The organism is Alteromonas marina (assembly GCF_000808575.1).
Lineage (GTDB): Bacteria > Pseudomonadota > Gammaproteobacteria > Enterobacterales > Alteromonadaceae > Alteromonas > Alteromonas marina_A.
This window is the reverse complement of sequence record NZ_JWLW01000017.1, coordinates 1-57,671: the sequence shown is the minus strand read 5'-3', so window position 1 is coordinate 57,671 and position 57,671 is coordinate 1. Positions and strand designations below refer to the sequence as shown.

The following is a 57,671-nucleotide window of genomic DNA, read 5'->3' as shown; positions in this document are numbered from 1 at the left end:
ATGTAGCCTGTTTTTGTATCTTCAATAAGTGAACGAAGATAAAGGCCTACTGCGAAATCAGGGGTTTCGTAGTCATCTTTGGCGATGCTTGGCATCGTTTCATAAAAGCGCCCAGTGTCATAGCCTGCCATACCAGCCACACCGATAATGAAAGGGAGGTGCGATGTATTTACACTGGCATGTATCTGTACATTTGAAACGCGCGCATGTAAGTGTGCTTGCACCGCTTCAAAGGGGGGCAGTGTCAATTCCTGGCGCTTTGAAGTGTTTAGTTCGATGAGTTGAACCTTATCACCTTTTGCTTCGATAGCTGCACAAGGCGAAAATGCCATGATATTGAAGCGACCTTCACTTTTCGACGAACCGGAAGTATCTAGTAAAAGGGAGTATGGGTGTGTAGATACTCGCTTAAAAAGTGCATTGAAAACGGCTGCGTTCTCGTCACAATTTAGCGCTAATTTGTCGGCTAATTCCTCTGCAGTGAAACGGGAAACATGAACGTGAATAGTATCTGCGTGTGACATAGGTGTTTTCTGTACTTCTTTTTATCGTGGGCGTTTGGTGCTCGAATTAAGCACCAAACGTCCTTCTATTTCTAACTGGCGTTAACAAATAACGGCTAATAACCAGTGACATTAGGCTACTTTTTCTGATATCCCTTCAGCATAGTTTTTAAAAATGACTGGAATTAGCCACAAGCACATGGTTTTACATGGTGCGTTGTCTTTAGATGCGCTAGTATACGCTTTTTTAGCTAGCTAAGACCACGAAAGCCAAATAAAAAGAGGATGTCATGACCGTTATCCGTCAACAAGACTTCATTGACAGCATTGAAGATGCCCTGCAATTTATTTCTTATTATCACCCGCTCGATTACGTTAAAGCCGTAGAAGAAGCCTATAAGAAGGAAAAGAGCCAAGCCGCGAAAGACGCGATGGCACAAATTCTTATCAACTCACGCATGTCGGCAGAGGGTAAGCGCCCTTTGTGTCAAGACACGGGGATCGTAACCTGTTTTGTTAAAGTTGGTATGGGAGTGACGTGGGATAAAACTGACATGACCGTTCAAGAAATGGTTGATGAAGGTACACGTCGTGCATACCTTAATCCAGACAATCCACTTCGCGCCTCTATCGTTGCTGACCCTGCCGGTGCGCGTAAAAACACTAAAGACAATACGCCCTCAGTTGTTCACATTGATATGGTGGCAGGCGAAAAGATTGAAGTAATGATCGCGGCTAAAGGCGGCGGCTCTGAAAACAAATCGAAAATGGTAATGCTTAATCCAAGCGATGATATCGCTGACTGGGTAGTAAAAACATTGCCGACAATGGGCGCTGGCTGGTGTCCGCCTGGAATGCTTGGTATAGGTATTGGCGGTACGGCTGAAAAAGCAGCAGTACTTGCGAAAGAAAGCCTTATGGACCCAGTAGACATCCAGGAGCTTATAGAGCGTGGCCCGCAAACTACCGACGAAAAACTTCGCTTAGAAATTTTTGACCGCGTAAATAAGTTGGGTATCGGTGCGCAAGGCCTAGGTGGTTTAACGACTGTTGTTGACGTTAAGATTAAGTCGCTACCTACTCATGCTGCGTCAAAACCTGTAGCAATGATCCCTAACTGTGCGGCGACTCGTCACGCACATTTCTATTTAGATGGTTCAGGTCCAGCCGAGTTAACACCACCAAAGTTAGAAGATTGGCCAGAAGTAACTTGGGAAGTGAGTGAAAACACTCGCCGCGTTAACCTTGATGAAGTAACAAAAGAAGATATCCAAGAGTGGAAAGTAGGTGAAACGGTACTGTTGTCAGGTAAGATGCTTACCGGCCGTGATGCCGCTCACAAGCGCATTCAAACCATGATGGAAAACGGTGAAGGTTTGCCTGAGGGCGTTGACCTAACTAACCGCTTTATCTATTACGTTGGCCCTGTAGATGCAGTGGGTGACGAAGTGGTTGGTCCGGCTGGCCCGACAACGGCTACCCGTATGGATAAGTTTACTGACATGATGCTAGAGAAAACAGGCCTTATTGGCATGATTGGAAAAGCAGAGCGTGGTCCAGCAACCGTTGATTCAATTGCTAAACACAAAGCGGTTTATCTAATGGCAGTTGGAGGTGCAGCGTACCTCGTATCTAAAGCCATTAAGAAATCTCGTGTCGTAGCATTCGAGGACTTGGGTATGGAAGCCATTTACGAGTTCGACGTAGAAGATATGCCGGTAACCGTTGCAGTAGACAGCACGGGTGCCAATGCTCACAAAAATGGTCCGGCCATTTGGAAAGCAAAAATTGAAGAGCTTGATGCCTCGCTATCTAAATAGAGAGGAAGGCAAAACTTAAGATAAGCCGTTCTGCTTAAGAAAGCTAATTAGGTTTTTCTTCACAGTACAAAAAACGGGTGCAATAGCACCCGTTTTCATTTGTGTAGTTTCATTTTTTCAAAGGTTTACGTGCTAGACGTTTTGCCCCAATTTCATTTTAAATTTATACCAGTTGGTATATTTATCTGATTTTGTTTATAGTGCTGTACAAAATAACAGTATGAACGTGCACTATGTTAATTAACCTTATTTCTAGCGAACCCATTTCCTTTCTAATAGCCTTCGTAAGTGTGTGTGCTTTTTCACTTTATTCATTTATTCGAGGCCAGGCGAATGCCACCAAGATAGCGCAGCTTTCGCAAATCAATGAGCAGCTACAAAATGATTTGAATAGCGAGCGTATTGCAATTGCCAAGCTTCAAGCACAAAACGATGTGCACCAAGCAAGAATTCAGGCGCTTCATACTGCGCATGAAGATAAGCTTGCGTCTATGAATGCATCTGAACAACGTCTGCAGACTCAGTTTGAGAATTTAGCAAACCGTATCTTTGAAGAAAAACAGCAGCGATACACGCAGCAAACCAAACACAACATAGAAGCTGTACTTGCACCGTTTAAGAACGAATTAGAGGGCTTTAAACGCCAAATAAATGAGCAACATATACGTGAAGGCCAAGAGCGAGCTTCACTTAAAACAGAAATTTTAAGTTTAAAAGCCCTTAATCAGAAAATAACTGAAGAAGCCGCTGCACTCACCAGTGCACTTAAAGGTGATAATAAAAAACAAGGAAACTGGGGCGAGGTAGTGCTGGAGCGTATTCTGAAGGAGTCGGGTTTACGCGAAGGGCATGAGTTCGAAACTCAAATGTCTGCGACATCAGACCAAGGCAAGCGTTTCCAACCAGACGTCGTAGTTCATTTGCCCAACGATAAAGACGTAATTATTGACTCAAAAGTAAGTCTTGCCGCCTATGAGCGTTATTACAATTGCGACAATGAAACCGAGAAGGCGCAATATTTAAGTCAACATGTAGCATCCATAAAAGGCCACATTAAGGGCCTTGGAGCAAAAGACTATCAAACCTTACAAGGCATTAAAACGCTGGATTACGTTTTGCTGTTTATCCCGATAGAACCTGCATTTCTTATCGCAGTTGAAGAAGAGCCCGAATTAGTCACCTTGGCACTCAATCACAACATAATGTTGGTAAGCCCAACAAATTTACTGGTTGCATTAAGAACCATTAACAATATTTGGCAATATGAATACCAAAATCAAAATGCCCAGCTAATTGCTGACCAAGCGGCAAAGCTTTACGACAAGTTTGTTGGCTTTATCGTTGACATGGAAAAGGTAGGAAAGTCTATGGATAGCGCACAAGCAAGTTATGAGCAAGCTATGAATAAATTAACTAGCGGGCGAGGGAATATCGTAAGGCAAATTGAGAAATTTCGTGAGCTAGGGGTGCAACCGAGTAAAAGGATGTCTCAGCACTTACGGCAACTTTCTAACGACGATTAAAAAAGGCCGCGATTGCGGCCTTTTTTGCTTATGAAGAGAACGTTATGAACGTTTCATGCGTCTACGCAGGTATACCGCTGGTGCTAGAAGCAATGCAATCCAACCCATAGAACCGCCAGACTTATCGTTAACTGCGATAGTTACGCTGTCTGTGGTTGTATCAATACCGTCGGTTGCTGTTACTTGAACGGTTACACTACTAGCTTGCTCGTGGCTTGGTGCAGTTCCAGTAAATGACGTTGTCTCAACACCGTCAATAGTGATAGTAACGTCGTCGCCGTCTGCGTCAGTGGCCGATGCAGTTACGGTGAATGACTCACCTTCATCTACGCTAGATGGCGCAGAGATTGAAAGGACAGGTGCATCTTGTACGCCTGCAACCGCTACCGTTACTGTACCTTCGCCTACGATGTCGCCTTCAACAACTTCGCCTGCGTCAGTAGTGGTACCCTCAACCTGAACTGTGTAGGTAAATGCGTCTTCACCGAAGAAGTCTGCATTTGGCGTGTAGGTTACCGTACCATCATCGTTAACCGTCACTGTACCGTTTGCCGCTTCAGTAGTAACTGTAACAGTTGACGGATCAAGTGGCGCTTTATCGATTGTAATAGGCGTAAACGTACGGAAGTCTCCTGAAAGCGATTCCATAGTAAACGTGTTAATAATGGTGCTATCCATTTCATTAGCAAGAATATTAGCCGTTACCGACGCATCTTCGTTCACTGAGAGCATATCGTCCATATACTCGCTTGAAGGAATTACAGTACCTGCATAACTGATTCTTACTTCATCGCCTGCATTAGCCGTTAGTACGAACTCATCACCTTCCACTGGAAGAGTGCCTTGGACGCCTGCTGACGTTAGTGACGCAAGGGTAGTACCGACACTACCAGATGAATTCTCTGCACCAACAACAGTTGCATACACTGGCGTGTCCATTGGACCGTAAACAAAGTTCACGTTACCTGTTTCGTACTCAAACCATAGCTGGAAGTTAAAGCTTGTACCTTCTTCATTCCAAATCTGAGCATTTTCCCACTCAACAACGAAGTGACCTGTTGTGAGACTTACCGCATAAATGTTACCCGTACCAGCACCACCGCCAGCTAAATCCAAGTCAGTCCAATATGGAGCAACAATGTTATTAGGCTCGCTTAGATTAGGAAGCACTTCAGCAAACGGAGTAGTAATGTTACCTGAACTTGTGCCTAGTGATACAAAACCATTCGAAGAAATCTGCATGGTGGTGTACTCAGCACCTAGATAGGTGATAGTACGCGGCAAGCTAATTTCAATAGACGCATCATCACACGCACCAGAACACACAAGAGGGGCAACGCCAATTGAAGCCATAGGAACGTATCTACCTAAGCCGAAGCCTTCAAGTAGGTCACCAATTGTGGTGTCTGCATTCATTGAGAATGACGCAGTATTTAATGCACCTTCCCAATATACCGTGCCAGATTCAGCGTCGTAGCTTACAGGTTCTTGGTTACCGTTTTTAACAGCAGAAATCGTTGACGGGTTGATGTCGTATTTGTGATCAATTTCACCAGATATACTAATCATACCAGTAACATCAGTGTTAGTAGCAAATGCTTCAGTAACAACTAGTTCACCTTCAGCTGCGAATTGATTACTCACGTCACTATCGAATAGAGAAGGCTCATCGCTGCTAATTGGATAAACCGCTACAGGGATAAAGTAATCCGTCGTAGTATCGTCTGTATCAGCCCAGTTAATGCCACCGAAAGACCATGAACCAGTAGAAGCTGTAGTTACGTCTACCGCGACCATAATCTCAGCTGAAGCACCTGCTGCTAGGGTAGCCATTTGTGGTGTAACGGTTGCTACAATTGCGGGGTCGTTAAACATCGCTGTTGCATCAACAGTTACATCTTCGTCACTTGTATTTGTTACCGTTATAGACATTTCACAGTTCAGATAACAGTTACCATCTACAAGGCTCAAATCGCTATAAGTAAGTTCAACACTAGTTGCACGAGGAAGATCTAGACGACCTGCACCCATGTCAAAGTTGTCGGCTTGAGTAGCTGCATCTTCTTTAAGTACATCACGGATAGAAGAAGTTACAAGGGCACTCTTAATCTGTTGTGCAGTCCAATCTGGGTGCATTTGTTTAAGTAGAGCCGCTGCGCCAGCTACGTGTGGAGACGCCATTGACGTACCACCTTTAAACGAGAAGTTCTCGCCTTCATGACCAGGAGCATCTGGAGATTCACCAGAGAAGATTCTTACACCCGGTGCGGCAATGTTCGGTTTAAGGAACGTAGGATCGCCGTTTGGACCACGTGAGCTAAAGTCGGCCATAATGTCCGCTAAGCTTTCAGATACAACGCGAACCACTTCAGCACCGATTGTAATATTTACCGCTTCCTCAGTACCTGAGATTAGGGTTGCTAATTCCTGACCCGGTGTTGCAGGTACCATGAATGATGGAACAGTCTGGTCTGGGCTAAGACCACCCATTAGGATCGGAGCTTCACCACGTCCGTCGACGTTGTGAATTACAACCGCAACCGCACCTGCAGCTTCAGCATTTTCTATTTTTGTTACGAATCCACATGTACCACGGCTAATAAGCGCAATAGCACCGTCAAACGCACCGGCAGCGAACTCTTCACAACCTTCAACGTTAGCCTCTGCAACTTCACCAGCATAAACAACGGGTGCAGTTAAAGCCGTATCAAAAACAATGCTTGGGTTACCAACAGAGTAAAGTGCAGGGATAGTGCCAATTGAAGTATCACCTTCAATTGTCAACTCATTAGCAAATAAACGATCTGTTGTTGTTGCAGCTACAGTAATAACGTCTTCAGAACAACCAGGGCAACCTATAGTTCCTTCTCCAGGGCCATCGTTACCTGCGGCAAATACTGTAACTACGCCGGCATCGTGCATAGCTTCAAGAACGTCTTCGTAAACAGAACCGTTAGGGTTGCCGCCTGCGCCGCCGCCCCACGAGTTATTAACAACATCAGCACCGTCTACTAAGGCCGCTTCTAGCATTGAAAGCAACATAGACGAGGCGCCACTTGAAGACGCAGGGTTTGCTGGCGTAGCGTAAAGACCTTTATAAGCCATCAGGTAGGCCGCAGGTGCAACACCTGAGATTTCGGCTTCAGCTCCATCGCGCTCAGCCATAACACCAAAGTTACCAACGGCAGTACCGGCAACGTGTGTACCGTGTCCGTTGAAACCTAGTGGGCTTTCATATTCTTCCTCAACAACCGCGAAACCTTCTACAATGTCAGCTGCACGTGCAACGATAAGCTTGTTGTTACAAAAATCAGGAACTTCTGAACAATAATCATCTGTAGGTAGCGTTTCTGCAGCTGGCGCTTCAAAGTTCTCACCGCTAAATAGTGGGTTTTCTGGGCGAATACCGCTATCAATGACGGCTACTTTTACACCAGCACCGGCGCTTTCTTTACCGCCAAATTGTTCCCACGTTTCAACAGCACCAATTAGGTCAAGGCTTGCGTCCATTTGCGCATGATGAATAACATCTGGATAAACTGCTTTAACATTTGACAGGCTTGAAAGCTTATCAAGCGAGCTTTTTGACACAATACCCGCAAAGCCGTTGAATGCTGCAGTGTAAGATAGGTCAGCTTTAAATGATTTATCAAAAGCTCTAATCGATTGGATTACAGATTGCTGTTTAGCTTCAAGGAATGATTTGTATTCCTTTGCAGCATTAGATGCAAAGTTAACCTTTTGACCTTTATGCGCAGCCATGCTGCTAACACTTGGATTTACTCCGCTAAACTGTGCCATCGGGGCATCGTTCAGTTGGATAATTACACGAACACTATCGCTATTAACTTGGATAGCGTTTGCAAGAATGTTTTTCTTGTCGAAAGATGCTTCGATAGCGTTTTGTTGTTCAACGCTATGACCGGAAATTTGATTTGATAGTGCAAACGCGCCAAAAGCAGAACCTGCTAAGGCAGTGGCAACTACCGTGCTAATAATTGTTTTTTTCATAATTATTCTCGTGTGAAAAGTTCCCTGGGTCTGACGATCTTTGTAACGCTTTAAAGGTCATTTGCCTTTTTAAATCACTTCAAGTCGTCATGACACATTTATTGTTAGCACACTTTTTTAGGTTATGTAATGTGTATTTCAGAAATACACAATTTACATATTTTGTTACATTTGGAAGAAGCTTCATTATGAAAAAAAACTAGAATATTTAGGCGTAAAAGTGCAGGTGAACCGCATATTTATTGAAATAAAATTACTTTAATAAACCTTTGGTACAACGTACCGCAGTACAGAAACGCACTTTCCTGATGAGGAATATCCTACTGCGTTTTCATATAATTTACATATGTTTTACGTTTTTAGGACGATTATCCTTCCCAACCAAATTAAATGAGTATGGCTATTTCACCCATTTTGAAAAATACCTTTTAATAAGTAAGACACTCCTGCTTCTCCTCATCTAGCATATTTCAAACTCTATAAGTCGCTATTAACCCTCATATTTAAGGGGAACAAACGTGAAAGACAGAAATCATTTGGCCGAAGTAAAAACAACAAATAAGGTCGAAATTATTACTAAAGGGGTTGTTGATATCCCAATGCTGCAAATTCTTTCTGCTGAAGGTGAACTCATTGAAAAAGCAGTTGAGCCTGACCTCAGCAAAGAGGAAGCATTAAAAATATTTAATACCATGCATTACATTCGAGTATTAGACGAACGTATGGTCGGCGCGCAGCGCCAAGGTCGCATTAGTTTTTACTTGGCCAGCACAGGCGAAGAAGCGGCTTCAGTAGCAAGTGCTGCAGCACTATCGGACGACGACATGATCATGTCTCAGTACCGTGAGCAAGGCGCATTGGCGTACCGCGGATACACCACAGAACAATTCATGAACCAAATGTTTAGCAATAAAGACGACCCGAACAAAGGACGTCAAATGCCTATCCATTATGGTGACAAACCACTTAACTTTATGACGATATCTTCACCACTAGGCACACAGATCCCTCAAGCATCTGGATATGCCTATGGCCAAAAAATGTCAGGTAAAGATGTGGTTACTATCTGTTACTTCGGTGAAGGTGCAGCCTCAGAAGGGGACTTCCATGCAGGGCTAAATATGGCCGCTGTACTAAACTGCCCAGTAATCTTCTTTTGCCGAAATAATGGCTACGCCATTTCAACACCAGCAGAAGAGCAATTCGCGGGTGACGGCATTGCGTCTCGTGGCTTAGGTTACGGTATTAAAACCATCCGAGTTGACGGCAACGATGTGCTAGCTATTTATGCTGCTACCAAAGAAGCGCGTCGTATTGCCATTGAAGAAAAATGTCCTGTGCTTATTGAAGCCATGACTTATCGCTTAGCGGCACACTCTACATCAGACGACCCAACAGGTTATCGCTCTCGTGAAGAAGAAGATAAATGGCGTGCAAAAGACCCTATCGCTCGTATGGCGAAATGGTTAGAAAGCAAAGGCTGGTTCGACGAAGCTGAGAATCAAAAGCGCGTTGATAAAGCAAGACAAGATGTATTAACAGCTATGAAGAGTTGTGAAAAAACAGACGTATGTGCCATTGAAGATATCGTTGAAGATGTTTACGACACACCACCATGGCATCTAAAAGAACAACTTAATGAATTGAAAGCGCATATCAAAAAGTACCCGAAGATGTACCCTAAAACAGCAGGGAGAGTAAAATAATGGCTAAGATGAATCTACTTCAAGCAATTAATAATGCACTCATCACAGCCATGACCGAAGATGAAAAAGTAATGGTCTTTGGCGAAGACGTTGGCCATTTTGGTGGCGTATTCCGTGCGACCAGCCATCTTCAGGAAAAATTCGGCAAAGCACGTTGCTTTAACACGCCGCTTACTGAACAAGGCATTATCGGCTTCGCAAACGGATTGGCATCACAGGGCTCTGTACCTGTTGCTGAAATTCAATTCGGTGATTACATTTTCCCTGCGTTTGACCAAATCGTGAATGAGACGGCTAAATGGCGCTATCGTTCAGGCGGTCAGTTCGACGTTGGTACGCTAACAATTCGTACACCTTATGGCGGCGGTATTGCCGGTGGCCATTATCACAGTCAATCACCAGAGGCCTTCTTCGCTCACTGCCCAGGGTTAAAGATTGTAGTCCCTCGTGACCCATACCAAGCAAAAGGTCTGTTGCTTGCGTCTATTCGCGATAAAAACCCCGTATTGTTTATGGAGCCTAAGCGTCTTTACCGTGCTTCAGTGTCAGAAGTGCCTGAGGAAGATTACGAACTACCGTTAGGTAAGGCAGATATCGTTCAAGAAGGTAGCGATATCACGTTACTGGGATGGGGCGCGCAAATAGAAATTCTGCAAAAAGCCGCAGAGATGGCACTTGAAGATGGTGTGTCGTGTGAAATTATCGATTTACGCAGCATATTACCGTGGGACGTTGAAACGGTTATGCAATCTGTAATGAAAACAGGTCGTTTATTGATAAACCACGAAGCACCGCTAACGGGTGGCTTTGCGAGTGAAATCGCAGCGAGCATTCAGGAACGTTGTTTCTTATATCTTGAAGCGCCTATTGCAAGAGTGTGTGGTTTAGACACGCCGTATCCTTTGGCGCACGAAAAAGAATATATGCCAGATGAAACAAAGACGTACGAAGCCATAAAACGTACGCTTCACTACTAAGCCGGGGGACGATGAAATGACAATTGAATTTATCTTACCGGACATTGGTGAAGGTATAGTTGAATGTGAACTTCTGGAATGGTTAGTTTCTGAAGGTGAGCATATAGAGGAAGACCAACCTGTCGCGGAAGTAATGACCGACAAGGCTACCGTGCAAATTCCTGCAATGCATGCGGGTGTGGTTAATAAACTGCATTACGCGGTAGGCGATATTGCTAAAGTGCATGCGCCGTTGTTCTCTATGACGCCAGATGATGCAGGCACTAACTCAGATACTCAAGAAGACGCGCAAGCGGAAGTAAAAGAAAATGCGTCTGAAACAGCGACAGCGAATGACAGTGCTTCTTCAAGCGCTTCAAACGGAAAGCACATCGAAGACTTTATTCTGCCAGATATTGGTGAAGGTATTGTCGAGTGCGAAATTGTGAAGTGGAACGTGGCCGAAGGCGATGAAATTGAAGAAGATCAAGCCGTTGTAGAAGTGATGACCGACAAGGCAGTGGTAGAGATCCCCGCTAAAAACGCAGGTACCGTGCATCGCCTTTATTACGCGCAAGGCGATATAGCGAAAGTGCATAGTGCATTGTTTGCGCTAGAAGTTGCCGGCGAAGCCACAACGACTAGCGGTACTGATGACGAATCACTATCGGCAAACAACAGTGCTTCAAGCGTTGCATCTCAAAGCTCGGTGACTGTGCAAACAAACGGTTCAAGTCAGCAATCAGCGCAAGTTGCTCCTTCAAAATTCAGCGATGGCGAATACGAGCCACCTATCGCTATAGAAGGTAAGGTGTTGGCTAGTCCCGCGGTAAGACGTGTTGCAAGAGAAAAGAATATCGACCTTTCTTCGGTGAAGGGCTCGGGCAAAAAAGGGCGGATCCTAAAGTCTGACGTATTGAATCTACAACATTCGAATGTTGATACGTCGTCTCAAAATACGTCATCTTCTGCCCCAAGTTCACCTACCGCAGAAAAAGGCGATTCGAATAGCACAAGCACTGCGCTTAAAGGCAGCGTTAGAACAGAAAAAGTACGCGGTATTCAGGCAGCGATGGCGAAGCAAATGTCGGCTTCGGTCTATACTATCCCGCACTTCACAGTTAGTGACGAGTTGGTAATGGACAACCTAATGTCGCTACGCAAGCTGCTTAAACCTGAATTTGAAGCGAAAAACGTAAAACTCAGCTTTATGCCGTTTTTCGTTAAAGCAATGTCATTGGCACTTAATGAGTTCCCTGTCATTAACAGTCAGCTTAACGAGGACGCCACTGAGATAAGCTACTTCGCAGACCATAATGTTGGTTTTGCAGTTGACTCTAAAATTGGTTTGCTTGTACCCAATATTAAGCGCGTACAAGACCTCTCGCTTTTAGATATTGCTGTTCAAATGCAGGATATTATTGAGCAAGCCAGAGCAGGGCGCGTGGCTGGCGAGCACCTTAGAGGCGGTACGATTAGCATCTCTAATATTGGTGCAATAGGCGGTATTACCGCAACGCCCGTAATCAATAAGCCAGAAGCCGCTATTGTTGCACTTGGTAAAACGCAGAAACTTCCGCGTTTTGATGATGAAGGAAACGTTAGTGCGCAAAATATCATGGCGGTTAACTGGTCTGGTGACCACCGCATTATCGATGGCGCGACTATGGTGCGATTCAACAATCTATGGATGAGTTACCTGACACAGCCAGAGAAAATGTTAATGCATCTTAAGTAAACTACCGTTGTTCAATCAGGATTAATGTAACCTGATTGGCGTAAGCAAAATATGAAAATGGCCAATATTAAAATGTTGGCCTTTTTTGTTTTGTATACCTTAAAGCGCGATGGCGTTATTATAGAGCACTATAAACAAACAAAAATTTTACTGAGGTTTTGTGCTTAGTTATCAACACGCCTTTCATGCGGGAAACCATGCTGATGTCATTAAACATCTTTGTTGGATTGGCGTAATAAACGCATTAAAGAAAAAAGATAAACCTTTTACGCTTTTCGACACCCACGCAGGCGCGGGCGCGTACGATCTAACCGATGCCATGTCGTCAAAAAATAAAGAGTACGAGACAGGTATTTCCCGTTTACTTTCAGATGACAAAGGCGCTCAGGACTTGCCAGGCTTGTTGGCCGACTATTTATCGTTGTGTGAACCTTTTTTAGCGCAGCGGCAATATCCGGGCTCACCGGCAATAAGCGCAAAGGCAAAAAGGGACGGTGATAACTTACACCTTATGGAACTTCACCCTGCGGAATTCGATAAACTAGACAAAAACGTATCCCGTTTACGTACCCTTAATAGCCACGTACATAAACGAGACGGATATGAAGGGCTTCGCGCACTCACGCCACCTAAACCCAATCGCGGTGCTATTTTAATCGACCCGCCTTATGAGCGCGTGAATGAATATAGCGACCTTGTTAAGGGTGTGGAACAGGTATTTAAACGCTGGCAGCAGGCACAAATCGTAGTGTGGTATCCACTATTGTCAGAGAGGGCTGGCGCCAAAAGTGGTGCGAGTGAAGCTATGTGTGAAAAGCTTTCAGCAATGGGTAAACCTTGTTTTAAAGCAGAAATACAGGTGGCAGAAAATACCCCAGATTCTGGAATGTATGGTTCTGGCGTATTCGTTTTAAACCCGCCTTGGCAGCTAGATACTAATTTAAAAAGTGCGTTAGAAAGCGTTGTTGGTATGCTAGGTGAAAATGAAGCAGGTTATCACGCTACATCGCAAGTTAGCTGGATAAACGAAGATAATTAACCAATGACTGTAAAGTCTAACAATGGTAAGCGTATTGTTGCTGATTAATCCGTTTCAAATAAGTCACTAAAAGCGTGAAGTAAAAAACATGTCGCAACTCAAAGGCCTAAAACATTTCTATATACCCGATGAGCAGTCGATATATCTGCTATCACATGCGGATGCGAAAAAGTTAAAAGACTGGGTAAACCTTTGTATCTCACAGTTAGAAGGGTTGGGGTACAGTGACATCGAGCTTTTAGGGAAAGGAGCCTTTGGGTTTGCGTTTGCAGGGAACGCGCCAAGCGGCGAATCACGGGTATTTAAGTTTTCACGAATTACGTTGCCGCAGCATGTGCAAGATAGACTAGAAGAGGAAGCTTTTATGCTTTCTCACGTTAATCACGAGTTTGTGCCGCGGTTTATTGAATATCAACAAATACGAAAACAATCCATCTTAGTTATGGGTCGCGCACCTGGCGAAGACCTAGAAAAAGTCAGCTTGAAAACAGGCCCACTTTCGCCCCGTATTATCGTCAAAATCGCAGTTCAGGTCGGTGAACTTTTATCCAGTTTTCGTCAATACAGTGAAAATGGAGAAATTAAACCCATTGTGCACGGAGACATAAAACCCTCGAATTTGGTTTGGGATGCCGAAAATGAATCGGTTGGATTGATCGATTGGGGCTCTTCAGTCTTCGCACAGACTGACATCACTGGGCAGTATGTGGGTAACAATGTAATGGATTTAATGTCGGGTGAACTGCATCAAACCAACGCTCGACTTGGCGATGTTTATTTTATTGGCGAGGAGCAGCTTAATGGCGCACTCTCCAGCCCCCGCTTCGATGAACAAGGCTTGGCCAGTACATTATATGCACTGGCATCAGGGCAATCGTGTCGTTATGGAAGCAAGGTTATTACACCTTCATCCCTTGGCCTTCCCAAAATGCTTGCTAATATCCTTGAACACATGCTCAGTGAAGATCCTGAAAAGAGAAGACAGGGCGGAGATTACCTGTTTAATCATCTACACGTTTTGAAGAATATGGTTTTCACGCAAGACAAGCCAACACAATATACACCGTTAATCCCTACATGGCTGGCCCACACTCACAACCGTGCTGATATTGAAACCGTTGTTTACAGCTCTCGAAAATCTTACCTACGCCAACAGGCTAGACTGTCTGACTCATTAGATGAAAAAGACGTAGAGGAACTTCGTTATATAGACGATGCGCAATTTGACCGCTACTACAAAAACTATCTACAGGGCATGGGGGATACCGAAAAAGCATTTGTTTCTGCAATAAGCAGACTAGGCCGTTACCCTGTAGTAGGCGGTATGGCTGTGCGCTGGGAGCCAGAAGGTATATATGTCGATTCAAGCTTGAACTTGTATGATGAATCAATGAAAACTGCGTTTGATTTAGCAGTGAATAATGTCATCAATTTAGCAAGGGCTATTCATAAGCCCGCGGTGTTCAAATGTTGTATGTTCAACGCCAAAAACACGTTGCACATTGAACGCGAAAGTGAAGATGAAGACTTTAAACCAGCAGGCACCATGTTTATTCCCTACGAACTATCGCGGGTTTCTGCACAAAAGGATGAAAGCCGCACTCACTCATATTTCGAAGATGGCGATGATCCAGACGAATTATTAAAGCTGCCTCAGGAGATTATCGATACCATCGTTCAACTTAATACAATACATCACACTGGTTGTATTATATTTGAAGCATTACCGCGGCATTTGAAAATTCACAACTATTACACCTTGCTTGATCACAGCCAAGAAGAGCGCTTCCACGCATTATTAGCGCAGCTCGTTCAGCAAATTCCAAAAATAAAAGGGCTAGGCATTTCAGGGTTTATGAAGTTACCCTATAAAGATACGCGCTTTTTTGAGCATAAAGCAAAATTGCCTGAGAAGTATTACCCGCGAAACCCAAAAGCAGTAATTGAAGAGAAAGTACAACATGTCTGAGATTAAACTAACGTCACTTTTTGAACTCGAAACAGTGGAAGCTGGCATCTATCGAGGTCAAAGCTGGGATTTAGGCTTCCGCGCCTTGTTTGGTGGACAAGTTTTGGGGCAAGCGTTAGCAGCTGCATACGAAACAGTGGAGGCTGGTAGAGTCGCACACTCATTCCACACTTATTTTTTATTACCAGGCGATGCTAAAAAACCTGTAGTTTACGATGTTGAAGTAGTGCGAGATGGCAGAAGTTTCTCTGCTAGACGGGTTAAAGCCATTCAGGATGGTAGAAATATTTTCTACATGACAGCGTCTTTTCAAGTTCCTCAAGATGGCATGGAGCATCAAAACCCAACAATGCCAGAAGTGCCTGCGCCTGAAGATGTGCAGTCTGACATTGAATTTTATGAAGCCAACTTCAATAAAATTGCGCGGCCTATGCAAGAAGCGTTGAGCTATCATAAGCCTGTAGACATCCGCACTGTAGATGCAGCTAACTCTTACCATTCAGCGAAACGCGAACCTACGCGTTATATCTGGTTAAAAGCAAGAGACACAATGAATGCATCACTGACTGTTCATCAAGCTGCGCTTGCTTACGCGTCAGATTATCATTTTCTCAGCACGTCGCTTCAACCACACGGAGTTGCGGTAACCGATAAATCACTTCGAATCGCAACGATAGACCATGCTATGTGGTTCCACCGCCCAATCAATATGAACGAATGGTTATTGTATGCAATGGAAAGTCCTTTTAGCGGAGGCTCTAGAGGTTTGGTACGCGGACAAATATTTAACCAAAATGGTGAACTTGTCGCGTCAACCATGCAAGAAGGATTAATGAGAAAAGTAGACGAATAGGGAGAGGGTAATGCGTTACAAATTAGGTTCTACATCACCGCTGGTTGATGAAAGTACGTTTATAGCGCCAGGCGCACATGTTATTGGTAATGTTGAACTCAAAGTGGGTTCAAGCGTTTGGTTCAATGCGGTTATACGCGGCGATATGGACAAGATAACCGTTGGTGAAAATACGAATATTCAAGATGGCAGCGTATTACACACCGATGCAGGTATTCCCTTAGTGCTAGGTGAAGGGGTAACAGTAGGACATAAAGTCATGCTTCACGGCTGCGAGATTGGTGACTATTCCTTGATAGGCATTAACGCTGTCGTATTAAACGGTGCAAAAATTGGAAAGTACTGCATCATTGGCGCTAACGCTTTGATAACGGAAAACATGGAAATTCCAGATTACAGTTTAGTAGTTGGAGCGCCTGGTAAAGTCATTAGAACGTTTGATGAGAAGATCGAACCCAAACTAAAAGCGTCCGCTGAACATTACGTGGATAACGCCAAAACATATAAGTCATCATTACAGCCAGTTGATAGATGAAATTTGAGACTAGGCTGGCCGCAACATTTTGAATCCCCATAAAAAATGCCCAGAACAAACGTTCCGGGCCTAGGGGAATGGCTCATTGCTGAGCCGTGCGCTAACTTTTACACAGGAGAGTTTAAATAAAATCTTTTAAACGGACAATGAGTATAGAATATATTTGTTTAAATTATAAACAATTTTTGTGTGAATTTTATCTTACAATCTCAACGTCAATTAAATTGTAGAACTTATACGTTAGTAATCAATGGACTAAAGACTGGTCGGATGTGATGCTTTTCGAGCAAAAAAGGTATACATTTTATATTCACATCTTGCACACATTTTATCCACGTGATGAAGCGTTGTTAATGTATACCCTTGTTAAATAAATTGACATACTTTCATTCATGTAAGTTATGTTGAAAACAGACGGTTGTACCATGCCATTATCCTTGTAGTATGACGTCAACGTTCATGCTAAATATGCGTGATACTGACTCTAAAAACAGGCTCTTACATTAATACGAGGATGGATTATGCAATCATTTTCTACTTTTATTCCCCCTGAACGGACTCTGATGGGTCCAGGACCATCCGATGTTAACCCCAGAATTCTAAACGCCATGGCGAGACCCACCCTGGGTCATCTCGATCCATTATTCATTGAGTTAATGGACCAAACCAAACAGCTTTTACAGTATGCATTTAAAACTGAGAACGCACTTACTATGCCTATTTCTGCTCCGGGCTCAGCAGGAATGGAGGCATGTTTTGTTAATCTTGTAGAACCAGGCGATAAGGTACTCGTGTGTATTAACGGCGTATTTGGCAATCGCATGGTCGAAAACGTAGAACGTTGTGGTGGTGAGGCTATTACTGTCAACAATACATGGGGCGAGCAAACTGACCTCAATGTGGTAGAAGACACCCTTAAAGCAAATCCGGATATTAAGATCCTAGCTTTTGTGCATGCTGAAACATCTACCGGCGTACGCAATGAAGCCAAAGCGCTTTGTGAGCTGGCTAAAAAGTATGATTGTCTTAGCATTGTTGATGCAGTTACCTCTCTTGGAGGTATCGAGTTAGATGTTGACGGTTGGGGCATTGACGCTATTTATTCAGGTTCACAAAAGTGTTTGAGTTGCGTGCCGGGTATTTCTCCTGTTTCATTTAGTGAAAGAGCAGTTAACGTTATTCAAAACCGAAAAACAAAAGTGCAAAGCTGGTTTCTAGACATGAACTTGATTGTTGGTTATTGGGGGCAGGGCGCCAAACGTGCCTACCACCATACCGCACCTGTCAACAGTATGTACGCTATGTACGAAGCACTTCTGATTTTAAAAGAAGAAGGCTTAGAAAATGCGTGGCAGCGTCATGCATTGGGTCATGAAAAACTTGCGCAGGGTCTAAGTGAACTTGGGTTAGAGCTAACGGTAGACAGTGCTTATCGTTTGCCTCAATTAAATGTAGTTAAAATTCCAGACGGCGTAGACGATGCTGCCGTTCGCAAGCAGTTGCTTGAAGATTTCAATTTAGAAATCGGCGCCGGTTTAGGCGATCATGCCGGTAAAGTATGGCGAATTGGTCTTATGGGATACGCATGTAAACCCCGTAATGTCGATCACTGCCTTGCTGCGTTGCGCACTGTGCTTAAGTAAAAAGCCTAGGGCCTTTTTAATCTTTTCAGTCAACACGTTCAGCGAGATGCTTAGCTGAACGGTTGGCTTTTAACCATTTAGCATATAAAACCAATTTAACATCGCGCTTTGATACCAGTCCGCATAGGCATTACCCACTCAGCGAGATTTAAAATGTTCGTAAACGCAGCGTCTTACTGCAGGTACAGTGGTTCTACATCAAGTTGACTAGTAATAGTTATCCATTTTTGGGTCTTGCCTCATTAACAGCACATCTCGGCGAAGTTATATCTCTTCTCGTCTCAGTTCAGTGCTAAGATTTCCCTCGTTGCGTATATTCATAAACTATTCAGTTTTAAACATTTATCCTTTCGGTAACGTAGTTGAAAGGCACCATAAAAAGGAATCACTATGAAAATGATCACGCGTACTAATTCTTATTCAATTGCTAAAGGTGTAATTAGAAAAGCACTGTTGGCTTCATCATTTATTGCCTTATCTGCACCTATGGTTTCTGCACAGGCCGCACAAGAAGCGGTTATAAATGTGCAAGGCGTAGGAGCGGTAGAAGTGACACCAAACGCTTATTCAGTCACACTCGTTGTTGAAGAAGAAGGTAATACAGTAGGTAAACTGAACACTCAGCTTGATTCGGACCTGCGCTCTATTGTTAAGTTCTTGCTTAATCAAGGTATAGACGAAAAGCATATTCAGAGTATGCAAGTACGCTTACAACCTCGCTATATCAATACGCCTCAAGGCCGTCAGCAAGAAGGTTTCACGTTGTCACGAGATATCACCGTCACATCTACTGACCTTGAAACTTATGACAAAGTATTAGATGGCGTGCTTAAACGAGGTGTTGATCGCATACAACAATTCAACTTTATTTCAGTTGGTGAAGGCGATGCCTATCAAAAAGCACTTATCTCTGCGGTAAAAGACGCAAAGCAACGTGCACAGTTATTGGCAAAAGAATTAGAGATTGAAGTAGGTGAAGTTGTTGCAATCTCAGAATCTGGTGGCAATATGCCGATTCCAGTAATGCGCGCAGAAGCTTTTGCCAAAGACATGTCTATGTCTTTACCTGGCGAAGAGCGCATAGAGGCGCGTGTTAATGTGTCTTTTAACATTGTTCAATAGCAGGAAATTCGTTTGAAAGAACAACAGTACGGTCAGTTAATAAATCAAGCAAAGAGCTTGGTTTCTGGCGAGCACGATCTTATCGCTAACATGGCAAATATAAGTGCGCTGCTTTTCAATAGCCTCGAAGAGGTGAATTGGGCAGGTTTTTATCTATATAAAGAAGAACAGTTGGTACTCGGTCCATTTCAGGGGCAACCAGCATGTATCCGCATTCCACTTGGAAAAGGCGTTTGCGGAACGAGTGCAAGTACCAGAACTGTTCAGCGTATAGCAGACGTTCATCAGTTCGAAGGACACATTGCCTGTGATGCTGCGTCAAACTCTGAGATTGTTGTTCCACTAGTACTAAACGATGTGCTGGTTGGTGTACTTGATATCGACAGCCCTGTTTTTGAACGCTTTACCGAAGAAGACGAAAAAGGGCTCGTTGAAATTGCTCAAATTCTTATGGATTCGCAGAAATAATTATGAAATCCAGTGTTGATATTCACGTTGTTTTATCGACGTATGAGGATATGGAAGACTTTCATGATGACCCAGATGAGGCATCTGAACGTTTAAATTTTATCTTACATGCGGTGTACGACAATGCAGAAGAAGATATTGAAACACAGCGTTTAGAGCAAATTTTGCACTACGCATGGGAATCTTGGCAACAAGATAAGCATTTATTAGAAATAGATGACGACGAATTGCTTGATTGGGTTGACCACACGCTGGCAACTTGGGATGATGCAAGTAACGATGAAATCTCTTGAATAATTTAGAAAGTTAATGGAATCACCAGAGAAGTTTACCAACAGTAAGGAAGTGATAGCTTTCCTTGCAGAGACCTTTCCGAAATGTTTTAGCATTGAAGGCGAGGCCCGCCCACTTAAGATCGGTATTTTTCAAGATCTTGCCACACGTTTAGAAGAAGAGGAACGCGTTAGCAAAACCTTACTTCGTTCTACACTACGACATTACACCAACAGCTGGCGCTATCTTCATAGCATCAAAGAAGGTGCAAATCGTGTAGATTTAGACGGCGTTGAAGGCGATGCAATTGAAAAAGAACACGCTGATCATGCGCAGCAGCAGTTAGAAGAAAGCAAAGCAAAAGCAGCTGAAAAGCGCAAAGCTAAGCTAGCTCAGCAGCCTAAGCGAAAAGATAAACGTCAATTTAATCGTCCAAAAGGTGAAAAATCTGCAAATTCGGACCATGCTGATACTAAGCGCGGAACTAAACCGAAAAATAACAGACCAAACAATACACCACCTGCGAAATTGACAGATAGCGATTTACAGCAAGGTACGCAAGTTACCGTTAAATTAGGTAAAACACCTATGCCTGCAGTAATTACCGAAGTAGCTAAAGATGGCATTCACGTCCAATTAGACTCAGGCATGGTAGTTAAAGTAAACGCAGACGCTTTACGTTTGGCACGCTCCAAGAGGTCGTAAAATATGAGAGACATCCTTCGAATTTCCATCGCCAGTGCTTTTCTTACCGTTGGGGTAGGAGCAGGCGCAGTTACGTCAACACCTGAGGTAGACGAGCTTCCTATTTTACAGCAGGAATCTCAACACAGTGTTGCAGCTAAGCGAGTAAGCGCACTCTTTACCAGGGCGCACTACAAGGAAATTTCGTTGGATGATGCACTCTCAGCTAGAGTTTACCAGCGATTCATCGATTCATTAGATCACAATAAACAAGTGTTATTGCTGTCTGATGTTGTGGGTTTTGAGAAATACCGCACATTGTTTGATGATGCGCTGAGTAAAGGCAACCTCTCTGTTGCCTATGATATGTACAACGTAAGCGCAAAACGACGTATTGAGCGCTATGAGTTTGCACTTGCGCTGTTAGAGAAAGGCCCGTTCGACTTTGAAAAAGAAGGCGATAAGTTCTTTTACGACAGAGAAGATGCTGAATGGCCTGTTAATAAAGCTGAGCTGGATGAAATTTGGCGTCAACGCGTTAAATACGACGCGTTGAATCTAATACTTGCAGACAAAACATGGGAAGAGGCGAAAGAGCTTCTTACTAAACGCTATACGCGAGCGATTAAGCGCACTAAGCAAGCAAAGAGCGAAGACGTTTTTCAAACTGCAATGAACGCATTCGCACGTACTATCGAAGCTCACACCAGTTACTTATCTCCGCGTAACGCTGAACGCTTTCAAATGGACATGAACTTGTCGTTTGAAGGTATTGGTGCGGTATTACAAAGTGAAGATGATTACACTGTAATTAAAAGCGTTGTACCTGGCGGTCCAGCAGACGAGTCTGGCGCAATAAAACCAGAAGATAAAATTGTTGGCGTAGCACAAGACGACGAAGAGTTCGTTGATGTGATTGGTTGGCGATTGGACGAAGTGGTCGAGTTAATTAAAGGCCCGAAAGGAAGTACTGTTCGTCTACAGGTTGAAAAAGGAGCCACGGACGCGAAAACCACGTCGGTAGTTAGCCTTACTCGCGATAAAATTAAGTTAGAAGATCGCGCAGCCAAATCGGAAGTATATGTGCCAGAGACTGGCCCTCACGCAGGTGAGCCTTTAGGTGTAATCACCATTCCAAGTTTTTACAACAACCTTAGTATGGATGTTGCTAAAGAAATAGAGAGCTTGAAAGCGCAAAATGTTAAAGGCGTTATTGTAGACTTGCGCGGTAATGGCGGTGGTTCTCTAACCGAAGCAACGTTACTGACTGGCTTATTTATCGAAAAAGGCCCCGTGGTTCAGATTCGATACGGTCAAAGCAAAATTAGCGTTAACCGTGATACAGACGGCGAAGTCGCGTATGATGGCCCGTTAACCGTATTAGTTGACAGATATAGCGCGTCTGCTTCAGAGATTTTTGCGGCAGCGATGCAAGACTACAACCGTGCTCTCATCGTAGGTGAACAAACCTTCGGGAAAGGGACAGTGCAACAGCATCGCGGTTTAGGTAAAATTTATGACCTTTACGATAACCCATTAGGGAGTGTCCAGTTTACTATCGCCAAGTTCTATCGCATTGACGGCGGCAGCACACAGCATAAAGGCGTTATTCCCGACATTCTTTATCCATCGGCGGTTGAACCAGCTGAGTGGGGAGAAAGCCAAGCGGAAAATGCGTTGCCATGGGACAGTATCAATCGCGCTAACTATACAACGTTTGCAGACGACACTGCTGCGCTTGACGTTTTAACAGCGAAACACAACAAACGTATTTTACAAGATCCTGAGTTTTCTTATATCCAAGACGACATAAAGGAATATAAGGAAAATAAAGACAAGAACTTCATCTCATTAGTTAAATCTGTACGTGAAGGCGAGAAGAAAGAGGCGGAAGAGAAGTCGCTTGCTCGTGCTAACGAACGTTTACAGCGATTGGGAATGGAAACTGTCACAACATTGGACGATCTACCTGAAGATATGGAAGAATTAGATCCATTCTTGGACGAGGCAGCCAATATTACATTCGATATGATCGAAACAGGCCGTTACGCTATCACAAGAAATTAAGTGATTAGGAAAAAGGGCTGGTCTAGGGCCAGCCCTTTTTTTGTGTCTATAAATTATTAAAACAATAATAAAGGGAAATAACATGGCTATCAGAGGCGAATTTTCCTCTCGAATAGGGTTCGTGCTAGCAGCGGCAGGCTCGGCAGTAGGACTAGGTAATATTTGGGGCTTTCCTACAAAGGTAGCAAGTAACGGTGGCGCAGCATTTGTTCTCGTATACTTACTGCTGGCTTTTGTACTCGCTTATCCCGTACTTATGGCAGAACTGATAATCGGACGTAGTTCACGTTCAAATATGGTTGACGCTTTAGGTAAAATATCGGGCAATTTCGTGGGAAGGCTAACGGGCATTTGGGGCTGTGTTACCGTGTCACTTATCCTTGCATTCTACGCCATTGTCGGCGGATGGATGCTGGTTTATTTCGCCGATGCTGCCGTTAGCATGGTGGGATTTACGAGCGCTAGCGACTGGCTACTCACTTCATCAGTTACGCGTAACATTATTTTCTGCTTCTTATTCATGGGTTTAACTGCATTTATCGTTGTCGGTGGTGTAAAGTCCGGCATTGAGAAGTGGTCAGTGCGTTTGATGCCTACATTGGTTATTCTCATACTTGCATTGATTGTTTATGTGAGCCTACAGCCTGGTGCCGTAGAAGGTTGGTCAGCATATTTAGTACCTGACTTCTCTCGCGTTTTAGACCCAGACTTATTAATAAACGCCATGGGACAAGCCTTTTTCTCAATGTCTTTAGGTGTAGGTACTATGCTGGTTTATGGTTCATACCTAAGTAAAAATGAAAATCTACCTAGCATTGGTGCGTCGGTAGCGCTTGTCGATATCGGTGTTGCGGTTATTGCGGGTATGCTTATTATCCCGGCCATGTACGTTGCATTAAACAACGGCGTTGAAATCTTCACACCGGAAGGCGCGTTAATCCAAGGCGATACGCTGATATTTAAAGTGCTACCAGCACTGTTTGATACCATTGGTAGCGTAGGTCTTTTCGTTGCTTTTACCTTTTTCGCGCTTATGGCGATTGCTGCCGTCACGTCTTCAATTTCAATGTTGGAAGTTCCCGTTGCGTTTATGGTAGAAAGTAAAGGTCTTCAACGTAAAAAAGCCGTGCTATTGATGGCATCGGTCATCTTTGTATTAAGCTGCATCATCATTTTAAATTTTGAAACCTTGTTTGGCTTTGTTATCGCATTAACTACCGAGTATAGCCAACCGTTGCTAGGACTCGCCTTGTGTATTTTCGCGGGTTGGGTGTGGCGCAGAGATGCAATACTCGATGAACTTAAACAAGGTGATCAGTTTGCTGAACACAGCATTTTCTGGAAAATTTGGCCTTGGTACGTACGCTTTGTGTGTCCCGTTATCATTGCGCTTATGTTCTACCGCTCAGTTTTCTAAAGCATTCTGGTAAAAAGCGGACAGCACGCTTAACGCGTTACAAATACAATAATAAGGTTTTAAAAAACGACAATGACGAATAAAGAAATAAAAACGCCGTCACTTCTCGATGCAATGCTTCCTATTCTTGCGTTAGTCATAATGATGGGAAGCGCAGTTTATTTGTTTGCCGATAACTCTTCTTACGGTCCAAACCAAATTGCACTTCTTTTAGCGATGGGCTTAGCTGCTATCATTGGAATGAAAAATGGCTACACCTGGAAAACTATCGAAAAGGGCATTGTAGACGGTATCTCTATGTCTTTAGGTGCCTGCTTAATTCTGTTGGCGGTAGGTTCTCTTATTGGCACATGGATGCTAGCTGGAACCGTGCCTACGCTTATCTATTTCGGTTTAGAGTTGCTTAACCCCTCGTTTTTCTATGCTGCCGCTTGTCTGATTTGTGCGGTTGTTGCAATGAGTATAGGTAGTTCTTGGACTACCGCGGCGACTGTGGGTGTAGCGCTAATGGGGGTTTCTGCTGGCATGGAAATGTCGGCAGCCATAACCGCCGGCGCAGTAGTTTCAGGTGCGTACTTTGGCGATAAAATTTCGCCCTTATCTGAAACAACAAACTTAGCGCCTGCCGTTGCGGGCACGGATTTATTTGACCACATTCGTTACATGCTTTGGACGACGATTCCTAGCTTTGTTATTGCGCTTATTCTATTTACGGTACTAGGCTTTAGTGAAGTGGGTGAAGCCAAAGCAGAACGCATTGAGCAAATGCAGCTTCTGTTAAATGAATCTTTTGACTTGGGTTGGCATTTGCTAATTCCCCTTGTCGTTTTGCTCACCTTAGCGATTAAAAAGATGCCTGCGTTTCCAGCTGTTTTTATCGGTGCTTTGTTAGGTGGTGTTTGGGCAGTAGTTTTCCAGTGGGATGTGGTTACTTCTATGGCAAGTGGTGACGACTCGGTGAATGTAGGCGCGTTGAAGGTAGTTTGGACTGCGCTATTCGATGGCGTAAGCTTCTCAACACCTGACGAGAACTTAAATAGCTTACTTTCTCGTGGTGGCATGTCTTCTATGTTAAATACCATTTGGTTGATCATCTGTGCAATGTCGTTTGGTGCCGTATTAGAGCGTGTTGGCCTATTAAAGCGTGCAGTTTCTGCGATATTAATTGGTGCAAAATCCGCAGGGGATATGGTGAGCAGAACCATTCTTACTTGTTTTGGTACCAACCTGGTTACTGCAGATCAGTATATTTCAATCGTGATGCCAGGCCGTATGTACAAAGAAGAATTCAAAAAGCGTGGTTTAGACCAATTGAATCTTTCTCGAAGCCTTGAAGACGGCGGCACACTTACGTCTCCACTTATTCCTTGGAACACCTGTGGTGCTTACATGCACAGTGTTTTATTAGTCAATCCATTTGATTACGTATTCTATGCATTCTTCAACGTAATCAACCCGATCCTTGCTGTTATTTATGCGTATTTAGGTATTAAGATTTTACGTATTACGCCACCGCATGTTGAAGTAAACAGCAAAGAGTCGGTTTAACGCAGAGTTCCAATTAAACCCACGTAGGCTTTCTTCCAGGAGGATCTATGTCAGTTCAAGCTAAACGCCGGGCGGATTACCAGCCGCCCGCTTTTTCAATAGCGACAGTTGACCTACATATAACGCTACACCCAACACAAACCAAAGTTATCAGCACGTTGTCCGTCACTCGTAATGGCGTGCACGATACTCCTTTAGTACTTGATGGCGATAATTTATCGCTAGATTCTATTTCTATTAACGGTACGTACCTATCTGATAATGAATACACGGTAACAGATAGCGCTTTAAGCGTAGTTACTGAACTTGATGAGTTCGTCTTAGAAATTACCAATACCATTGCCCCTGAGCACAACAAAGCGCTGGAAGGCTTGTATTTATCAGGTGGTGCCTATTGTACACAGTGTGAAGCGGAAGGGTTTCGTCGCATTACGTACTTCATGGACCGCCCGGATGTTTTGTCGGTCTACACAGTGACGGTAGTTGCCGACAAGTCAGTACCGATGCTTTTGGCCAATGGCAACCCAGTAGACAAGGGCGAAGTTGACGAAAATACGCATTTTGTTAAATGGCACGATCCACATCCAAAACCTTGCTACCTTTTTGCTCTAGTTGCCGGTGACTTCGATTTACTTACCGATAGCTATACCACCACTAGCGGTAAAGAGGTTGCGCTAGAACTTTATGTTGATAAAGGCAAAAAGTCTCAAGGTATTTTCGCACTAGAATCGCTAAAGCGGGCGATGAAGTGGGACGAAGATGTGTTCGGGTTAGAGTACGACTTAGATATCTATATGATTGTTGCCGTCGATTTCTTCAATATGGGAGCGATGGAAAACAAGGGCTTAAATGTATTTAACAGTAAGTTTGTATTAGCCGACCAAAAAAGTGCCACCGACGATGACTTTTTCAATGTTGAGTCGGTTATCGCGCACGAGTACTTCCACAACTGGACCGGCAACCGGGTTACTTGTCGCGATTGGTTCCAGCTAAGCCTAAAAGAGGGGCTTACTGTATTTAGAGACCAACAGTTCAGCGCTGATATGACTTCGGCGTTAAGTAATCGTATAAAGCACGTTCGTGTTATGCGAGAGCACCAGTTTGCAGAAGATGCGAGTGCAATGAGTCACCCAATTCGTCCAGAAGAAGTCATCGAAATGAACAACTTCTACACGGTGACGGTTTATGACAAAGGCGCTGAAGTTATTCGCATGTTCCACACATTATTGGGGCCTGATGGCTTCAGACGTGGTATGGACGAGTACTTTAGAAGACACGACGGTCAGGCAGTCACCTGTGATGACTTCATTTCAGCAATGCAGTCTGCTACTGATATAGATTTAACCCAGTTTACCCGCTGGTATAGTCAATCTGGTACGCCAGTGATTTCTGTCGCTCACAGCACTGAGGTTAATGATGATGGCATTGTAAAACATAGCTTTACATTGTCGCAGCACACACCTGCAACCTCTGATCAGAAAGAAAAGCTTCCTCTGTATATTCCTGTAAATATCGAGATTATTGATGATGAGGGGAAAAGCTACACAGATAACGAGTCGCTCATTAAAAACGGCATGGTCATTTTAAAAGATGACTCTATGCGTTTTACTGTAGAAGCCAAAACTACTAATTTAACACCTGTAGTATTGGGTAATTTCTCAGCGCCAGCGAAAGTAGAAAACCCATTGGGGACAGAGTCTTTACTTACTATATTTAAGCATGCGAAGGATCCATTTAATCGTTGGGATGCAATGCAAACGTTGTATGACCGCTGTGTGAAGCAATTAGAGGAATCGCCGGAGTCTGGTATTAGCAATGAAATCTGGAACGGTATCAAGCAAGCTATTGCCCAAGAGCAAAACAACCTTGAGCTGCTAGGTGAATGTTTAGTCATACCTTCGTTTGAGACTCTGTGCCAAAGCCGAAGCAACATAAACGTTTCCGCACTGTCGAAAGCGCGAAAAGCGTTTTGCGACCAGTTTGCACGTGGCTTAGAGAAAGAATTGTTAGATATTTTCAACAGCATAGAACAGAAAGCTTATAGCTATACACAAAGCGCTATCAACGAACGTCGCTGCAAAAACGTCGTGCTTGCACACTTAGCTCGGTTACCACAGCATGAGCACATTGTAGTTTCTCAGTTTGACTCCGCTGACAATATGACTGACACACTAGGAGCGCTAGGAAGCGCACAGCACTGTAGCGCTTCCACTTTCGATAGCTTAATGGCTCAATTTGAAGAAACGTGGAATCACGACCCGCTTGTTTTGGACAAATGGTTCGCACTTCACGCTACACAAAATAGAGACGACATCTTTGCCACTATCACTATGTTGTGTGAGCATCCGCAGTTTGCGATGAGTAACCCAAATCGCGTTCGTTCGGTGATTGGTAGCTTTGCTTTCTATAACAGCGAAAAGTTCCACGCAGTGGATGGCAGTGGCTATAAGTTCGTCACCGATTACTTACTTAAGCTCGATGCGGTCAACCCACAGGTTGCCGCCCGTATTGTAACGCCACTGACGCAATGGCAGGGCTATGCAAGTGAACACCAAGTTCATATGAAGCAACAGCTTGGCCGTTTGCTTAATCACAAAGGTTTAAGTAAAGATTTGTTTGAGAAAGTAAGTAAAAGCCTTGCTTATGACAACCATTAGCCAAACTGACTCGGTTTTTTACTTTTCAATAAATGCACCTTACAAGCAATGTGAGGTGCTTTATGTTCCATCTATGCCAGATGTGGTCATGGTGAGTGAATCAGGCCTAAGCGTCCAAGTACCGACCAACCGGCTCAGGCAATTTGTTACGTCTGATGGTATTAAAGGTCGTTTTAGGATGATTATTGATACCAACAAAAAAATTAAATCCTTTGAGAGGCTCGGGTAGAGCCTTTTTCTTCTTCAGACCTACAGATAATATTTCTTAGTATAAGAATATCTCATAACTTGCTTACCTATCGAAGTAGGTTAGATAAAGTTCCGAAATTTCCTTTATCTAGTCCAAAATAACTTAAACACCGCATTTCCAATTAATTTGTACAATTTCTCTGCAACTTTATAAATGCCTTTTATACTCACAATAAAGCAATAACTATTTGATACGACTAATGTTGTAAATTTTGTTAACTGGTAGGATTAGTTCTTGCGGTTATGGCAAAATGATGTAATGATTTTGTTAATCGTTATGGTTGGTCATGATGTCACGTATTAAGTCACATCGACTTGGGAGTATAAAAATATGAAAAACGGGCCTAGCGCTTTTAAAATATCACCGGTAGCAGCGGGAGTTCTCTCACTGCTAGGTGCTGCTGCAGTACCAGTACATGCTGCAAACTGGCAAGTGGGTGATGTAAGTATTTCTTTAGATTCAACATTTACATTGGCTACAAGTATTCGAACAGAGGCACGAGATTACGACCTTATTGGTAACAGTAACCACCCTCAATTCGATTGGAGTGGTTATCACGCAGCTTTCAACCCTATATACCCAAGTGCCGACGTGTGGGCGCTGGCAGATGGCGGTTACTCAACTAACGGTGATTTGGGTAACCTTGCGCACGATCCAGGTGACGCATTTGCAACGCAAATTTCAGGAAGCCATGAATTAGACGTTAATTTTGGTGACTATGGTTTCTTCGCCCGTGGATTCTGGTTCTATGATTTCGAGCAGATGGATGGCGACCGCCCATACTCTAACCCAATAACGGGTAACCAATACGACTTGTGCCAAGACCCAGAAGCAGAAGACTTACTGTGTACAGACGTACGTCTGTATGATGCGTTCTTCTATGGTGATTGGTGGATTGGCGACAAGCCGCTTACACTTCGCGTAGGTCGTCAGGTAATCAGCTGGGGTGAAAGTACTTTCATTCAGCATGGTATTAACACTACTAACCCTGTAGACGTTACCCGTGCACGCGCACCAGGCGCAGAACTGAAAGAAGTATTCCTTCCTGTAGGTATGGTATACGCGTCATTAGGTTTAACAGATACTGTTAGTATTTCTGGTTACTATCAATACGAGTGGGAACGCAGCTGGCTTCCAGTATCTGGTAGCTACTTTGCCGGTAACGATTTTGCGGGTGAGGGCGGTCAACGCCAAAATATCCAGCTTGGTTTCAGTGGTAACCCAGACATCGACTTAGATCACCTTCTCACTGCGTTAAACGGATATGGCGATTTGCTTCGCTCTGGCGCTAATCCAGCTGACATTTCGCAAGCCTACCTTGCTTATCCAACCAAAGTGGCTATCCGCGGTTTTTCTGACGAAGCGCACAATGACGCGGACGATCAGGGTCAATACGGTTTACGCTTGACGTGGTTTGCTGAAAATTTGAATGAAACAGAGTTTAGTTTCTATCACATCAATTACCACAGCCAACGCCCGCTTATTTCAGGTAAGACATCCGATTTTACTGCTGAAGGAATTGGCGCGGATCTCGCGTTCCTAGCGTCTAATACCGTTACTCGCGACAACATCACTGAACTGGGTGCATTTACTCAGTCAGAGTTCTACTACCCAGAAGATATCAAACTTTATGGTATGAGCTTTAACACCAACATTGGCACTACGGCGCTTGCGGGGGAATTTGCCTATCGTGTTGATGAGCCATTACAAATCGACGATGTTGAACTGCTTTATATGGGTATGCCTGAGCAGCTTGCGAATGCTGGCCTACGTCCTGATTTTGCAGGTATATCACAGCTAAACAACATTGGTCGCGCTGTAGGACCAGGTGAAACTGCAGAAGGTTTCCTATTCTCTGATACATGGCAGATGCAGTTTACTGCGTCACACGTATTTGGTCCTAAGTTCGGCTCTGATAACTTTGTGCTTCTAGGTGAAGTAGGTTATGTGAACGTTGTCGATATGCCAGATCCAGACGTAATTCGTTTAAATGCACCGGGCACAGCACGAACACCGTCTCTAGAACCAATCAACGGCAATGCTCGTGAGGGATTACACGTTGGACTTTCGGATGGCCCTGAAACTAACCCGTTTGCAACAGACGACGCATGGGGTTACCGTTTGTTAGCTGTTGCTGATTACAATTCAATATTCGCGGGTATGAACCTTCGCGTTCGCGGTACCTTCTCGCACGATGTTGAAGGTACAACGCCGGATCCATTATTCCTTTTCACAGAAGATGTTAAGTCTGCTGCACTTTCTTTCACGTTTGACTATTTAAGCAAATGGTCTGCAACGGCGTCTTACAGTGCATTCTGGGGTGGTATTGGTACAACCAATGCGCTATCTGACAGAGACTTCATTTCATTTAACATCAAATACGCAATCTAAGAGTGGTTTTTATGATTAGAAAAGTAGGAATTATCGCTGCAGCCTTGTCACTAGCCTTGTCTGGTGCAAGCGCGATGGCTAAAGTGTCTGAAGCAGACGCAAACAAACTGGGTAATGATTTAACACCATTAGGTGCGGTTAAAGCGGGAAATGCAGACGGCAGTATTCCAGCATGGACTGGCGGTATTACTACTGCACCTTCAGGTTATACCGTGGGTGACCATCACCCTGATCCATATCCAGATGATAAAGTGCTGTTTGAAATTACGGCTCAAAACTACAAAGAGTACGCAGAATTTTTATCAGAAGGTCAGAAGAAGCTATTTGAAGCGTACCCTGAAACGTTCCGCATGCCGGTTTACCCAACACGCCGTTCTGCGTCAAATCCACAAGCGATTTATGATGCTACTAAGGTAAATGCGACACGCGCCGAACTGCTAGATGACGGTAATGGTATTAAAGGCGCGGTTTTGGGTATTCCTTTCCCAATCCCTCAAAACGGTCTTGAGGCAATTTGGAACCACATCCTTCGCTTTCGTGGCGAAGCGGTTCAGCGCAACGGTGGCCAAGCGGCGGTTACTACCGGCGGTGACTACAACGTTATTGGTTTTGACGAGCAGTTATTAATTAAGTACGCAGAAGAAGATGCTACACCGGAGAAGCTAACAGAAGACAACATTTTGTTCATGTTTAAGCAAAAGGTGACTAAGCCCGCTCGCTTGGCGGGAACTGCACTACTTGTTCATGAAACAGTAGATCAGGTCAAAGAGCCGCGTAAAGCATGGACTTACAACACTGGACAGCGTCGTGTTCGTCTCGCGCCAAATATCGCGTATGACACGCCAGGAACAGCAGCCGACGGTCTTCGTACTACCGATGATTTTGATATGTTTAACGGTTCTCCAAACCGTTATGACTGGAAACTTGTTGGCAAGCAGGAAATGTTTGTTGCCTATAACAACTATGCACTTCATTCAGATAATGCCTCATATGAGGATATTTTGAAGCCAAATCACGTTAATCCAGATTTAACACGCTGGGAAAAGCACCGTGTTTGGGTAGTTGAAGCGACGCTAAAAGAAGGGTTCCGACATATTTATCAAAAACGCGTATTCTTCATCGATGAAGATAGCTGGCAAATTCAAGTTGCTGATATGTATGATAATCGTGGCGAACTGTATCGCGTTGGTGTAGCTTATGGTGTGAACTATTATGAAGTACCAACACAATGGTCGACGCTTGACGCGTATTACGACTTAAACTCTCGACGTTACTTGGCCATTGGCTTAGACAACGAAGAAGAGATGTATGACTTCACCGTACGCCCTAGAGACGTGGAATTCACGCCTCAAGCGTTACGACGAGAAGGTATGCGCTAATCGCCTTACACAACAAACGGTTGGCAAATGCCAACCGTTTTTGTATGCAGACAATTATAAATAGGGGGAATGGTTAATTATGAAAAAAACCATTGCAGCGTGCATTGCCGCCACTTTCGCAGTTACCTACTCTTCAACTGCACTTGCCGAAGAAGCATTCATGGCACCATTGGTTGAGCAATCAGTTCTTTTGGACATAGACGCTAATTCATTTGTCGTTATTGTCGGTGAACGCGGTCACGTTTTATTATCGGAAGATGGCAAGAGTTTTCATCAGAAACTCGTGCCTACTCAATCAACGCTTACTGCTACTACTGTTGTAGGTGAGAATATTTGGGCAGTAGGTCACGACGCTGTCATTCTTCATTCTTCAGACAAGGGCGAAACTTGGGAAATTCAAAATTATCAACCCGACCTTCAACGCCCGTTTTTAGATGTATTATTTTTTGACGAAAAGCAAGGTATAGCCACTGGTGCCTATGGCCTGTTTTATCGAACGCTAGACGGTGGAAAAACGTGGACTGCAGAAAGACACGCCAGTCTTCTTGACCCAATGGACCAAGAATACCTCGAAGAAATTCGCAAGGAAGACGAAGATTTTTATCAACAAGAGTTAGAGTCCATTCTGCCTCACTTAAACCGTGTGACCCTTGACGGTGATACGCTTTACATGGCGGGTGAAGCGGGTTTGTTAGCAAAAAGTACTAACATGGGGGAGTCTTGGGAGCGTTATTACGTTGACTATACTGGGTCATTTTTCGATATCAAACCGTTAGATGAAAGTACGGTGTTAGCGGTAGGGCTTCGCGGTAACATTTTCGTGAATAGAAACCAAGGGGAATGGGAGTACGTTCAAACTTGTTCAACCAGCACGCTTAACTCAATTCTCGTTGGCTCAGAGTCAAAGATCTATGCATTAGGCAACAACGGTATGATGGTAAGCGCACAGCGTCCACTTCCTACCAGTATGCGGGACCCTTATGCCAATCCATCGGACTGCGAAGCTGATGAAGGCATCGAGGTATCACAGATAAAAGATAAAGCAGCGCTTTTAAACGCCACACAGTTCAATGGTATAAGCATTGCTGTTTCCGCGAATGGCATTAAAACGTTGAATTTAAAATAGGGCAGTATAAAAACAATGACCCATTTTCTAGAAAAATTAGTGTTTGGAAACCGTAAAATTGTGGTAGCGCTTTTCGCTATTGCAACGGTATTTCTAGGTTACCAAGCCTCACAGATGCGCTTGGACGCAGGTTTTGAGAAAAATATTCCGCTTAATCATGAATACATGAAAACCTATATTGAGCACCGCCAAGATTTTGGTGGGGCCAATAACATATTGGTTTCTGTCTGTGATAAGAACGACAATATTTACAATCAAAACTTCTTTGATACGTTGAAAAATGTTCACGACCAGCTTTTCTTTATTAATGGTGTGAACCGCTCATTAGTTATCTCACTTTTCTCGCCTTCAACGCGCTTTACAGAAATCGTTGAAGGCGGTTTTGCTGGCGGTCCAGTCATTCCCGCAGACTTTAATTCGTCTAGCCCTGAAGCACTGGAATTAGTTGCTGCAAACGTAGAAAAGGCAAACATTGTAGGCCGACAAGTTTCCAGTGATTACAGCTGTGCTATGGTAACCGCACAGTTACTCGATATTGACCCACAAACAGGGGAGCCGCTTAACACACTTGCTCTGGCAGCGGAGCTAGAAAAGCAGCTTCGTGGTCAGTATGAAAACGAAAACACGTCCATTCATATAATCGGCTTTGCAAAAATGATTGGTGATGTGGCCGATGGAGCTAAAGACGTACTGCTATTCTTTGCCATCGCAATCGCGATCACTGCAGTAATGGTGTACTTCTTCTCACGCAGCATCATGCTTACGTTATTGCCATTAGTATGCTCAATCATTGCCGTTATCTGGCAGCTAGGCCTGCTTACTTCAATTGGCTTTGGTATGGACCCTATGTCAATACTGGTGCCATTTTTGGTATTTGCCATTGGTGTGAGCCACGGCGTACAAATGATTAACGCGGTAGAAAAACAAGCAGTAACCGGTATTGGTGCAAAACGAGCCTCTATGGCGGCCTTCAGAAACCTACTCGTACCGGGCGGAATTGCCCTGTTATCGGATACCGTGGGTTTCATGACGTTGCTGGTTATCGATATCGGCATTATTCGCGAGTTAGCGATAACGGCAAGTATGGGTGTGGCGGTTATTATTCTGACAAACCTTTTGCTGCTACCTGTTTTGATGAGCTTCTTAAAGCTGGATCAGAAGTATGTCGAAAAGTTCGCGGGTAAAGAAAACGCAAACTCTAAATTCTGGGAAGTGATTGCGGCATGTTCGCGTAAAAAGCCAGCAGCATTAATCTTAACTGTTACCACTATTTTGTTTGTACTTGGGCATTTCCAAGCGCAAAACATGAAGATAGGGGATTTACATGCGGGTGCACCTGCGCTTCATGAAACGTCACGCTACAATCAGGACACTTTTCTGATTACCGATAAGTACGAAGTAACAGTAGATTACATTTCTATTTTGGTTGAAACCACGCCAGAAGCTTGTACGTCACACAGCGTGATGAAGGCCATGGACGATTTCCAGTGGAAAATGGAAAATGTTCAAGGCGTTCAATCGGCGGTTTCGTTGGCATCTGTTGCAAAAATTGTTAACGCAGGTTACAACGAAGGCAATGTTAAATGGCAGGTACTCCCTCGTAACCAGCAAACATTGGTGCAGGCAATTTCTCGCGTTCCAACGTCGTCAGGTTTACTTAACGGCGACTGCTCGGTCATGCCAATTATCCTGTTCATGGAAGACCACAAAGCAGAAACCATATCTCGAGTTGTCGATGCAGTTAAAGCATATCGCGATGAGTATGAAACCGATGATATGAAATTCAGTCTTGCTTCAGGACCGGTTGGCGTAATGGCCGCAACTAACGAAGCTGTTAGTGCAGCACAAGATCCTATGATGCTGTATGTGTTTGGTGCTGTAATTGCACTTTGTCTGATAAGCTTCCGCTCTGTTCGTGCCACGTTAGTCGTTGTAATACCGCTTTATGTAGTGTCTGTATTAGCTCAAGCGCTAATGACATACCTTCAAATTGGTCTCACCGTCTCTACGTTACCGGTTATCGCACTAGGCGTGGGTATCGGTGTGGACTATGGTATTTATATACTATCGACCAAGAGCTTAATGTTGAAGAAAGGCGCCACCGTTCAGGAAGCGTATTTCGCAGCCCTAAAAGAACGTGGAAGTGCTGTGCTATTTACCGGCATCACGTTGGCAATAGGCGTTAGTACCTGGGTGTTCTCTTCACTTAAGTTCCAAATGGATATGGGTATATTGCTAACGTTTATGTTCGTTGTGAACATGCTCGGTGCAATAATTGTACTGCCTGCCTTAGCTAGGTTCTTGTGGTGGAATAATAATGACCCTGATGCATAAATTATTTTTGCATAGCTACGCATAAAAAAGGGCCTTTTGGCCCTTTTTTTTGGGTGTTTTCTGCATAGTTATCTATGCTGTTAATATAAGGTTAAAAATGGGCTTTCATTAGCGTCATTTATTAGAGAAAATAGTTAGGTACTCGGCACTTATACCAATTTGAATTGGTATTACGACATTCAAAAAAGGTTAACAAATGACAGTCACCTCACAGCGACACTCAGTACTGCTAGAAAACGTATTTGCACTTATTGATAAAAAAGTAGATACCAAGCAGAAGTCTCTTGTGCAGCAATTCGGACGTCTGTTGTATAAAAACATATCAAGCGACGACTTAGAAAATCGCAACGACAGCGACCTTTATGGAGCAACATTAAGTTTATGGAATGGCTTAGCAAAGTTTGAACACGCATCGCCATATATACGCGTATTTAATCCGGAAATTGCCAAACACGGATGGCACTCTAGCCACACCATCGTAGAAATTATTGTATCAGATATGCCGTTCTTGGTTGACTCTGTTCGAATGCTGCTTAACCGGTTAAACATTACCGCACACCTTTTCCTTCACAGCCCAATTGGCATAAAACGAGACAGTGCAAACAAAGTTGAAGCGTTTGCCGAGCCTGGCCAGAGCCTTGATGGTGCTAAAAAAGAGACTGTCATTTTCATCGAAATTGATACCCAGACATCGAAGAAAGATATCGACGCGTTAACCAAAGAGCTTTTCTCGGTGGTTGATGAAGTGTCTTTGGCGGTTAAAGACTGGCAAGATATGACGAATACCTTGCAAGACGTTATCAAAAACAACGCTAAGTATAATTGGCCAGTGTCTGCAGATGCAAAGAAACAGACCAAGGCATACCTAGAATGGTTAGGCGATCACAACTTTACCATGATGGGATATCGCTATTATGACGTTAAGGCAATTGAGGGGGACCACAGATGGATCCCAAGAAATGATACCAGCTTAGGCCTTCTCAAAAACTCAGTGAACGACCGCGAGCGCTTGTTATCACGCTTACCTGCGTCGGCAAGAGCTGAAGCATTAAGTAAAAATCCGTTAATTCTTACAAAAACCAACTCACGTGCGCGGGTACATCGTCCTGCATATATGGACTATGTAGGCGTGAAGGTATTTAACAAAGAAGGTCAGGTTGTTGGTGAGCACCGCTTCTTAGGTCTGTATTCTGCCTCTTTCTATAACAACAGCGTAACTCAGCTTCCGATTTTACGTGAAAAAATCAAGCGTATTTGTGAGCTATCTGGTTTTGAGCCTGGCACACACGCCTATAAAGCGTTCGCTAACATCATAGAAACCTATCCACGTGACGAATTGTTACAAACGCCAGCGGAAGAACTTGCGCAAATTGTAATGGGTATTTTCCAAATGCAAGAGCGCGGTATTTCACGTTTGTTTATCCGCAAAGATACATTTGGTCGTTTCTTTTCTTGTATGGTGTTTGTACCGAGAGAGCGCTACAACACTCAACTGCGCAAAGAAACACAAGCGCTACTTAAGGCGTCTTTAGGTGCAACTGAAGAAGTGGAATTTACCACCTTCTTCTCAGAGTCGGTATATGCCCGTACGCATTACATTGCAAGAGTCAACGACAACAACGCGGAATTCGATGTGAAGGAAATAGAGCAAAACATTATTGAGTTGACCAAAACCTGGAATGACAGACTCGCGTCAGCTATTTCAGCTGCGCACGGTGAAGCATCTGGCAAAGCCCTTGAGCGTAAGTACAACAATGCGTTTTCTCGTAGCTACATGGAACATAACCTTCCATCAGCAGCGCTAGTTGATATTGGCAAGCTAGAGATGCTTGACGACAACCATACGTTGGACATGTTGTTCTATCGCCCTCAAGAAGAGGACGCAGACAGCCAAGTTGTTAAGCTTAAGCTTTTCCACCGCGCAGAACCTATTCATTTGTCTGACGTGTTACCCATGCTCGAGAACTTTGGGTTACGCGTAATTGATGAAAGTCCTTATAAAATAACGTGTTCAGAGGGCGAACGTAACTGGGTAATGGATTTCACCATGTTGCACAAAAGCGGGCAACACTTTGACATGGAAAACGCGCAAATCCTCTTCCAAGATGCCTTTGCAAAGGTGTGGTATAAAACGTTAGAAGATGACGCGTTTAACCGCCTTATTCTAGGCGCAAATATGACGGGCCGAAAGGTCACCATACTGCGCGCTTATGCTAAATATATGCGCCAAACAGGCAGCTCATTCAGTCGCGATTACATTGCGAATACCCTTTCTAATTACCCAGATATCGCGCGCTTACTTGTCGACTTCTTCGACCAACGCTTTAACCCTAAGAAGAGGCGTAACCAGAAAAAAGAAGACGCTATTTTAGAAGCGATAAAAGCGCAGCTAGACAGCGTAAGTAATCTTGATGACGACCGTATTATCCGTCGTTACTTAGATATGATGTCAGCAACCTTGCGCACAAACTTCTATCAACTTGACGATGCGGGTAATGAAAAGTCTTATGTGTCATTTAAGATGATGCCTGAACTGATCCCTGAAATGCCGCTTCCGCTGCCAAAGTTTGAAATCTTTGTATACAGCCCTCGCGTTGAAGGTGTGCATCTACGTGGCGGTAAGGTTGCCCGTGGTGGCCTTCGCTGGTCTGACCGTCAAGAAGACTTTAGAACCGAAGTTTTAGGTCTGGTTAAAGCACAGCAGGTTAAAAACACAGTTATTGTCCCTGTTGGTGCGAAAGGTGGCTTTGTCTGTAAAAACTTGCCAGTAGGTGAAGGCCGTGCCGCTATACAAGCTGAAGGTCAGGCATGTTATCGAACCTTCATCACAAGCTTACTGGATATAACCGATAATATTGTAAATGGCGAAATAGTACCGCCAAAAGATGTTGTTCGCCTTGATGATGACGACCCGTATTTGGTTGTCGCGGCAGATAAAGGTACTGCTACCTTCTCAGATATTGCCAACGGTATTGCAGAAGAATTTGGCTTCTGGTTGGGCGATGCATTTGCCTCGGGTGGCAGCATAGGTTACGACCACAAGAAAATGGGTATAACTGCGCGCGGCGGTTGGGAATCAGTTAAGCGTCACTTTAGAGAAATAGGTATTGACTGCCAGACCACTGACTTCACCGCTGTGGGTGTGGGCGATATGGCTGGAGACGTGTTTGGTAACGGTATGTTGTTATCAGAGCATACGCGACTAATCGCTGCGTTTAACCATTTACATATTTTCTTCGACCCAAGTCCAGATGCAGCAGCAAGTTATAAAGAGCGGCAGCGTTTATTCGAAAACCCGAGTTTGAGCTGGGAAGACTACGACAGTAAGCTGATTTCGAAAGGCGGTGGTGTATTTAGCCGCGCGTCTAAGTCTATCAAGCTAACGCCCGAAATGAAGAAATGGTTGGGTACGCGCCAGCTTACCATGACCCCTAACGAGCTTATTCATAATATATTGAAAATGCCTGTCGACTTACTGTGGAACGGCGGTATCGGTACCTATATTAAGAGCAAGAAAGAATCTCACTCAGACGTAGGTGACCGTGCTAATGATGACTTACGGGTTAATGGCCGCGACGTCCAAGCTAAAATCGTGGGTGAGGGTGGCAACTTAGGCTTGACCCAATTAGGCCGAATCGAGTACGCCTCTAATGGCGGTCGTGTTAACACTGACTTCATCGATAACGTAGGTGGGGTTGATTGCTCAGATAACGAAGTAAACATCAAAATCCTGCTTAACAGCCTAGTTAACGACGGTGAGCTTACGCTCAAACAACGTAACAAGCTGCTTTACGATATGACCGACGATGTAAGTCGAATTGTACTTAAAGACTGCTACCGTCAAACTCAGTCTATCTCTATTACTGAGTTAGCTGGCGTTAAGCAACTTAAAGAACAGCTTCGCTTTATCCACGGTCTTGAGCGTGAAGGTCAGCTAAACCGTGAATTGGAATTTATTCCAAGTGACGATGAGATTTCTGATCGCGTAGCCTCGGATCAAGGTTTAACCCGCCCAGAGTTAAGCGTATTGATTGCTTACGGCAAAATGGTACTTAAAGATGCGCTTAATATTCCGGAAATTACTGACAACCCTTACCACGGTAAGTTGTTAGTAGAAGCATTCCCTAAAGTGCTTCGCGAAAAATTCGCAACACACATGCAACAGCACCCGCTAAGAAGCGAAATTATTGCGACTAAGTTAACCAATAACATGGTTAACGACATGGGCCTTAACTTCGTGTTTAGAATGCAGGAAGAAACTGGCGCAAGTGTGAGCGAAATTGCTGACGCATACGCAATTGTTCACGGTATCTTTAACATGAAGACGCTGTGGGAGCGCATCGAACAACTGGATAACGTTATTCCAGCTCAGCTACAGCTTAAAATGTTGGATGAAGCACGCAGGATTATGCGTCGCGCTTCGCGCTGGTATATTCGCCACGGCAATAAGACGCAATCCATTGAAGAAGCCATCGCGAGCTACCGTGGTACCTTCGATATTTTATCGAAGAATCTGCAAAACTACTTGGTTAAAAGCGAATTTACTCAGCTTGAAAACGCTACGCAGAAATACATTGATAAGGGTGTACCAGAAGACATCGCTTATCAGGTTGCAAGCTTCTCTAACATGTTCTCTAGCTTTGACCTTGCGCAAATCGTTGAAGCAGATAAGCACGATACCGATGTAGTCGCTAAGCTTTACTATCAGCTAGGCTCTCGTTTAGAACTTCACTGGTTCTTAGATCAGATAAACAACCAGGCGGTAAGCAACCACTGGCAAGCGTTAGCTCGCGCCTCGTATCGTGAAGAGTTAGATTGGCAGCAGCGTTCCATTGCAGCTAACCTGCTAGCTTCTCGCGAGGACGTAAGTAGCGCAGATCAAATTCTTGATGAGTGGATTGAAAGCAATCAGGTCCTTCTTAAACGCTGGTATCACATGATGTCTGAGTTTAAGACCAGTACAACGCACGAATTTGCGAAATTTTCTGTCGCTTTACGTGAATTGATGCTTTTAAGCGTGAAGTCTAACCATTAGAATACACGCACCTTAATGATTTAAGCCCTGTTTATCAGGGCTTTTTATTGGCCGATTGAACATTGCTGTATATTTTTGCAGCATCGTTTGTAAAAGCAAGCGCAATATACGTTGATGATCAACAGGCCCTTAATTAGCGAGCGGTAATAATAACCATGCAATCTCTAGTGCAAAAATTCTTGCTTCAGTGTGAACCTGAAAAAAGTCACGATTTCACCATTAACTGGTTAAACAAGACCCAACATACACCGCTGAAATGGATGTACAGCACACCGACGATTAAAAAGCCCGTTACCGTTGCAGGCATGACCTTCGATAACCCGGTAGGTCTCGCCGCAGGTCTTGATAAGAACGGCGATTGTATTGATGCGTTTGCCAGCATGGGATTTGGTTTTGTTGAGATAGGCACAGTAACGCCTCGTCCGCAGCCAGGAAACCCAAAACCTCGTTTATTCAGAATTCCGGAAAAGCACGCCATTATTAATCGCATGGGATTTAATAATAAAGGTGTTGATCATCTTGTAGAACAAGTGAAAAAGGCTCAGTTTAAAGGGCCTATTGGTATTAATATTGGTAAGAATAAAGATACCGAAGAAGCGAATGCGCTCGACGATTACCTGATTTGTTTAAATAAAGTTTATCCTTACGCAAGCTACGTCACTATTAACATTTCGTCACCGAACACACCTGGCCTAAGAAATCTCCAATACGGTGAAGCGCTCGATAAGCTTTTAGTTGGCCTAAAAGCAGCACAGGAAACGCTAACGCAAACCCACGGTAAATATGTGCCGCTGTTCATTAAAATAGCGCCAGATTTGAGCGATGTGGAAATTGACAGTATTGCTGCTTCGCTAATTAACAGCAAAATGGATGGTGTAATTGCTACTAATACGACACTTTCACGTGATGCCGTTGCCGGATTACAGCACGCTGAGGAAATGGGCGGTTTAAGTGGCTCAGTTATGACGGATATGAGCTTAGAAGTAACACGCAAGCTAAACAAAGCACTCGACCGCGCTATTCCTATTATTGGCGTTGGTGGTATTGACTCACCCGAAGCGGCACAAGCACGCTTGGACGCTGGCGCATCTCTGGTGCAGGTCTACTCGGCTTTTATTTATCAAGGCCCATCGCTCGTTAAACGCATAGTAAACGCGTTATAATACAATCTAAGTTAACTACACCCGAAACCAATCTCTCGTGTACGTGCTTTTTTCATAAAGTACGTACATCAAAAACAGGTACATGAATGAATACTATTCTGGTTACGACCAGTCGCGGTCTTGACGAACTATTAAAACAAGAAGTGCTAAGTCTCTGCCCTGATGCACAAATAAAGCAGGGCCCTGGCACTATTCAGTTTGAAGGCTCAAAAGAAGATGCGTATAAACTTTGCCTATGGTCACGGTTAGCTAACCGCGTGATCTGGGTACTAGCATCGGGGAAAGCAGGCGATGCAGATGCACTTTATAACACGGCGATGGGCATCGACTGGCAGATGCAAATGGATTCACGTCATACCTTATCTGTACAGTTTATCGGCACCAACTTTGCTATCAAAAACACCCAGTTTGGTGCAGTTAGAGTGAAAGACGCCATTGTAGATTCATTCGTAGAGCAAGGTTTGCCTCGCCCATCTGTCGAGCGCAAAAGCCCTGATATTTCTGTATATGCCAGATTGCACCGTGACAATGTGATTTTGGGTATCGACCTAGCTGGAGCTAGTTTACACCAACGCGCTTATCGACAAGAAACCGGTGACGCCCCGCTTAAAGAGCATATCGCCAGCGCAATGCTTATGCGCAGTGGTTGGACAGAAAACACCGAAGCGCCGTTGGTAGATTTAATGTGTGGTTCAGGCACCATTGCGATAGAAGCTGCCTATATTGCGCGTAATATTGCGCCGGGTATAAAGCGTTCGTACTGGGGCTTTACTAAGTGGCTTGGCCACGAAGCTAAAGTTTGGGAAGAGTTGGTAGAGCATGCCATATCTGTTCAAAAGCCAAACTGCGGCGGTATTTATGCCGGTGACTTCAGCCGTAAAATGGTGGCGATTGCTAAAGCCAACGCTGATTTTGCAGGCGTATTTAACGATATTTCGTTTTCACAGCAAGACGCAACAAAGTCTTCTCCACCGGTAGCCACTCCGGGCTACGTTGTCTCTAACCCACCTTACGGTGAGCGTTTGGGTGAACTGACTTCGTTAATCCCACTATTTAGTGATTGGGGTAAACGCTTTAAAGAAGCGTGGAAAGGTTGGCATGTGTCGCTTCTTAGCAGTAACCGCGATTTACTGCGCGTATTAAAGCTTCGCGCCACTAAAGACTATGCTATGAATAATGGTAAGTTAGAGTGTCGCTTAGCCAATTACGTACTTGATGAACAAAACACGGTCCAATTTAGTGAAGATGCCAGCAACCACGAGTTTGCAAATCGCCTTAAGAAAAACCTTAAACGCATGAAAGGCTGGATAAAAAGCGCAAACACAAACTGCTACCGTATTTACGATGCTGACTTACCTGATTATAACGTAGCCGTTGATAGATATGGTGATTGGCTGGTTGTTCAGGAATATGCACCGCCGAAAACCGTATCGGAAGATAAAGCCCGTAAACGTCTGCAAGAAGTATTACTGCACCTGCCTGCCGTAACTGGCGTATCCCCTAAGCATATTGCACTTAAAGTGCGTAGCCAACAAAAAGGGACCAAGCAATACGAGAAAATTAACCAGTCTGGCGACATGATGGAAGTGTTTGAAAATGGCGCTCGTTTCTTGGTTAACCTTACTGATTACTTAGATACCGGTCTTTTCCTAGACCATCGCAATACCCGTCAAAAAGTAAAAGCCTTGTCAAAAGACAAAGACGTACTAAATTTATTCTCCTACACAGGTAGTGTGTCGGTATTTGCGGCCATGGGCGGTGCCAAGTCTGTCACCACAGTAGACATGTCGAATACCTACTTGGAATGGGCAAAGAAAAACGTAGCGTTAAATAAACTAAGTGGGCCTCACGCATTCATTCAAGCGGATTGCACAACATGGTTGGGTTCGCACAAAGGTAAATATGACCTTATTTTCATCGACCCACCGTCGTTTTCAAATTCAAAGCGTATGCAGAACACGTGGGATGTTCAGCGCGACCATGTAAAAATGCTTACCGACGCCAAAGCCTGTTTAAAAGAGCAGGGGACTATAATCTTCTCTAACAATAAACGTGGTTTTAAGTTAGACGAGTCAGCCATCGCTACGCTTGGCTTAGCAATTGAAAATATTACTCACGAAACCATACCCGAAGATTTTGCCCGAAAAGGTAAGATACACCAGTGTTGGATTCTACGTTCATGAAAATAATCTTTTACACGGGCCCTCAATGTAGCCTCTGTGACCTAGCGGATGTTGAACTTCAGCAAACATCCAAGTTCTCGTCACTTGAAATTGCGAAAGTAAATATTCGTACAAGCACCGAGCTGTACCATTTATACGGTGCAAGGATCCCCGTATTGAAACGAGCAGATAACGAAAAAGAAATTGGCTGGCCTTTTACCGCAGCCGATTTAGAGGAGTTTCTTCAGTGAGCATTTTGCAGTTAAAAAACATCACTGTTATCTATGGAAATCCACCGCTTTTAGATGGTGTTGAACTTGTCGTACAGCCTAAAGAGCGTGTATGTTTGGTAGGTCGCAACGGAAGCGGTAAATCAACGCTGATGAAAGTTATCGCAGGTGATATTATTGCCGACGATGGCCAGCGTATTATTGAGAATAATACCGTCATAGCTCGTTTAGAGCAGGACCCGCCACAAACAACCGATGTAACTCTGTTTGATTACGTTGCTGAGGGATTATCTGACGTAGGTGAAACGCTAAAAGCCTATTTCCATCAAACGCGCATTGTGGGTGAAGACCCAAGTGAAGCTAATTTAAATAAACTTCAACGACTACAAGAACAATTAGAAGCAAGAGATGCGTGGCAGTTCGAACAGCAAATTGAACAAACGCTTACTATGCTTAAACTTGACCCTGAGATATCGTTATCGACGTTATCTGGGGGCTGGCGTAGAAAAGCAGCGTTAGCACGTGCGCTTGTTAGACAGCCTGATTTATTGCTGTTAGATGAACCTACCAACCACCTTGATATTGAAATGATCCGCTGGCTTGAATCGAGCTTGAGCAATTACCAGGGTGCTATCGTGTTTGTAAGCCACGACCGTGCATTTATACGCGCTATGGCGACACGTATTATTGACCTAGATCGCGGGTCTGTTACCAGCTATCCAGGCAATTACGAAACCTACCTTGAGAAAAAGCAGCACGACTTAGAGGTCGAAGCGTCCCAAAACGCGGAGTTTGATAAAAAGCTTGCGCAAGAAGAAGTATGGATCCGTCAGGGTATCAAAGCCCGTCGTACCCGCAACGAGGGCCGAGTAAGGGCACTCAAAAAACTCCGGGAAGAGCGCAAAGCAAGAAGAGCGGTACAAGGAAATGCCGTTGTCAATCAACATCAAGGCGTACGCTCTGGCAAAATGGTATTTGAGGTAAAAGACTTAACCTATAGCATTGAAGGTAAGCCTATTGTTAAAGACTTAAACCTAAATGTATTACGTGGTGATAAGCTTGCCCTGATTGGGCCTAACGGCAGCGGAAAAAGTACGCTCATCAAGCTTTTATTAGGTGAGTTACAGCCTGATAGTGGGAATTGCAAGCAGGGCACTAATTTAGAAGTCGCTTATTTCGATCAACATCGACACGGATTAGATTTAGAAAAGACTGTTATTGACGCTGTAGGGGATGGTAAGCGCGATCTTATGGTGAACGGCCACCCGCGCCACGTTATCAGCTACTTGCAAGACTATCTATTCACGCCTGAACGCGTTAATGCGCCGGTTAAGTCGCTATCTGGTGGTGAAAAGAACCGCCTAATGTTGGCCAAACTTATGCTTAAGCCAAGTAATGTTCTTGTGCTGGATGAGCCAACTAACGATCTTGATGTTGAAACCTTAGAAATGCTCGAAACCTTACTCAATGAATATACCGGCACTGTTCTGTTGGTGAGCCACGATAGGGAGTTTGTTGATAACGTAGCAAATAGTAGCGTGGTTTTCGAAGGTAATGGTTTGCTCAGAGAGTTTATTGGGGGTTTCACTGACGTAGAAAACTGGTATAAAGAACAACAGGAAAAACGTCAGCAAATCGAAAAGGAAGAAAAAGCCAAGGTAAAGAATGAAACTAATTCAGCTTCAGACAGTCCTAGTGCTAAGTCTTCTCCCCGTAAGACGAAAAAGTTATCATACAAAGACCAGCGTGAGCTTGAGTCCTTACCCAAAGAGCTGGAAACGCTCGAGGAGGAACTTGAGGCTATGCAAGAGAAAGTTAACCATCCAGACTTTTTCAAACAAGACAGTGACACTACTGCCAAGGCACTAGCCGAATTGGCAGATAAAGAAGAATTACTTTCCCAGAAATATGCGCGCTGGGATGAACTAGAAAGTATGCTGGAAGATAATCAGCAGTAAATAGGATTTTAAATGAAACGAACTCAGCTTGCCGCCGCCGTTCTATTGGCAACAGGAAGTGTTTCGGCATTTGCCGCGACCTATTCAGTGACACCTCTTCCTTTGCAGGATACCGCTAGAAATAATTTTGCTCGTTCAATTGATAATTCAGGCAAAATGTTGTCTGTTGTGCAACTTGAATACAACCCACCTATAGATGTGGAGCAGTTAGAAGAAGATACCACGTTCTTCGATGTTAACGGTGATGATTTAGAAAACGAAGATGACGCACGTCAAGGTGTATTCACTGATGCAGATTACTCATCTATTGTTAACTATCTGCTTGCCAACGCCAATGCAGTCACTGGTCAAAAGCTTGCACCGTATAGAACCTATATCACCGATACCCAAGATATTTCTTTAGTTCCGGGTTTAGACGAAGTTACTGAAAAGTTCGAAGATTATACGCGTTCTGTAGAAGCGATAGGCCGAGATAGTCTGAATGGCAACTTCATTGTAGGTGATTCATCTGGGTTGGTGGTATTAGACCCGTATGAGAATGAAAATGGTAATACCATCAATTATACCTACCCTGAATCAGCGCAGCAGGGTTTTGTTCAGACCTCAGGTGCGACTAAAGCGTTGCCAGCAGTAGACACGACAGCAGGCGGTTTCTCTTCGGCCCGGGCAATCAACTCGAACCTGCAAGTTGCAGGCTTCAGTACAGTAAGTTTCCAAGACAGTGTCGATGAGGCAATTGAATCCTGTGCCGACGCAGAGCTTCGTGGTGACCAGTCTGAAGGACGTTGTCTTTTTACCGTTTACAATGGTGATTTTTCGGTACCGCGCATCTCAAGCTACTACTTGAATACATCCACAAACTATTTGCCCGGCTTCGTTTTATTGTCTGAGGTTAATGCCACGATTTGGCAAATTGACGTTAATGGTGATGTGATCAGCACAGATACGTATCCGCTGTTATTTGAGCCAGATGAAGATGACTCAGCACACTATTTTACTTATGCTTATGACATCAATAATCAGGGTATTGCCGTTGGTGAGGGGCTAACAGGTGATCGTATTACGATTACTCGCCCTAACCAGTCTGGATTAACAGAAAGCGAGCGTGTTGCCACTGTATTTAGAGACGGCGAAACTATTGAACTCCTTCCTCGAGAGGAGAATATTATCAGCCAAGCCATTGCTATTAATGATGAGAACTGGGTAACAGGTGCAGTGCTTCGTTCGCGAAGCGATATCGCACGTTCACGCCTTTTTGTTTACAACCTAGATACCCAAGAACAGAAATATCCAGATGGATTCTTCGTCAGTGCAGGTGTGACTGCAAACGCTATCAACAATAACAATATTGTGGTGGGCAAGGCGGATGTTGAAGCGACAACCGACACCCTACGTGAAACTGCAGCGTTTATGTACAATATCGATACAGAAGAGTTCTTAGATCTCAATGATCTAGTGTCTTGTGACAATACTTATGAATTGATTGAAGCAGTTGATATCAATGACGATAACGAAATTATCGCCAATGCGCGTATTAAAACAAACAGTAAATACATAACTGGCGTTGACATTATTAACTCAAGCGGAGAGACACAATTAGTTGACTCTATTGTAGCGGTTAAGCTTACGCCATTGGCTAATGGCTCTGTCGATGATTGTGAAGTACCTGAAGACGAACAACCATTTGAGCGCAGCGGTGCATCAACGGGTTGGCTCGCATTTTTCGGTTTATTTGCTGCGGCGTTTGTACGTAGACGTTTTAGGAAACAATAGAACTCTATGGTCGATTTTTAGACCGCTTTAGAAAGCCACATTCGTGTGGCTTTTTTTATGCCAAAAAAATAAAAAAATAGACATATTTATGCATAAAAAATGTAACATAAATTTCATCGAAACTTCATTTATTTAAAGCTTGTCAAGCGTTTTAATTTTATATTTTTCTTGAACCATTTTGTTAATTGCACTATCACAGTAATGTACGCAATTAATTTTCCGGCACTATCAACCGATATGATGTAGAGCGCTCGTGAAAATGATTTGTTGTACATTCAACAAACAAAAGAGGCTAATCAATGAAAAGACAAAAAAGAGATAAAATGACTCGCGCCCATTCTAAAGGCTATCAAGCTGGTATCAGCGGTCGTTCAAAGGAAAATTGTCCATTTCAGCAAAACGATGCACGTTCACAGTGGTTAGGTGGATGGCGTGAGGCAGTAGAAGATAGACACTTAGGTTTAAGTGTTAAATAACACTTCTCTTTTATGAACTGATTATGCAAAAAGGAAAGCCCCTGAAAAGGGGCTTTTTTAGTTCTATCGCTTGTTATTCAATGTCGATTAAAAAGCGATTAAAAATTCGATGTATCTTGGAACAAGCCTACTTTCAAATCTTTCGCAACATAGATTTCGCGACCGTCGACTTCAACCGAGCCATCAGCCATACCCATAAAGAGTTTACGCTTAATCACACGCTTCATCGTGATCTTATAAGTGACCTTTTTAGCTGTGGGGAGTATTTGGCCGGTAAACTTAACTTCACCAACACCAAGCGCACGACCTTTTCCAGGGCCGCCACTCCAACCAAGGAAGAAACCCACAAGCTGCCACATTGCATCTAGGCCAAGACAGCCAGGCATAACAGGGTCGCCTGGAAAGTGGCAGTCAAAAAACCATAAATCTGGCGTGATATCTAATTCAGCAATAATTTCGCCTTTTCCATGTTCGCCGCCATCTTCAGTAATTGAAACTACGCGGTCCACCATCAGCATATTAGGGGCTGGTAGTTGACTGTTGCCCGGACCAAACATTTCACCGCGACTACATGCCAACAAATCTTCTTTGTTAAAACTACTTTTCTTCTCTGACATTCCCAACTCATTGTTGTTATTAAAGTGACGGTGTTAATTTAGCGAACACTTGTACGCCAAACAACTCTGAACAGTCATTTTTCTGAAGAAAAACGCGTGCTAAGATACTCAAAGTTAATTTAACCGTACGGATATCGCCCTACAAGTTCAATTTATAAACAGCGATTAAACTACGCTTCACAATATCGTATCTATGTGTGAAAACTATGACAGATCAAACAACAAAAAAAACCAGTAAAAAAAGCCCTGTAGATAGAGCAAAAGCAAACGCTGATAAACAAAGACGCTTTAGAGAGAGACAAAAAGACGCAGGGAAAAAGTTAGTGAGAGGTTATGTTAGTCCAGAAGCAAAAGTATGCTATGACGAAATCCGAGATAAAACAGGTTGGACCGACAGCGAAGCTATGTCTAATGCTATGCGACTTATGTATGCTGCCTACAAGTGTGGCCAAATTAAGCTTTTAAATGAATGGCTTAGAAAAAATAACCGTTAAGTTGTTTTATTGACTTTATTGTTTAACCACGCGCGGCTTGGACTATTTTGCATGGTATGACGCCTAACTATGCGCTGCGCTTCTTCAATGACATCATCGCGCTCTCGAAAGTCCCACAACCTTTTTGCAGTCATGCGGTTATTTTGAGAGATATCTATAATTGGTGCGATATAATCACGGTCAATATTAAAGTCCAACATCTGCGCTTCTAATGGCGGTAGTAAATAGGGAGCATGAACCGCTTCGTTAGGTAGACTCGCCAACTCAGGTACCCACTTCTTTATAAAGACACCCTCGGGGTCTAGCTTTTGTGACTGTGTCGCTGGATTGTAAAGGCGCACAGTGTGAATACCAGTAACACTCGCCTGCATTTGTATTTGTGGGTAATGGATACCGGGTTCAAAATCTAAAAATTGAGAGGCTAGATAGTGAGCCGCTTTTAACCAATGCACATTTAAGTGGTGGCACAAAAAACTGGTTACCATTGCTCGCATCCGAAAGTTAATATAACCAGTATGTTTTAGTGCTCGCATGCATGCGTCTACCAATGGGTATCCAGTACGGCCAGTCGACCAGCGATAAAAGCGTCGTTCAGCTTCAGGTCCATCTATGAAAGGAAATTTTTCGTATGCGCTATTCATAGGACGCCACTCGATACTGGCTTCGCTTTCAAATTTTTGAATAAAGTGACAGTGCCAGTGCAGTCTAGATGTTAAGGCAGATAGGGCGCGACTCCACTGTTTGCGCTGTGATGTTGGTAAAGCTTTCTTAGCTTGCTTTTCTAGTTGAACGCTTTGATATACCTGCTTTATCGAAATATTGCCCCATGCGAGATATGGGCTCAATCGCGAACATGCTCGACGTGCATATTCAGGCTTTGAAATATGCTGGTGATAATACTGCCCACGATGGCTGAAAAAGTTTTTTAACACTTGCCAAGCACGTTTCTCACCGCCAGGTTGCATTGAAGCAATATCGGATGCGACTTCATTTTTGGTGTACTCAGACTTGTATACGTTACATTCACCTCTGTCAGAATAGTCTTTAGGTCGGTCGGATGGAAAGTATTTTAATTCAGCTATTTCCTCAATAGATTTAGACGCTTTTTTAAGACTAGCATGCTCACGCCAATTAACCCATTTTGCAGCTTCTATATCAAAATCATAGGTGGCAGCTGCAAAATGACGTTCCCAGTTTTGCTGCCAATGCGTTCGATGGGGTAACCCACGTAATACTGCACCATACTGATATTCAGTAAATGAGATAGCTTTACTTTTCAAATATTTGGAAACAACAACGTCACGGTTATGCGTAACCTCAAGGCCTATCTCTTGGTAACTCCTAACCGCACCAATGTTGTAATTTTGAGCAATGAGTTCAAGTGCTTCTATTACTTCACAGTGCAAGGTCAAAACACGTGTATGAGAGGGTAATTGGCTATTGATGTCATCAACACTTTGCTGCATAAATCGCCAATGACGTATGTCCATATGCGGGTCTGCAATAACCGAAGGTTCCCAACAAAACAGTGGGAGCAATTTTTCACCCGCTTCTACAGCGCGATAAAAAGGTTCGTGATCACGTAAGCGAAGGTCTCGCTTTAACCAGATAACCGTGACTCTCTCTATAGAGTCAGCCCCTTTACATTCATTTGACACCATACCGTTAAATAACTACAGCCATTTGTTGCGAAATTGGCCTTCCGGATCGTAGATTTCAGTCTGCTTTTGTAGGTTGAATTGCCTGTGTCCACGAGGGTCACTCCCCACACCAGCAAGGTAAAGCCAGTTTCCCCAGTTGCTACCCACATCGTAGTCAACTAACTGGTGTTCAAACCATGCTGCACCGTATCGCCAGTCTTGTCGCAGCTCATGCACAAAGCAACTGGCAACGAGTTGTCTGCCGCGATTCGACATATATCCCGTCTCTGCAAGTTGTCGCATACACGCATCTACAATTGGATATCCGGTTTTACCCTCACACCACTGCGCAAAGGTCTCAGGGCAATGTGAAGTAGAAGGCTTTTTACCTTGAATGCCGCTAAAGCGAAACCACTTAGCGCCGTATTTACACTGTAGCCAGTGGAAGAACTCACGCCACAGCAGTTCAAAGTAAATCCAGTAGGTGGAGTCGTTTTTTTCAACAGTCTCTTCAAAGTGATGAACTTGCCTCATCACTTCTCGTACAGAAAGAGAACCATTAGCTAAGAAAGCAGATAACTTCGTACTGTCTTTCCATGTGTCGAGTGCGTTTCGTGTTTCCTTGTACGTTGCCGCAGCATGCCAAGCAAATAAATATTTGTTCAGGTGCGAGAGCGCCGCGGTTTCACCACCAATAAACGTCAAATCTGAAGGTTCAGGCAAATCGAGGTCGAGCGTTACTAAAAAAGACGCGTCTATAGCCGGTGTAAAAGAGGGAGGCAGTCGCTCTATAGTGGGGTGAACCGCTAATGGTTCGCAGTGTTTTTCTACCTTTCTTCTAAAAGGGCTAAAAACATCGGGCATTTCTTCAATACTAAAAGGAAGTGATTGTGCTTCAAACAATCCAAATGTGGAAGTTTCGATAACGGTTAGTTTTTCGAAGAAGCGCTTAACTGTGTTTAACTCTGCAGTCTCATCATAGCCACAATATTGGCTCACTCCAAGATGTGTATATAGCCCAAACCTTAATAGTTCAACTAAACACTCAGCGGCACTGCCTTTTACAACCAGTAGTTCGTGTCCCAACTTTGCTAATTTGCGTTTTAAGTCTATCAGTGTCTGTAGCAAAAAGGTGTGCCTGTGTTCGCCCATTGGCGAGATACCGAATGAATTTGGGGTAAAGTTTTTGTCATCCAAAATATAAACGAACGTGACTTGGCTGACCTCGTCGCATAATGCAGAAATAGCCGCATTATCGTGAAGCCTCAAGTCGTGCCTGAACCAGAATAGGCCTCGTTGACAAGTATTTTCAGATTTATAGTTAGACTGCTGATTTTTCATACTAATTTATGTGCTTTTTTGATGATTACACGGATCCTGAAACCGCTTAACTTCGTAAGATAACCAATACGAAATATATTTAGATTTGGCGCAACGCCTGAGGAAAAAAAGTGACAGTTCCTGTTAGTATCATGTGGTTCAGACAAGACCTTCGCGTAAAAGACAATCCGGCATTAAATGCAGCGTGTGATATGGGTAAGATCGTACCTATTTACATTTATGATGATACAACCCCTGACGGAAGAGTACCTGGAGGAGCCAGCAAGTGGTGGCTTCATCATTCTCTCGCTTCTCTTAACCAACGTCTTAACGGTCACTTGCAAATTTTTAAAGGTGATCCACAAGTTCTGCTTCCAAAGTTATTGAAAGCATTCAATGCAAAAGGCGTCTTTTGGAATCGATGTTACGAGCCTTGGCAAATCAATCGCGACAAAGCGATTAAGCAATCTCTAATTGACAGCGATTATGAAGCACATAGCTGTAATGGAAGTCTTTTATGGGAGCCAATGAAAGTACTTAAAAAAGACGGCACGCCGTACCGCGTATTTACGCCTTATTACAAGAAAGGCTGTTTGCAAGTTGAAGAGCCGCGATACCCCAAAGCGCCGCCAGCACGTATTACTTATGCAGACGTAGAAAATGAGGGTATTGAATTAGCATCGCTAGACTTGCTACCCACTATTAAGTGGGATGAAACCATCACTAAAGAGTGGACACCAGGCGAAGACGGCGCCGCTGACAATTTAGCTGACTTTATTGAAAATTCTGCACGACAATATAAAGACGGACGTGACATTCCCTCATCACGAGGAACATCACGCTTATCACCGCATTTACATTTTGGCGAAGTTTCGCCAAACCAAGTTTGGTATGCAATAAAAGACAAATTTGGAAATAGCGAAGACAAAAGCATTGAAACCTATTTGAGCGAGTTAGGGTGGCGTGAGTTTAGCTATTACTTGCTGTTTCATTTTCCAACACTGCCAAACAAAAACTTCAACGATAAGTTCGATAAATTTCCTTGGCGCACAGATGCAAAGGCACTTAAAGCGTGGCAAAAAGGAAAAACGGGTATTCCTATTGTTGACGCCGGTATGCGAGAACTATGGCAAACAGGCTACATGCATAATCGCGTACGCATGATTGTTGGCTCGTTCTTGGTTAAAAATTTATTGCTTAGTTGGCATGAAGGCGAAAGATGGTTTTGGGACACATTATTAGATGCTGATCTTGCCAGTAACAGTGCCAGTTGGCAGTGGGTTGCGGGTTCTGGAGCAGACGCAGCGCCTTACTTCAGAATATTTAACCCAATACTACAAGGCGAAAAGTTTGATAAAAAAGGCAATTATGTACGTAAGTATTGTCCAGAATTAAATAAGCTTTCGGATAAGTACATACACAAGCCATGGGAAGCCCCTTCGGCAATATTGAAAGATGCAGGGATTGAACTTGGTAAGGAATACCCAAAGCCAATTGTTGATTTAAAAGCATCGCGTCAACGCGCGCTAGACGCATTCCAGCAAATAAAAGAGTAGGGTATGGCAGCACTTATTTTAGTTTTAGGCGATCAGCTTACAGAGACGTTGCCAGCAATTGCCAATGCAGTAAAAAGCAAAGACACAATTTTGATGGCCGAAGTCCGTGAAGAAGCCACCTACGTTAAGCACCATAAGAAGAAGATAGCGTTTTTGTTTAGCGCAATGCGTCATTTTGCCAAAGCGTTGCGAGACGACAATTTTAACGTTAACTATGTTCATTATAGCGACAAAAACAATCAGGGCGATTTGCTCGCTCAGGTTAAGCATGAACTTAGCGGAAATGATTTTGACGAAGTAAAAGTGACCATGCCAGGTGAGCACCGGTTGCTCAAAAGCATGGAGCAATGGGAAAGCGTACTTGGTAAACCCGTTACTATCTGTGAAGACAATCGTTTCTTATCCACACCACAAGAATTTTCAGACTGGGCGGAAGGTAAAAAACAGCTTCGCATGGAGTTTTTTTACCGTGAAATGCGTCGTAAACACAACGTGCTCATGGACGGGAGAAATCCCATTGGTGGCAAGTGGAATTACGATGCCCAAAATCGTGAATCTATGCCGGAAACGCACAAAGTCCCTAAGCACACCACATTCGACATTGACGACATTACTTCGAATGTGATTGAACTAGTAAAAGACGAATTCAGCGACCATTTTGGTGATATCGATAACTTTCACTTTGCGGTAACGCGGGAAGACGCCCTAACCGTTTTAAATACCTTTATAGAAGAAAGGCTACCAAATTTCGGTCAGTATCAAGATGCCATGGTCGAGGGAAAGCCTTGGCTTTATCATTCACATATCGCGTTTTATTTGAACTGCGGTTTATTGACGCCAAAAGAAGCCATTCATGCAGCCGAGCAAGCTTACCATGCCGGGCAAGTTCCACTGAATTCTGCTGAAGGGTTCATTCGCCAGATTCTGGGCTGGCGAGAGTATGTCAGAGGCTTCTACTGGCACTTTATGCCAAATCTAAAAACCGATAATTACTTCAATAACAGCCGCGCATTGCCTTCATTCTTTTGGGACGCCCAGACGAATATGAACTGTATGCGCCAATGTATAAAAGAGACCCAACAAAACGCGTATGCGCACCACATACAGCGGCTGATGGTGATTGGCAACTTCAGCCTGTTAACCGAACTGAGCCCCGAAGAGGTACAAGCGTGGTATTTACTTGTTTACGCTGATGCTTATGAATGGGTTGAACTGCCCAACGTTGCTGGCATGATTTTGTATAGCGACGGTGGAAACTTAGCTAGCAAGCCCTATGTCGCTAGTGGTAGCTATATCAATAAAATGAGTAACTACTGCAAAAACTGTGGGTATCAGGTTTCGAAAAAAACCGGTCCAAAGGCGTGCCCGTTCAACTATTTGTATTGGCATTTTATAGATAAGCACAAAGAAAAATTAAGTAATAACCACCGCATGGCCATGATTTATAAGACCTACGGGCGAATGAAAGAAGAAAACATAGAAACTATGAAGCAGGATGCCTCAACATTCCTGACTAAGCTAACCAAAAATGAAGAAGTCTGATTTACCCACCAAAATTTGCCCGGTTTGTCAGAGACCATTTGCTTGGCGCAAAAAGTGGGAAAAGAACTGGGAAAATGTACGATATTGCTCTAAGCGTTGTTCTGGTAATAGGAAAAGCGCTGAAGGCAAATAATAATTGTGAAAAAGGCTTTTATCCAGGCTCACGCCACATTTAAAAACCACGTTATGAAATGGTCTAGTTAAACATTTGTTTCTAGCGGTACGTATAAAACGTAGTGGAAATACAAGGAGTGTTTTATGGAAGCACCAATCACCGTAGATAGACTGCGTTTCCTTTTATACAGTGTAAAAGAAAAACTTTGGGTAAAACCTCTTGGCTTTTGTTTGCTCTCAATCTTTGCTGTATTCGTCGCTAAAGTAGCAGACGGGACTTCATTGGCTGAGCATATTCCTGAAATAAAACCCGAATCAGTTGAAACACTCCTTTCAATAATGGCATCTAGCATGATGGTGATCGCCACGTTTTCTGCAGGTACCATGGTCAATGCTTATGCTTCGGCCAGTCAGTCGTCAACGCCGCGTTCTCTAAGCCTTATAATATCCGATGATGTATCACAAAATGCACTGTCAGTTTTCATAGGCGCATTTATCTATAGTGCTGTAGCGCTTACTGCAATGACTCAAGCTTTTTTCGATGAAGCCGGGCTTTTCATTTTGTTTTGTCTAACCTGTCTGGCTTTTTCGATAGTTATTTTAACTTTTATCCGGTGGGTAGACAGCGTTGCACGATTAGGTCGCGTGGGGTCAACGTTATTAAAAGTGGAGCGCGCCACAACACGTGCGATTAAAAACAGAATAGATATGCCGTGCTTAGGCGCAGTACCGCAAGAGCAAATAAAAGAGCAGGGGACGTATGCCATTTATACTAAACAAGTGGGCTATATTCAGCTTATAGACATTGCCAAGCTGCAAAAATCAGCTGATAAAAACGACAGCTTTATCAATGTCGCCATGTTACCCGGTGAGTTTGTTTCACCAGAGCGTGTCATAGCATATTCGAATAAAAAGGTAGTATCAGATGAAATTGTTGACGCATTTACTATAGGTGAAGCCAGGTCCTTCGAGGCTGATCCTCGCTTTGGCTTTATCGTACTAGCCGAAATTGCATCTCGTGCATTATCGCCATCGGTTAATGACCATGGCACTGCAATAAATACCATTAGCAGCATTACACGCCTTATGTTGTTGTGGCACAAGCCCAAATCCGAAACTGACAACTCGCAAAAAAATAGCGCTCAGCATGAGGAGTTTAAATATGACCGCATTTCATTGCCTGCGTTAAATGTGAATGATCTATTTGACGATGCTTACACCAGCATTGCCCGTGATGGTGCTGCTAATATTGAAGTTGCTATCCGAATACAAAAGTCACTAAAAACAATTAAAGCGTGCTTTAAAAATGAAGGTACAATCATAGAAAGAGACTTTTTTGAGGCGGCGTCTAAGTTAGCGACGCAAAGTTACGAACGTGCAAAGTTGGCATTAGATTACGAAGACGATATTAAGCGAATTGAGCGCGTTTATAATAATCACTAAACGTGTAAGTTATTACTGCCAAAGTCACTACTAAAAATGCTTAAAGTAAACAACTAGCCAGTCTATATAATCTCTGCATTCCACAAACAATGTAATCCACGTAAATGATCGTTCGAGTTTCTTCATGTAGTTAATC

At 43.7% G+C, this 57,671-nt stretch carries 40 protein-coding genes (1 of these 40 running past the window's edge); 35 read left to right on the top strand and 5 right to left on the bottom strand.

The annotated features are described in order from the left end of the window. On the bottom strand, positions 1 to 524 hold the beginning of the coding sequence (pabB, locus tag RJ41_RS10415; RefSeq protein ID WP_039220238.1) for an aminodeoxychorismate synthase component I. Its footprint begins 916 nt before the window's first position; 524 of the gene's 1,440 nt are visible here — the first part of the coding sequence; the start codon lies at positions 522 to 524; its stop codon lies off the left edge, out of view. A 269-nt stretch (positions 525 to 793) separates the two neighbouring features. Between pabB and RJ41_RS10410 the strand changes: the two genes are divergently transcribed. Beyond that, positions 794 to 2,323, top strand: a complete 1,530-nt coding sequence (locus RJ41_RS10410) for a fumarate hydratase (protein ID WP_014949528.1) — start codon at positions 794 to 796, stop codon at positions 2,321 to 2,323. A gap of 233 nt (positions 2,324 to 2,556) precedes the next feature. Beyond that, positions 2,557 to 3,846, top strand: coding sequence for a DNA recombination protein RmuC (gene rmuC, locus RJ41_RS10405; protein WP_039220235.1), 1,290 nt, complete (start codon positions 2,557 to 2,559; stop codon positions 3,844 to 3,846). A 42-nt stretch (positions 3,847 to 3,888) separates the two neighbouring features. On the opposite strand, the gene RJ41_RS19500 is transcribed toward rmuC, so the two are convergent. Further along, positions 3,889 to 7,857: a S8 family serine peptidase gene (locus RJ41_RS19500; RefSeq protein ID WP_039220232.1), complete on the bottom strand. Its 3,969-nt coding sequence runs from the start codon at positions 7,855 to 7,857 to the stop codon at positions 3,889 to 3,891. 518 nt (positions 7,858 to 8,375) lie between these two features. Between RJ41_RS19500 and RJ41_RS10395 the strand changes: the two genes are divergently transcribed. The 28 genes from RJ41_RS10395 (at position 8,376) to rmf (ending at position 48,809) form a co-directional block, all read left to right on the top strand. Then, positions 8,376 to 9,563: a thiamine pyrophosphate-dependent dehydrogenase E1 component subunit alpha gene (locus tag RJ41_RS10395; protein ID WP_039220230.1), complete on the top strand. Its 1,188-nt coding sequence runs from the start codon at positions 8,376 to 8,378 to the stop codon at positions 9,561 to 9,563. After that, positions 9,563 to 10,540, top strand: a complete 978-nt coding sequence (locus tag RJ41_RS10390; protein WP_039220227.1) for an alpha-ketoacid dehydrogenase subunit beta — start codon at positions 9,563 to 9,565, stop codon at positions 10,538 to 10,540. Before RJ41_RS10395 ends, RJ41_RS10390 begins: the two co-directional genes overlap by 1 nt. A gap of 16 nt (positions 10,541 to 10,556) precedes the next feature. Next, positions 10,557 to 12,257, top strand: a complete 1,701-nt coding sequence (locus RJ41_RS10385; protein ID WP_039220226.1) for a dihydrolipoyllysine-residue acetyltransferase — start codon at positions 10,557 to 10,559, stop codon at positions 12,255 to 12,257. Between the two features lie 160 nt (positions 12,258 to 12,417). After that, entirely contained in the window at positions 12,418 to 13,296 is an 879-nt protein-coding gene (locus RJ41_RS10380) for a 23S rRNA (adenine(2030)-N(6))-methyltransferase RlmJ (protein ID WP_039220224.1), read from the top strand. Positions 13,297 to 13,384: 88 nt separating this feature from the next. Beyond that, on the top strand, positions 13,385 to 15,265 hold the full coding sequence (locus RJ41_RS10375) for a protein kinase domain-containing protein (RefSeq protein WP_039220221.1): 1,881 nt from the start codon (positions 13,385 to 13,387) through the stop codon (positions 15,263 to 15,265). Then, a complete protein-coding gene (gene tesB / locus RJ41_RS10370; RefSeq protein WP_039220218.1) occupies positions 15,258 to 16,118 on the top strand; it encodes an acyl-CoA thioesterase II in 861 nt (286 codons plus the stop codon). The genes RJ41_RS10375 and tesB overlap by 8 nt, the downstream gene beginning before the upstream one ends. 10 nt (positions 16,119 to 16,128) lie before the next feature. After that, positions 16,129 to 16,653, top strand: coding sequence for a gamma carbonic anhydrase family protein (locus RJ41_RS10365; protein WP_039220216.1), 525 nt, complete (start codon positions 16,129 to 16,131; stop codon positions 16,651 to 16,653). A gap of 521 nt (positions 16,654 to 17,174) precedes the next feature. After that, positions 17,175 to 18,296 (top strand): pyridoxal-phosphate-dependent aminotransferase family protein, encoded by a 1,122-nt coding sequence (locus RJ41_RS10360; protein ID WP_039220215.1) that lies wholly within the window; start codon positions 17,175 to 17,177, stop codon positions 18,294 to 18,296. A 390-nt stretch (positions 18,297 to 18,686) separates the two neighbouring features. Beyond that, the gene (locus RJ41_RS10355; RefSeq protein ID WP_039220212.1) at positions 18,687 to 19,418 is read left to right on the top strand and encodes an SIMPL domain-containing protein; all 732 of its coding nucleotides are present in this window, start codon (positions 18,687 to 18,689) and stop codon (positions 19,416 to 19,418) included. 12 nt (positions 19,419 to 19,430) lie between these two features. Further along, positions 19,431 to 19,886, top strand: a complete 456-nt coding sequence (locus tag RJ41_RS10350) for a GAF domain-containing protein (protein WP_014949540.1) — start codon at positions 19,431 to 19,433, stop codon at positions 19,884 to 19,886. 2 nt (positions 19,887 to 19,888) lie between these two features. After that, entirely contained in the window at positions 19,889 to 20,179 is a 291-nt protein-coding gene (locus tag RJ41_RS10345; RefSeq protein ID WP_014949541.1) for a hypothetical protein, read from the top strand. 16 nt (positions 20,180 to 20,195) lie between these two features. After that, a complete protein-coding gene (gene proQ, locus RJ41_RS19075; protein WP_039220208.1) occupies positions 20,196 to 20,864 on the top strand; it encodes an RNA chaperone ProQ in 669 nt (222 codons plus the stop codon). A gap of 3 nt (positions 20,865 to 20,867) precedes the next feature. Further along, positions 20,868 to 22,910, top strand: coding sequence for a carboxy terminal-processing peptidase (gene prc, locus RJ41_RS10335; protein WP_039220205.1), 2,043 nt, complete (start codon positions 20,868 to 20,870; stop codon positions 22,908 to 22,910). An 82-nt stretch (positions 22,911 to 22,992) separates the two neighbouring features. Continuing rightward, positions 22,993 to 24,327 carry a sodium-dependent transporter gene (locus tag RJ41_RS10330; protein ID WP_014949544.1) on the top strand — a complete coding sequence of 445 codons (1,335 nt, stop codon included), beginning with the start codon at positions 22,993 to 22,995 and terminating at the stop codon, positions 24,325 to 24,327. Between the two features lie 72 nt (positions 24,328 to 24,399). Then, positions 24,400 to 25,875 carry a Na+/H+ antiporter NhaC gene (nhaC, locus tag RJ41_RS10325; protein ID WP_039220200.1) on the top strand — a complete coding sequence of 492 codons (1,476 nt, stop codon included), beginning with the start codon at positions 24,400 to 24,402 and terminating at the stop codon, positions 25,873 to 25,875. A 47-nt stretch (positions 25,876 to 25,922) separates the two neighbouring features. Next, complete coding sequence (gene pepN, locus RJ41_RS10320; protein WP_039220198.1) at positions 25,923 to 28,532, top strand: aminopeptidase N; 2,610 nt, start codon at positions 25,923 to 25,925, stop codon at positions 28,530 to 28,532. Beyond that, complete coding sequence (locus tag RJ41_RS19495) at positions 28,519 to 28,761, top strand: DUF2835 family protein (RefSeq protein WP_039220196.1); 243 nt, start codon at positions 28,519 to 28,521, stop codon at positions 28,759 to 28,761. The genes pepN and RJ41_RS19495 overlap by 14 nt, the downstream gene beginning before the upstream one ends. A gap of 351 nt (positions 28,762 to 29,112) precedes the next feature. Then, positions 29,113 to 31,173 carry a DUF1302 domain-containing protein gene (locus RJ41_RS10310; protein WP_039220194.1) on the top strand — a complete coding sequence of 687 codons (2,061 nt, stop codon included), beginning with the start codon at positions 29,113 to 29,115 and terminating at the stop codon, positions 31,171 to 31,173. Between the two features lie 11 nt (positions 31,174 to 31,184). Further along, positions 31,185 to 32,552: a DUF1329 domain-containing protein gene (locus RJ41_RS10305; protein ID WP_039220191.1), complete on the top strand. Its 1,368-nt coding sequence runs from the start codon at positions 31,185 to 31,187 to the stop codon at positions 32,550 to 32,552. Positions 32,553 to 32,631: 79 nt separating this feature from the next. Continuing rightward, complete coding sequence (locus RJ41_RS10300) at positions 32,632 to 33,678, top strand: WD40/YVTN/BNR-like repeat-containing protein (protein WP_039220188.1); 1,047 nt, start codon at positions 32,632 to 32,634, stop codon at positions 33,676 to 33,678. 15 nt (positions 33,679 to 33,693) lie between these two features. Then, complete coding sequence (locus tag RJ41_RS10295; RefSeq protein ID WP_039220185.1) at positions 33,694 to 36,012, top strand: efflux RND transporter permease subunit; 2,319 nt, start codon at positions 33,694 to 33,696, stop codon at positions 36,010 to 36,012. A 196-nt stretch (positions 36,013 to 36,208) separates the two neighbouring features. After that, on the top strand, positions 36,209 to 41,047 hold the full coding sequence (locus RJ41_RS10290; RefSeq protein ID WP_039220183.1) for an NAD-glutamate dehydrogenase: 4,839 nt from the start codon (positions 36,209 to 36,211) through the stop codon (positions 41,045 to 41,047). A 155-nt stretch (positions 41,048 to 41,202) separates the two neighbouring features. Further along, the gene (gene pyrD, locus RJ41_RS10285) at positions 41,203 to 42,210 is read left to right on the top strand and encodes a quinone-dependent dihydroorotate dehydrogenase (protein ID WP_014949553.1); all 1,008 of its coding nucleotides are present in this window, start codon (positions 41,203 to 41,205) and stop codon (positions 42,208 to 42,210) included. A gap of 86 nt (positions 42,211 to 42,296) precedes the next feature. Then, complete coding sequence (rlmKL, locus tag RJ41_RS10280; RefSeq protein WP_039220179.1) at positions 42,297 to 44,393, top strand: bifunctional 23S rRNA (guanine(2069)-N(7))-methyltransferase RlmK/23S rRNA (guanine(2445)-N(2))-methyltransferase RlmL; 2,097 nt, start codon at positions 42,297 to 42,299, stop codon at positions 44,391 to 44,393. Beyond that, positions 44,390 to 44,623, top strand: coding sequence for a glutaredoxin family protein (locus tag RJ41_RS10275; RefSeq protein WP_039220177.1), 234 nt, complete (start codon positions 44,390 to 44,392; stop codon positions 44,621 to 44,623). Before rlmKL ends, RJ41_RS10275 begins: the two co-directional genes overlap by 4 nt. After that, positions 44,620 to 46,560 carry an ATP-binding cassette ATPase Uup gene (gene uup / locus RJ41_RS10270; RefSeq protein WP_039220175.1) on the top strand — a complete coding sequence of 647 codons (1,941 nt, stop codon included), beginning with the start codon at positions 44,620 to 44,622 and terminating at the stop codon, positions 46,558 to 46,560. The genes RJ41_RS10275 and uup overlap by 4 nt, the downstream gene beginning before the upstream one ends. A gap of 12 nt (positions 46,561 to 46,572) precedes the next feature. After that, complete coding sequence (locus tag RJ41_RS10265) at positions 46,573 to 48,333, top strand: DUF3466 family protein (protein ID WP_039220172.1); 1,761 nt, start codon at positions 46,573 to 46,575, stop codon at positions 48,331 to 48,333. Between the two features lie 299 nt (positions 48,334 to 48,632). Further along, entirely contained in the window at positions 48,633 to 48,809 is a 177-nt protein-coding gene (gene rmf, locus RJ41_RS10260; RefSeq protein WP_039220169.1) for a ribosome modulation factor, read from the top strand. 98 nt (positions 48,810 to 48,907) lie between these two features. Here the strand turns inward: rmf and fabA are convergent, their stop codons facing one another. Then, positions 48,908 to 49,426 carry a bifunctional 3-hydroxydecanoyl-ACP dehydratase/trans-2-decenoyl-ACP isomerase gene (gene fabA, locus RJ41_RS10255; RefSeq protein ID WP_039220166.1) on the bottom strand — a complete coding sequence of 173 codons (519 nt, stop codon included), beginning with the start codon at positions 49,424 to 49,426 and terminating at the stop codon, positions 48,908 to 48,910. Between the two features lie 206 nt (positions 49,427 to 49,632). Here fabA and RJ41_RS10250 point away from each other — a divergent pair, with 206 nt between their 5' ends. Further along, complete coding sequence (locus tag RJ41_RS10250) at positions 49,633 to 49,920, top strand: hypothetical protein (protein WP_039220163.1); 288 nt, start codon at positions 49,633 to 49,635, stop codon at positions 49,918 to 49,920. Here the strand turns inward: RJ41_RS10250 and RJ41_RS10245 are convergent. Continuing rightward, positions 49,917 to 51,581 carry a cryptochrome/deoxyribodipyrimidine photo-lyase family protein gene (locus RJ41_RS10245; RefSeq protein WP_039220160.1) on the bottom strand — a complete coding sequence of 555 codons (1,665 nt, stop codon included), beginning with the start codon at positions 51,579 to 51,581 and terminating at the stop codon, positions 49,917 to 49,919. The genes RJ41_RS10250 and RJ41_RS10245 overlap by 4 nt on opposite strands. Before the next feature lie 12 nt (positions 51,582 to 51,593). Continuing rightward, entirely contained in the window at positions 51,594 to 52,901 is a 1,308-nt protein-coding gene (locus RJ41_RS10240) for a DASH family cryptochrome (protein WP_039220159.1), read from the bottom strand. Between the two features lie 110 nt (positions 52,902 to 53,011). Here RJ41_RS10240 and RJ41_RS10235 point away from each other — a divergent pair, with 110 nt between their 5' ends. The 4 genes from RJ41_RS10235 to RJ41_RS10225 all read left to right on the top strand — a co-directional run bounded on the left by RJ41_RS10235 (position 53,012) and on the right by RJ41_RS10225 (position 57,535). Further along, on the top strand, positions 53,012 to 54,436 hold the full coding sequence (locus tag RJ41_RS10235) for a cryptochrome/photolyase family protein (protein ID WP_039220158.1): 1,425 nt from the start codon (positions 53,012 to 53,014) through the stop codon (positions 54,434 to 54,436). A 3-nt stretch (positions 54,437 to 54,439) separates the two neighbouring features. Then, a complete protein-coding gene (locus RJ41_RS10230) occupies positions 54,440 to 55,978 on the top strand; it encodes a cryptochrome/photolyase family protein (RefSeq protein ID WP_039220157.1) in 1,539 nt (512 codons plus the stop codon). Continuing rightward, complete coding sequence (locus RJ41_RS18905) at positions 55,965 to 56,111, top strand: DUF2256 domain-containing protein (protein WP_084081839.1); 147 nt, start codon at positions 55,965 to 55,967, stop codon at positions 56,109 to 56,111. Before RJ41_RS10230 ends, RJ41_RS18905 begins: the two co-directional genes overlap by 14 nt. A 125-nt stretch (positions 56,112 to 56,236) precedes the next feature. Further along, a complete protein-coding gene (locus tag RJ41_RS10225; protein ID WP_039220154.1) occupies positions 56,237 to 57,535 on the top strand; it encodes a DUF2254 domain-containing protein in 1,299 nt (432 codons plus the stop codon). Positions 57,536 to 57,671: the final 136 nt, after the last annotated feature.

Coding starts and splice junctions, on each gene's coding strand:
- RJ41_RS10330 (WP_014949544.1), top strand. CDS start 22,993: ATGGCTATCAGAGGCGAATTTTCCTCTCGAATAGGGTTCGTGCTAGCA.
- RJ41_RS10240 (WP_039220159.1), bottom strand. CDS start 52,901: ATGAAAAATCAGCAGTCTAACTATAAATCTGAAAATACTTGTCAACGA.
- RJ41_RS10365 (WP_039220216.1), top strand. CDS start 16,129: ATGCGTTACAAATTAGGTTCTACATCACCGCTGGTTGATGAAAGTACG.
- RJ41_RS10250 (WP_039220163.1), top strand. CDS start 49,633: ATGACAGATCAAACAACAAAAAAAACCAGTAAAAAAAGCCCTGTAGAT.
- RJ41_RS19500 (WP_039220232.1), bottom strand. CDS start 7,857: ATGAAAAAAACAATTATTAGCACGGTAGTTGCCACTGCCTTAGCAGGT.
- RJ41_RS10295 (WP_039220185.1), top strand. CDS start 33,694: ATGACCCATTTTCTAGAAAAATTAGTGTTTGGAAACCGTAAAATTGTG.
- fabA (WP_039220166.1), bottom strand. CDS start 49,426: ATGTCAGAGAAGAAAAGTAGTTTTAACAAAGAAGATTTGTTGGCATGT.
- RJ41_RS10305 (WP_039220191.1), top strand. CDS start 31,185: ATGATTAGAAAAGTAGGAATTATCGCTGCAGCCTTGTCACTAGCCTTG.
- nhaC (WP_039220200.1), top strand. CDS start 24,400: ATGACGAATAAAGAAATAAAAACGCCGTCACTTCTCGATGCAATGCTT.
- RJ41_RS18905 (WP_084081839.1), top strand. CDS start 55,965: ATGAAGAAGTCTGATTTACCCACCAAAATTTGCCCGGTTTGTCAGAGA.
- RJ41_RS10385 (WP_039220226.1), top strand. CDS start 10,557: ATGACAATTGAATTTATCTTACCGGACATTGGTGAAGGTATAGTTGAA.
- rlmKL (WP_039220179.1), top strand. CDS start 42,297: ATGAATACTATTCTGGTTACGACCAGTCGCGGTCTTGACGAACTATTA.
- RJ41_RS10345 (WP_014949541.1), top strand. CDS start 19,889: ATGAAATCCAGTGTTGATATTCACGTTGTTTTATCGACGTATGAGGAT.
- prc (WP_039220205.1), top strand. CDS start 20,868: ATGAGAGACATCCTTCGAATTTCCATCGCCAGTGCTTTTCTTACCGTT.
- RJ41_RS10290 (WP_039220183.1), top strand. CDS start 36,209: ATGACAGTCACCTCACAGCGACACTCAGTACTGCTAGAAAACGTATTT.
- RJ41_RS10300 (WP_039220188.1), top strand. CDS start 32,632: ATGAAAAAAACCATTGCAGCGTGCATTGCCGCCACTTTCGCAGTTACC.
- proQ (WP_039220208.1), top strand. CDS start 20,196: ATGGAATCACCAGAGAAGTTTACCAACAGTAAGGAAGTGATAGCTTTC.
- RJ41_RS10230 (WP_039220157.1), top strand. CDS start 54,440: ATGGCAGCACTTATTTTAGTTTTAGGCGATCAGCTTACAGAGACGTTG.
- RJ41_RS10360 (WP_039220215.1), top strand. CDS start 17,175: ATGCAATCATTTTCTACTTTTATTCCCCCTGAACGGACTCTGATGGGT.
- RJ41_RS10265 (WP_039220172.1), top strand. CDS start 46,573: ATGAAACGAACTCAGCTTGCCGCCGCCGTTCTATTGGCAACAGGAAGT.
- RJ41_RS10390 (WP_039220227.1), top strand. CDS start 9,563: ATGGCTAAGATGAATCTACTTCAAGCAATTAATAATGCACTCATCACA.
- rmuC (WP_039220235.1), top strand. CDS start 2,557: ATGTTAATTAACCTTATTTCTAGCGAACCCATTTCCTTTCTAATAGCC.
- pepN (WP_039220198.1), top strand. CDS start 25,923: ATGTCAGTTCAAGCTAAACGCCGGGCGGATTACCAGCCGCCCGCTTTT.
- RJ41_RS10410 (WP_014949528.1), top strand. CDS start 794: ATGACCGTTATCCGTCAACAAGACTTCATTGACAGCATTGAAGATGCC.
- tesB (WP_039220218.1), top strand. CDS start 15,258: ATGTCTGAGATTAAACTAACGTCACTTTTTGAACTCGAAACAGTGGAA.
- RJ41_RS10275 (WP_039220177.1), top strand. CDS start 44,390: ATGAAAATAATCTTTTACACGGGCCCTCAATGTAGCCTCTGTGACCTA.
- RJ41_RS10375 (WP_039220221.1), top strand. CDS start 13,385: ATGTCGCAACTCAAAGGCCTAAAACATTTCTATATACCCGATGAGCAG.
- RJ41_RS10355 (WP_039220212.1), top strand. CDS start 18,687: ATGAAAATGATCACGCGTACTAATTCTTATTCAATTGCTAAAGGTGTA.
- rmf (WP_039220169.1), top strand. CDS start 48,633: ATGAAAAGACAAAAAAGAGATAAAATGACTCGCGCCCATTCTAAAGGC.
- RJ41_RS19495 (WP_039220196.1), top strand. CDS start 28,519: ATGACAACCATTAGCCAAACTGACTCGGTTTTTTACTTTTCAATAAAT.
- RJ41_RS10245 (WP_039220160.1), bottom strand. CDS start 51,581: ATGGTGTCAAATGAATGTAAAGGGGCTGACTCTATAGAGAGAGTCACG.
- pyrD (WP_014949553.1), top strand. CDS start 41,203: ATGCAATCTCTAGTGCAAAAATTCTTGCTTCAGTGTGAACCTGAAAAA.
- RJ41_RS10310 (WP_039220194.1), top strand. CDS start 29,113: ATGAAAAACGGGCCTAGCGCTTTTAAAATATCACCGGTAGCAGCGGGA.
- RJ41_RS10225 (WP_039220154.1), top strand. CDS start 56,237: ATGGAAGCACCAATCACCGTAGATAGACTGCGTTTCCTTTTATACAGT.